Source organism: Mongoliibacter ruber, from assembly GCF_003003005.1.
Lineage (GTDB): Bacteria > Bacteroidota > Bacteroidia > Cytophagales > Cyclobacteriaceae > Mongoliibacter > Mongoliibacter ruber.
Genome location: NZ_PVTR01000009.1, coordinates 48428 through 106098, shown reverse-complemented (window position 1 = coordinate 106098; position 57671 = coordinate 48428). Strand labels below are relative to the sequence as shown.

48 protein-coding genes and 1 tRNA gene (1 of these 49 cut by a window edge) are annotated in these 57671 nt (G+C 39.5%); 36 read left to right on the top strand and 13 right to left on the bottom strand.

Annotated elements, in window-relative coordinates; translation table 11 throughout:
* Window positions 1–384, bottom strand: the 5' portion of a protein-coding gene (gene yihA / locus CLW00_RS15355) for a ribosome biogenesis GTP-binding protein YihA/YsxC (RefSeq protein WP_106134579.1). Its footprint begins 225 nt before the window's first position; the window shows 384 of its 609 coding nt (coding positions 1–384); the start codon lies at window positions 382–384; the stop codon falls past the left edge of the window.
* 159 nt (window positions 385–543) lie between these two features.
* On the opposite strand from yihA, the gene ubiE reads away from it, so the two are divergent.
* Window positions 544–1266, top strand: coding sequence for a bifunctional demethylmenaquinone methyltransferase/2-methoxy-6-polyprenyl-1,4-benzoquinol methylase UbiE (gene ubiE / locus CLW00_RS15350; protein ID WP_106134578.1), 723 nt, complete (start codon window positions 544–546; stop codon window positions 1264–1266).
* Window positions 1215–2030, top strand: a complete 816-nt coding sequence (gene porT / locus CLW00_RS15345; protein WP_106134577.1) for a type IX secretion/gliding motility protein PorT/SprT — start codon at window positions 1215–1217, stop codon at window positions 2028–2030. Before ubiE ends, porT begins: the two co-directional genes overlap by 52 nt.
* 160 nt (window positions 2031–2190) lie before the next feature.
* On the opposite strand, the gene CLW00_RS15340 is transcribed toward porT, so the two are convergent.
* On the bottom strand, window positions 2191–3354 hold the full coding sequence (locus CLW00_RS15340) for a PQQ-dependent sugar dehydrogenase (RefSeq protein ID WP_106134576.1): 1164 nt from the start codon (window positions 3352–3354) through the stop codon (window positions 2191–2193).
* A 142-nt stretch (window positions 3355–3496) separates the two neighbouring features.
* On the opposite strand from CLW00_RS15340, the gene CLW00_RS15335 reads away from it, so the two are divergent.
* Together CLW00_RS15335 and CLW00_RS15330 are read left to right on the top strand one after the other, a co-directional pair.
* On the top strand, window positions 3497–4621 hold the full coding sequence (locus CLW00_RS15335; protein WP_211300203.1) for a sugar phosphate isomerase/epimerase family protein: 1125 nt from the start codon (window positions 3497–3499) through the stop codon (window positions 4619–4621).
* 6 nt (window positions 4622–4627) lie between these two features.
* Window positions 4628–5581, top strand: coding sequence for a sugar phosphate isomerase/epimerase family protein (locus tag CLW00_RS15330; protein WP_106134574.1), 954 nt, complete (start codon window positions 4628–4630; stop codon window positions 5579–5581).
* 5 nt (window positions 5582–5586) lie between these two features.
* Here CLW00_RS15330 and CLW00_RS15325 read toward each other — a convergent pair whose 3' ends face one another.
* Together CLW00_RS15325 and CLW00_RS15320 are read right to left on the bottom strand one after the other, a co-directional pair.
* On the bottom strand, window positions 5587–7527 hold the full coding sequence (locus CLW00_RS15325) for a transglutaminase-like domain-containing protein (RefSeq protein ID WP_170073229.1): 1941 nt from the start codon (window positions 7525–7527) through the stop codon (window positions 5587–5589).
* Window positions 7528–7743: 216 nt separating this feature from the next.
* Window positions 7744–8787 (bottom strand): NHL repeat-containing protein, encoded by a 1044-nt coding sequence (locus CLW00_RS15320; RefSeq protein WP_106134572.1) that lies wholly within the window; start codon window positions 8785–8787, stop codon window positions 7744–7746.
* A 477-nt stretch (window positions 8788–9264) separates the two neighbouring features.
* Here CLW00_RS15320 and CLW00_RS15315 point away from each other — a divergent pair, with 477 nt between their 5' ends.
* Complete coding sequence (locus CLW00_RS15315) at window positions 9265–10284, top strand: hypothetical protein (RefSeq protein WP_146131434.1); 1020 nt, start codon at window positions 9265–9267, stop codon at window positions 10282–10284.
* Window positions 10285–10607: 323 nt separating this feature from the next.
* Here CLW00_RS15315 and CLW00_RS15310 read toward each other — a convergent pair whose 3' ends face one another.
* Window positions 10608–11306: a hypothetical protein gene (locus CLW00_RS15310; RefSeq protein WP_106134570.1), complete on the bottom strand. Its 699-nt coding sequence runs from the start codon at window positions 11304–11306 to the stop codon at window positions 10608–10610.
* A gap of 242 nt (window positions 11307–11548) precedes the next feature.
* On the opposite strand from CLW00_RS15310, the gene rpsA reads away from it, so the two are divergent.
* Window positions 11549–13315 carry a 30S ribosomal protein S1 gene (rpsA, locus tag CLW00_RS15305; protein ID WP_106134569.1) on the top strand — a complete coding sequence of 589 codons (1767 nt, stop codon included), beginning with the start codon at window positions 11549–11551 and terminating at the stop codon, window positions 13313–13315.
* A gap of 720 nt (window positions 13316–14035) precedes the next feature.
* On the opposite strand, the gene CLW00_RS15295 is transcribed toward rpsA, so the two are convergent.
* Complete coding sequence (locus CLW00_RS15295; protein ID WP_146131433.1) at window positions 14036–15274, bottom strand: hypothetical protein; 1239 nt, start codon at window positions 15272–15274, stop codon at window positions 14036–14038.
* Between the two features lie 368 nt (window positions 15275–15642).
* On the opposite strand from CLW00_RS15295, the gene CLW00_RS15290 reads away from it, so the two are divergent.
* The 3 genes from CLW00_RS15290 to CLW00_RS15280 are packed head-to-tail and all read left to right on the top strand — an operon-like array spanning window position 15643 to window position 18015.
* Window positions 15643–16251, top strand: coding sequence for an outer membrane beta-barrel protein (locus tag CLW00_RS15290; protein ID WP_170073228.1), 609 nt, complete (start codon window positions 15643–15645; stop codon window positions 16249–16251).
* Between the two features lie 2 nt (window positions 16252–16253).
* Window positions 16254–17555: a TolB family protein gene (locus tag CLW00_RS21415; RefSeq protein WP_106134565.1), complete on the top strand. Its 1302-nt coding sequence runs from the start codon at window positions 16254–16256 to the stop codon at window positions 17553–17555.
* A 55-nt stretch (window positions 17556–17610) separates the two neighbouring features.
* Window positions 17611–18015 (top strand): hypothetical protein, encoded by a 405-nt coding sequence (locus CLW00_RS15280; RefSeq protein WP_106134564.1) that lies wholly within the window; start codon window positions 17611–17613, stop codon window positions 18013–18015.
* Window positions 18016–18037: 22 nt separating this feature from the next.
* On the opposite strand, the gene CLW00_RS15275 is transcribed toward CLW00_RS15280, so the two are convergent.
* From CLW00_RS15275 to CLW00_RS15260, 4 genes are all read right to left on the bottom strand, one after another.
* Complete coding sequence (locus CLW00_RS15275) at window positions 18038–20254, bottom strand: xanthine dehydrogenase family protein molybdopterin-binding subunit (RefSeq protein ID WP_106134563.1); 2217 nt, start codon at window positions 20252–20254, stop codon at window positions 18038–18040.
* A gap of 3 nt (window positions 20255–20257) precedes the next feature.
* Window positions 20258–20725, bottom strand: a complete 468-nt coding sequence (locus tag CLW00_RS15270) for a (2Fe-2S)-binding protein (protein WP_106134562.1) — start codon at window positions 20723–20725, stop codon at window positions 20258–20260.
* 110 nt (window positions 20726–20835) lie between these two features.
* Window positions 20836–21411, bottom strand: a complete 576-nt coding sequence (locus CLW00_RS15265; protein WP_106134561.1) for a hypothetical protein — start codon at window positions 21409–21411, stop codon at window positions 20836–20838.
* Between the two features lie 181 nt (window positions 21412–21592).
* Window positions 21593–21666, bottom strand: a tRNA-Cys gene (locus CLW00_RS15260).
* Window positions 21667–22032: 366 nt separating this feature from the next.
* Here CLW00_RS15260 and CLW00_RS15255 point away from each other — a divergent pair.
* From CLW00_RS15255 to CLW00_RS15170, 18 genes are all read left to right on the top strand, one after another.
* A complete protein-coding gene (locus tag CLW00_RS15255) occupies window positions 22033–23295 on the top strand; it encodes a c-type cytochrome (protein WP_106134560.1) in 1263 nt (420 codons plus the stop codon).
* Between the two features lie 38 nt (window positions 23296–23333).
* Window positions 23334–26414, top strand: a complete 3081-nt coding sequence (locus CLW00_RS15250; protein WP_106134559.1) for a TAT-variant-translocated molybdopterin oxidoreductase — start codon at window positions 23334–23336, stop codon at window positions 26412–26414.
* A gap of 17 nt (window positions 26415–26431) precedes the next feature.
* Window positions 26432–27796 carry an NrfD/PsrC family molybdoenzyme membrane anchor subunit gene (gene nrfD, locus CLW00_RS15245; protein WP_106134558.1) on the top strand — a complete coding sequence of 455 codons (1365 nt, stop codon included), beginning with the start codon at window positions 26432–26434 and terminating at the stop codon, window positions 27794–27796.
* A 2-nt stretch (window positions 27797–27798) separates the two neighbouring features.
* Window positions 27799–28329: a DUF3341 domain-containing protein gene (locus tag CLW00_RS15240; protein WP_106134557.1), complete on the top strand. Its 531-nt coding sequence runs from the start codon at window positions 27799–27801 to the stop codon at window positions 28327–28329.
* Window positions 28330–28342: 13 nt separating this feature from the next.
* Complete coding sequence (locus CLW00_RS15235; protein WP_106134556.1) at window positions 28343–28969, top strand: c-type cytochrome; 627 nt, start codon at window positions 28343–28345, stop codon at window positions 28967–28969.
* A gap of 2 nt (window positions 28970–28971) precedes the next feature.
* Window positions 28972–30261: a quinol:cytochrome C oxidoreductase gene (locus CLW00_RS15230; RefSeq protein ID WP_106134555.1), complete on the top strand. Its 1290-nt coding sequence runs from the start codon at window positions 28972–28974 to the stop codon at window positions 30259–30261.
* A gap of 21 nt (window positions 30262–30282) precedes the next feature.
* Entirely contained in the window at window positions 30283–31317 is a 1035-nt protein-coding gene (locus CLW00_RS15225; RefSeq protein ID WP_106134554.1) for a cytochrome c oxidase subunit II, read from the top strand.
* A 15-nt stretch (window positions 31318–31332) separates the two neighbouring features.
* The gene (locus CLW00_RS15220) at window positions 31333–33222 is read left to right on the top strand and encodes a cytochrome c oxidase subunit I (RefSeq protein ID WP_106134553.1); all 1890 of its coding nucleotides are present in this window, start codon (window positions 31333–31335) and stop codon (window positions 33220–33222) included.
* Window positions 33203–34294, top strand: a complete 1092-nt coding sequence (locus CLW00_RS15215; protein ID WP_106134552.1) for a COX15/CtaA family protein — start codon at window positions 33203–33205, stop codon at window positions 34292–34294. The genes CLW00_RS15220 and CLW00_RS15215 overlap by 20 nt, the downstream gene beginning before the upstream one ends.
* Window positions 34281–35183, top strand: coding sequence for a heme o synthase (gene cyoE, locus CLW00_RS15210; RefSeq protein WP_106134551.1), 903 nt, complete (start codon window positions 34281–34283; stop codon window positions 35181–35183). The genes CLW00_RS15215 and cyoE overlap by 14 nt, the downstream gene beginning before the upstream one ends.
* Window positions 35184–35186: 3 nt before the next feature.
* Entirely contained in the window at window positions 35187–35768 is a 582-nt protein-coding gene (locus CLW00_RS15205; RefSeq protein WP_106134550.1) for a cytochrome c oxidase subunit 3, read from the top strand.
* Window positions 35769–35791: 23 nt separating this feature from the next.
* Complete coding sequence (locus CLW00_RS15200) at window positions 35792–36568, top strand: cytochrome c oxidase subunit 3 (protein ID WP_106134549.1); 777 nt, start codon at window positions 35792–35794, stop codon at window positions 36566–36568.
* Window positions 36569–36587: 19 nt separating this feature from the next.
* Window positions 36588–36917 carry a cytochrome C oxidase subunit IV family protein gene (locus CLW00_RS15195; RefSeq protein WP_106134548.1) on the top strand — a complete coding sequence of 110 codons (330 nt, stop codon included), beginning with the start codon at window positions 36588–36590 and terminating at the stop codon, window positions 36915–36917.
* A gap of 79 nt (window positions 36918–36996) precedes the next feature.
* Window positions 36997–37665, top strand: coding sequence for an SCO family protein (locus CLW00_RS15190; protein ID WP_106134547.1), 669 nt, complete (start codon window positions 36997–36999; stop codon window positions 37663–37665).
* Entirely contained in the window at window positions 37652–38206 is a 555-nt protein-coding gene (locus tag CLW00_RS15185) for a DUF420 domain-containing protein (RefSeq protein WP_106134546.1), read from the top strand. The genes CLW00_RS15190 and CLW00_RS15185 overlap by 14 nt, the downstream gene beginning before the upstream one ends.
* A 31-nt stretch (window positions 38207–38237) precedes the next feature.
* Window positions 38238–38501 (top strand): hypothetical protein, encoded by a 264-nt coding sequence (locus tag CLW00_RS21855; RefSeq protein ID WP_106134545.1) that lies wholly within the window; start codon window positions 38238–38240, stop codon window positions 38499–38501.
* A gap of 53 nt (window positions 38502–38554) precedes the next feature.
* A complete protein-coding gene (locus CLW00_RS15175) occupies window positions 38555–42262 on the top strand; it encodes a sensor histidine kinase (RefSeq protein WP_106134544.1) in 3708 nt (1235 codons plus the stop codon).
* 71 nt (window positions 42263–42333) lie between these two features.
* Window positions 42334–45810: a hypothetical protein gene (locus tag CLW00_RS15170; protein ID WP_245917315.1), complete on the top strand. Its 3477-nt coding sequence runs from the start codon at window positions 42334–42336 to the stop codon at window positions 45808–45810.
* On the opposite strand, the gene CLW00_RS15165 is transcribed toward CLW00_RS15170, so the two are convergent.
* Window positions 45807–46475, bottom strand: coding sequence for a 3-keto-disaccharide hydrolase (locus CLW00_RS15165; RefSeq protein WP_106134543.1), 669 nt, complete (start codon window positions 46473–46475; stop codon window positions 45807–45809). The two genes, CLW00_RS15170 and CLW00_RS15165, sit on opposite strands and share 4 nt — an antisense overlap.
* A gap of 146 nt (window positions 46476–46621) precedes the next feature.
* On the opposite strand from CLW00_RS15165, the gene CLW00_RS15160 reads away from it, so the two are divergent.
* From CLW00_RS15160 to CLW00_RS15120, 9 genes are read left to right on the top strand one after another with little or no spacing between them, the layout of a single operon-like run.
* Window positions 46622–47254, top strand: a complete 633-nt coding sequence (locus CLW00_RS15160; protein ID WP_106134542.1) for a hypothetical protein — start codon at window positions 46622–46624, stop codon at window positions 47252–47254.
* 45 nt (window positions 47255–47299) lie between these two features.
* The gene (locus CLW00_RS15155; protein WP_106134541.1) at window positions 47300–49738 is read left to right on the top strand and encodes a heavy metal translocating P-type ATPase; all 2439 of its coding nucleotides are present in this window, start codon (window positions 47300–47302) and stop codon (window positions 49736–49738) included.
* Window positions 49739–49740: 2 nt separating this feature from the next.
* The gene (gene ccoS, locus CLW00_RS15150) at window positions 49741–49923 is read left to right on the top strand and encodes a cbb3-type cytochrome oxidase assembly protein CcoS (protein WP_106134540.1); all 183 of its coding nucleotides are present in this window, start codon (window positions 49741–49743) and stop codon (window positions 49921–49923) included.
* 2 nt (window positions 49924–49925) lie between these two features.
* On the top strand, window positions 49926–52058 hold the full coding sequence (gene ccoN / locus CLW00_RS15145; RefSeq protein WP_106134539.1) for a cytochrome-c oxidase, cbb3-type subunit I: 2133 nt from the start codon (window positions 49926–49928) through the stop codon (window positions 52056–52058).
* Between the two features lie 11 nt (window positions 52059–52069).
* Complete coding sequence (locus CLW00_RS15140; protein WP_106134538.1) at window positions 52070–52261, top strand: CcoQ/FixQ family Cbb3-type cytochrome c oxidase assembly chaperone; 192 nt, start codon at window positions 52070–52072, stop codon at window positions 52259–52261.
* Window positions 52248–53180: a cbb3-type cytochrome c oxidase N-terminal domain-containing protein gene (locus CLW00_RS15135; RefSeq protein ID WP_106134537.1), complete on the top strand. Its 933-nt coding sequence runs from the start codon at window positions 52248–52250 to the stop codon at window positions 53178–53180. Before CLW00_RS15140 ends, CLW00_RS15135 begins: the two co-directional genes overlap by 14 nt.
* Before the next feature lie 50 nt (window positions 53181–53230).
* Complete coding sequence (gene ccoG / locus CLW00_RS15130) at window positions 53231–54646, top strand: cytochrome c oxidase accessory protein CcoG (RefSeq protein ID WP_106134536.1); 1416 nt, start codon at window positions 53231–53233, stop codon at window positions 54644–54646.
* A gap of 30 nt (window positions 54647–54676) precedes the next feature.
* The gene (locus tag CLW00_RS15125) at window positions 54677–55102 is read left to right on the top strand and encodes a FixH family protein (RefSeq protein WP_106134535.1); all 426 of its coding nucleotides are present in this window, start codon (window positions 54677–54679) and stop codon (window positions 55100–55102) included.
* 2 nt (window positions 55103–55104) lie between these two features.
* Window positions 55105–55809 carry a sulfite exporter TauE/SafE family protein gene (locus CLW00_RS15120; RefSeq protein WP_106134534.1) on the top strand — a complete coding sequence of 235 codons (705 nt, stop codon included), beginning with the start codon at window positions 55105–55107 and terminating at the stop codon, window positions 55807–55809.
* A gap of 173 nt (window positions 55810–55982) precedes the next feature.
* Here the strand turns inward: CLW00_RS15120 and hemN are convergent, their stop codons facing one another.
* Together hemN and CLW00_RS21545 are read right to left on the bottom strand one after the other, a co-directional pair.
* Complete coding sequence (gene hemN, locus CLW00_RS15115; protein ID WP_106134533.1) at window positions 55983–57344, bottom strand: oxygen-independent coproporphyrinogen III oxidase; 1362 nt, start codon at window positions 57342–57344, stop codon at window positions 55983–55985.
* A gap of 79 nt (window positions 57345–57423) precedes the next feature.
* On the bottom strand, window positions 57424–57671 hold a 248-nt coding region (locus tag CLW00_RS21545), incomplete at its 5' end, for a hypothetical protein (protein ID WP_211300202.1).

The following is a 57671-nucleotide window of genomic DNA, read 5'->3' as shown; positions in this document are numbered from 1 at the left end:
CCAAGTAATAAATTCAAGATCTATTGGTTGAGGGTCAAGTCTACTGTCCACCAATACAAATAAAGCGACAAGGTTGTCTCTGTTTGTCAGGTAATCACTGATCATTTTTTCCCAGGTATTCTTGATGCTTTTGCTGACTTTGGCAAAACCATAACCAGGTAAATCTACCATAAACCAGTTGTCATTTATTTCAAAATGATTGATCAACTGTGTTTTACCGGGTTTGCCTGATATTTTAGCCAAGTTTTTGTGATTGGTCAGCATATTGATCAAGGAGCTTTTCCCGACATTGGATCTACCTATAAAAGCGAATTCTGGCTTGGTAGGAGCGGGACATTTTCTGTAGTCTGTATTACTAATGACAAATTTTGCTTGCTTGATCATGACCTGTTATTTTTTGCAAAGGTAAGTTTTTTGTTTCAATTCCCCCTTCTATTGAATTACCGTTATTGAAAGAGGAAATACAGAATTAGCCCTTTACTTGTCAACATTTTTCATATGCTCGGGTTTACTTAGTAATATTGCACAACTTAATGAAGATCGATGTCAGTAGTACCGTATAAAGACAAGCAAGAAGGGAAAAAAGAGCAGGTTGCTGAAATGTTCAATAACATCAGCAAGAAGTATGATTTTTTGAATCATTTGCTCAGCCTAGGGATAGATATTATCTGGAGGAAAATAGCCATCAAACAACTAAAGAAAGATCAACCTAAATTGATTCTGGATATAGCCACAGGAACAGGAGACTTCGCCATAGAGGCATTGGCTCTCAATCCTGATAAAATAATCGGTGTTGATATTTCTGAAGGAATGCTCAATGAAGGCCGTAAGAAAATGAAAAAGCGTAAACTTGATCATATCATTGATTTACAGCTTGGAGATTCAGAGAAGTTATTGTTTGAAGATAATAAGTTTGATGCTGTCATCGTTTCTTTTGGAGTTAGAAACTTCGAAAATCTCGAAAAAGGACTGGCAGATATGTATAGGGTGCTACGACCAGGTGGTAAAACTGTCATAGTGGAATTTTCCAAACCAAAGAAATTCCCAATGAAGCAAGGATATAATTTTTATTTCAAATATATTTTGCCTCAAATCGGAAAACTTGTATCAAAGGACAATTCAGCTTATACTTACCTTCCGGAGTCCGTGCAAGCGTTCCCTGATGGAGATAATTTCCTGGCAATTTTGAAGAAAGTTGGCTTTAAAAACACAAAATGCAAACTATTAACATTCGGTATAAGCTCCATTTATATTGGGGAAAAGTAATCCTGATTGCTTTAGGATTTATTTTTTTAAACCAAGAAAGTTTTGCGCAAGCAAGATTCAATACCATTAGCAAGGCGGGGCAGGATGACAGGTTTTTGTCATATGGCTTCTTCCTTGCCGGGCATACCAATTACTATCAGATAAAATACTCTGAGGCCTTTATGGATCCGAATAACGTGCAAACTTCTCGCGTCAGAAGTGTCGTTCCTATTTATTCCCCAGGGTTCTCATTGGGATTTCTGGCGGTTTTCAGGATACATGATCAGTTTAATATTTTGCTGACTCCCAAAATCGGATTCTATGAATTCCGTACTGATATTAACTATTTTGATGACTTTCAGAGTCCTGAGCCAGGTTTGATTAACACTCCACCGGACACTCCTATAAATACATCTTTTGAGTCTGGGACACGAAGCGTAGTGACAGAAACAACAATGATTGAGTTGCCCTTAATCTTTAAATACAAAGCGCAGAGGTTCAATAACAATAGGATGTTTTTCACCGGCGGAGGTAGTGTAATGTGGAGAACCAAAGATCAGGAGGAGGCAGATTTAGAGCCATTGGTTACCACAGGTAGGGATTTTACTTTGGATATCGGTATGGGATTTGACTTATACTTCAAGTATTTTAAATTTTCACCGGAAATCAGGTTCTCTCATGGGCTAGTCAATTTGTACAGACCTGAAGAAACAGACCCCGCCTTTAGAGATGTAATATCAGAACTTAGAAGAAAGACCATTACCCTGTATTTACACTTTCAATAGGATTTAAAAACGACTGTGAATTAAATAAAACAGACCTGGCAGGTTTTAAAAACCTGCCAGGTCTTATTTTTTCGAGCTTATCTTATTTCAATTCGGAGTAAACAAAAAAGGAGTGCCTCAAATTGAAGCACTCCTTTTATATTTTATAGCATCACTGAAGTTATTCCTGAGGAATCAATTTAATCATCAAACCTGTAGCCTCTGTTACGGCATATATATAGCCATCAGGACTTTGGGAAACTTGTCTTACTCTACCAATGTCTTCCAACAATTTTTCTTCCGTGACATAATTGGTTCCATCCATTTCTACTCTCGCAATGTGTTGTCCGGCAAGTGCAGCCACTAGGATATTTCCTTTCCAAGCTGGATACTTATCCGAAGTCACCATTGTCATGCCACAAGTGGCGATGGAAGGCACCCAATATGTGACAGGATCTTCAATTCCTTCTTTTTGTGTTTCCTCAGAAATGATGGATCCATCATAGTCAATGCCGTAAGTGACTTCCGGCCAACCGTAATTTTTTCCTTTTTTGATCAAGTTGAGCTCATCTCCACCTTTAGGACCATGCTCTACCGACCAGATTCTATCGTTTTCTGCATCATAGATCATACCTTGTGGGTTTCTGTTCCCATATGTCCAGATTGAGGCATTTGCACCTTCTTTGTCCACGAAGGGATTGTCAGACGGTATACTTCCGTCATCATTTATTCTATGGATTTTGCCATGATCATTGTCCAATTCTTGTGCATTTTGAGGTCTACTTCCTTTATCACCATTAGAGAAATACAAGTATCCATCGTTGTCAAAAACAATCCTATTGCCAAAGTGACGTCCACCTTTCCACTCAGGTCCACAAACAAAAATCTCTTCCAGGTCAGTAAGTGCATTTCCATTGAGTTTTGCTCTGGAAATGACCAAAACTTCACCTTCACCTTCTTCTCTGGCATATGACATGTAAAGCCAGCCATTGTTGTCATAATCTGGGTGAAGGGTGATATCAAGAAGTCCCGCTTGATTGACTTCCTTAATTGCAGGCATATTGCTTACCTTTTCACCGGTAAACTTATCATCCTCAAAAATCAAAATTTCCCCTTTTCTTTCAGTGACAAGCATCCTGCCATCAGGAAGCCAAGTCATACCCCAAGGGTTGTCAAAACCTGTATAAAGTGTATCCACTTTGATTTTCATTTTTTCAGTTGAAATTGCAAAAGGATCCGGTTCAGGGTTTGTATTTGCAGAAGAATTGCCATTTTCCTCACAAGCAGACAAACCTGTCATTAATGCTGCAGTCAGAATAAAAGATAAATTCCTTAAGTTTTTCATAAAGTTTATTTTCGTTGATTCCCAAATTTAATCAAATTATCGTGGAAATGTTTTTGCCATTTTACGAGCGGCATCCTATTCAGGGATAAAGCCTTTAAATTGCATTTACTGAAATTGTTGAACCGAAAATATATTAAAACCTATGAATAACCAGATTTGGATCATGACCTCTGCTTTTGATCAACTCGATCTCGATCAGACAATCGATAAAGCTAAAGAAGCGGGGGTTCAAGGCTTGGATGTGTGTGTCTTTAGAAAAGATGGTACAAGGGATGATTTTGTAGCTACTCATATAGACTATGATAATTTTGGACTGGATGAAGCCACAAAAATCATTGATAAATTTAATTCAGCTAAGCTCAGGTTGTCCATAGGAGCCTTTGATAACTTGATCGGAGGAGACGAAGATGCCAAAGTCAAAAACCAGAACCATCTTTTAAAATTGATCCGAATGGCTTACCTGATGGGGGGAGATGAAAATGATGTCAAAGTAGGGACTTTTGTAGGATATAACCATGAGTTGGGAATTCAGGAAAATGGTTTTGAAAAAAACCTTGAGGAATATCAAAAAATCTTCAGGCCTATCATCAAATATGCAGAAGACCTTGGCGTGACCATATTGTATGAAAACTGCCCTATGGAAGGGTGGCGTTCCTCAGGCTACACCACCACATTCAATAATCTGCCCGGGGTACTTGCTGCCCGTAAAATCATGTATGAACTGATTCCCAGCCCCAACCACGGGGAAATATATGATCCTTCGCATGACATTTGGCAGAATACAGACCCTGTGTCCGTGATCGAAAATACAGATATGTCAAGACTTAAGCGTATTCATGTCAAGTCGACAAGAAATATTCCCGATCCATTCTGGGGGAATATGTACCCCATGCAAAAGGTAAAACCAGAATGGGCAGAAAAAGCCGGTATCCCCCACAGCACCAATGAATGGGATAGGCACCATTACGAGGCGACCTTACCGGGATTTGGATTGGGAGATAGCATGGATTGGAGGGCTTTTGTCGATACTTTAAGAAAAAAAGGTTTTGTAGGGCCTTTTGAAATCGAAAACGAAGCCAAGCTTTCCAAACAAACGGGAAAATTGGCAGCCATCATGCAAGGCTGTAAAGCTGCCGTTCAAAATCTCGCACCTTTGTTGTATCCTTTGACCGAGGAAGGCTTCCAGTATCCTGAAGCTGAAATCGTCCCTTTGAAGCAAGTATCTAGAAAAGATATCGAAATAGCTACAATTGACAAACTCACGTAAACAGCCATGGAAAGAAGAAATTTTATCAAATCAGCCTCTATACTGTCCACAGCCTTGGTAACTCCTATATGGGCAAGTGCATTCTCAACTTTCAAAGCAAGAGAGTTTAAGATCTCACTTAACCCAGGAATGATCGGCGTCAAGGCAAATCTAGCGCAGACATTGGATTATGCGATTAAATATGGTTTTGAAGCTATCAGCCCATCTACCCAAGAGGTAATGGCAGATTACAGTGACAGCCAACTTGAGGAACATAAGGCCAAAATGAAAGCTCATGGCATTAGTTATTGCTCCAACAATATTCCGGTGGAGTTTAGAAAAGACAATGATACTTTCAAAGAAGGTTTTCAGGGACTCAAGAAATTTTGCAAGGCCATGGAAAAACAGGGTGCTACCAGAATGAATACCTGGATCATTTCTTCACATAGTGATTTGACTTATACCCAAAACATGAAACAGCATGGTAAGAGGTTGGGTGAATGTGCGAAAGTAATGGAGGACCATGGGATTAAATTTGGCCTGGAATACCTAGGGATGAGAACAATGCTCAACCAAAACCGCTACCCCTTTATTTCCAGTATGGAAGAGTGCAGAGACCTGATAGCGGCGACTGGTCAGGGGAATGTCGGCTTTGTCTTGGATTCTTTTCACTGGTATTGTGCGGGTGAGACTATTGAGGATATTCGATCTCTGAAGAAAGAGGAAATTGTGGTAGTAGATATCAACGATGCCAGATCAGGCCTTACACGAGAGACACAGGTAGATGGGAAAAGGGAATTACCCTTAGCTACAGGTGTTATCCCTATGAAGGATTTTATGCAGGGACTAAAGGATATTGCGTATGATGGAACTGTGCGGACGGAGCCCTTTAATCAGGAATTGAATCAAATGGAAGATTCGAAAGCGCTAGATCTTAACATTCAGGCAATGAAAAAAACAATTGCATTGGTAGAAGAATAGGCTTATCAGTCTAGAGTTATGTACTCCGGTATGGTTTTGAGGATTTTGTCTTGGAAGTCTTTTCTATAAAACACTTTTGTGTTTCCTTCCTTGTCATCCAATTCTATTCTTTCGACCCTGACGGGAGTATCCCGAGGACCATTTGGCCGAAAAAGAAGGTGGTGTGAGCCAAACCTCCTGTTGCAGATTGACCTTCTAGTTCCTAATTTTTCCCCATCAAGGGTTTCAAAAAATACCCTGAAAGCAGGTTCTGTGTCCCGAGGTTTGTCATTCAGTGGTTTGATCCCCCCTGATGCTTCAATCAAAATAACACCTCGGTTGCTTGTGAAATAATCTTCTTCGTCGGTGATCATCAGGATTGACTCTATCTGTACAGGTCCTGAATAAAGCGGTACATCTTTGACCAATTCAAAGCCATAGTCCATTATTTCTTGGTTGAAATTCCTTGGGAGTATATTGTACGACAGGTTATTTGGACCTCTCAAATACAAGGAATTCATTTGATACCTCCCATAAGGATGATGTGGAGGAACGTATTGAAGGGTATTGAAAGCGAAGTAGTAGTCACCTACCCGAAAGTTGCCCAATCCATTGGCCCGGACCTGTACACCATCCTGATGCACAAAATCCATGATGGTACTGATGCCTCCGGAAGCTTCACTTTGTGTTTTACTTACTGCATAAAAAAAGGTGTAATGCAGGCCATCGGGAGCTGCCGGTACTCTTTCGGGAAAGAAAGGGGAAATGTAAACCGGTTCGGGCATAAATTTGTCCACTGCCGGCCACCTAGCTAAAGTAACTCCTGTGGCGAGATCCATGTCCTCAAGATTTCTCAACTGATACTCACGGATATTTCCTAAGCTGTCGGTCATTCTGAGTCTAGTCACCCTGTATTCATTTGCGATATTTTCTGTTTGAAGATTCCAACCCAGAGGAGCCTTAAAAACACCCTCTTTGGCATTTCCTTTATCCAAGGAAAAAAGCAGTGTTTTTCCAGGGCCTGCATAGTTTGGAGACTGCATGTCCATCCTGATTTCTTCTATTCCGGTATTTTCATCCTTTGCTATGATTGTCACCTGTACATTTTTATGTCCTTCTTTTGGATCAAAGTGGGGTGGATCAAAAGCGATATCCAAAAGTTCAGGCGGAGAAAGATCCGGATTTTCAATACTCGGGTCTATTCCTCCAAGTACTGTTTTGTTCAGGTCGCGAGCCAACCAACGGAAGTTCCTTTGACCCTCAATATCCCAATCATAGTGTGTATAAAGTACAATATTTTCAATAAATGGCATTCCAGGGCCTTGGGGTTCATAAGTAATCCAGCCATCTAAAGACGGATAGTATACTTCCAGCAAATAATGTGGGATCAACCTGTTTTGGTCTGGCCTTGCGATAAAGGTCCGTACGGTTCTGGCAGGAATCCCCAATTGCCGTAAAATTGCGGCTGGCAGGTGTGTAAAGCCTATGCAGTTGACCGTGCGGGTGTCAAGAGATTCTATGGCTGAAGGGACATCGTTTGGATTTCCCCATATCAAATGGCTACGGTTCCATCTCAGTACCTCAAAGACTACCTCTTTTGCATTTGGTTGATCTAGTTTGGAAAGAATTTCCTGGGCAAGTGCGCTGATTCTGGGGTTTTCACTTTCTATTTTTGGGGAAGGATTGAGATATCTCTGATCCAAAGTGCCCGGAATTTCTTCTAAAGGGAAGGGGTCCTGGGGAGATGGCATTTTGTCCGCCAAGGTATTGACAATTTCTGCTCTGTACTCTTCAACTATTTTAATTTCAGTGGAAAAATTGAGGCTTTTGTAGGACTGCATTTCAGGAAGGCCAAGAGGGCTGTGTATCAGAAATAGTCTGGAAATTCCTTCTATTTCATTTTTTTCAAGTATATCCTCCATTTCCACCTCTGTATCCTGCGCAGAAATTCCCCCTATATTACACACTGAAAATAGAAGAATTAACCCCCCAAAAATAACAAGCCTATTAGAATTCATTTTGATCTTATTGATTCAAAGAATTCTAAGTTAAAAAATTAATAAGGAATTGATAAGGTCAAATGTATAAACAGTGGAATTGGGTTAGAATTGGAATTTATTCCCATCCTATCTCAAAACACCTGTCATTGGTTGGGGATGTTTTTAAAACCAATTTAAGTTGCACTACACCCTTGTCAGTTTGATTGGGTAAGTTTGGGAAGCATTCCACTGGCAGACATAGATGTTTTCATCTTGATCTATACAGACATCATGACAATGTTTGAAAACAGGTTCTTTTTGGATCATCAATTGTAGCTCGCCGTCAATGTATTTTGGCGCAGTGCCTCCCGGGTTGGATACTACTCTATTGTTTTCATCAAGAATGGTGACGAATCCGGAATTGTCCATTTGCTCGAGGTATTTGGATCGGGACCAGCAAACTCCAGCATAAAGATTTTTGCCGTGGATAACAGGTCTGCACACAAATGCGCCTGGTAAAAAGAGTGTCTCTAAATATGCTCCTTCCATGGTAAATCTCTTGAAGGAATTGTGTCCACGTGAAGTACACAATAGGGTAGGAGTTCCTTCCTTTCGCTGATCTACAGCAATGCCATGCACCGTTTTGAATTGATCATCAGCATGTCCATCTCCGCCAAATTTTCGGATAAAGTTACCTTTAGCATCATGTTGCAGTACAAATTGAGACCCATAGCCATCAGTAATGTAAAGGTCTCCATTTGGAGCCACACAAGTTTCGGTTGGCACCCATGGCATTTTTTCCGAATAAATTCCTTTTTCAATAGGTGAAGGAATTTCGGTGATGATTTTACCTTTTAAATCAGTTTTGATTACCCTGCCTCCATTGTCCACGATCCACAGGAATTCTTCACCTCCTTCATTCACCAAACTCAATCCATGGGCTGCAGGTAAATTCAATGTCCATGAATCCAGTAATTTACCCGATTGGTCGTAGATGATGATGTTGTTTTTGGGTTCATCTGTCACCATAAGCAACCTTCCTTTTTGATCCATGACCATTTCATGACAGTTGACAACAGGAGTTTTGCTTGAATCCAAGTTTCCCCATGAGGTATCAACTTTGTATTTGAAATCACCATGTCCCAAAACGGTGTCATTTTCATTTAAAAAGGGGGAAGTGGGCTTGATGGTCATGGCTATTCCTGTCATTGTGGTGAGTTTGAGAAAATTTCTTCGGTCTATTGGCATAATTTCTTGTTAAGTCCAACACAGCAATCTAAATATAAAATATAACTCCAACATATACTTCAATGGGATAAATATGGCAATTAGGGTCTGGCTTTTTTAGGTCTCAACTCTTCAAAGAAGACATCATCATTGGGCACATTGAAATCCATGCCTGAGACTTGCTGCTTCTTGTTTATCAGGAAATGTAATGTTCCAAAATCAAACCATGCGTGTTTTTCGTCCAATTTGGTATATAATCTTTCAATTTATCAAATCCCTTGATTTTCGAAAAAGCATTGCCCTGATTTCAATAAATTTTTTTGCAAAAAATAAAGTGCTTGATGTTTCTAAGAGGCTTTGAGCCAGAGCTTTGGTGTTTTGAGCAGCTTTTTTAGAATGCCATCTCTCATTTTTTTTAAAGTAAATCTCAATTCCTCCAATCCAAAAATGTTTCAGAGCTCGTAACTAAGCCCATATAAGAACCAACTATTTTAAATAATGAAACGATTTACAAAATTAAACAGTATCGCAACTTTAGTAATGATGGCTTTTGCAGCCTTTGTTTTTTCATCCTGTAACGATGATGAAATGGAACCCATGCCGAGTATGCCTGGGATGGAGTCTTTCACCTATGCTTTCAATGAAGGACAATTATTAGGAAGTGCCGCTACAGCTTATGATGGTGATGGAGAAGGCGACCATCCAAGAAATTTGTCTGCCCAACTTGACATTGAAGAAATGGAAAATGGAATGGCAAGAGTAACAATTACCCTTGAAAATGGTATTGACGGACAGGAGTATCCTGTACATGCACATGATGCCGCAGACCCATCTACCACTCCTAATGGAACACCTTATAATGAAACGCCTAACGGAGACGTCTTCGCTGGAGGTATTACGGTATCTGGTAGCACAGGAAGTAGAACAGTAGAGTCAAATGTTGCTTATGATTTTCTAATCAATGAATATGAAGGCTTTTTGGTAGTACATGATCCAACTCAAGCGATCAGTACGACTGACTTGACCACGTATTTGATTTTGGGTGTATTTGCCCAAGACTTGTCAGAAGGAACTCCTACATTAAGGACAGCTGAATTTGATTATGCTTTCAATGAAGGACAGGTGCTTGACAATCCTGATATTGCGTATCAAGGTGAGCACCCAAGGGATTTGATGGCCAAAATCACTGTTGAAGAAATGATTGATGGTACAGCAAGAGTTACAGTCACTTTGGACAATACTTTGGATGGGGAAATGTATGCGGTTCATTCACATGACGCAGCTGATCCTGCCACTACTCCAAACGGAACACCTTACAATGAAACTCCAAATGGGGACATCTTTGCAGGTATGATTTCTGGAAATGGAGGAAGTGTTTCTGCAAGCAATGACTTGGAAATTTCTTTCAATGAGTTGACCAGAAATTATGAAGGCTTCTTTGTGGTACATGACCCAACTCAGGATTTGAGCACAACAGATCTAACAACGTATTTGATTTTGGGACTTTTCGCAAGGTAAATAAGCAGTTGTTCTGAATGTAGTGAAAGCCTGTCCCGCAGTATTGCGGAACAGGCTTTCACTTTTGACTGTGAGACTCTTCTCCCGTATAGCTATCTGGATCAGGGTGACGATCCCTACAAAATTGTCATTTCGAAATTAGATGACAGGAGATTCATAAAAAAAGCCTGATTGAAGTCAAACTTCGGTCAGGCTTTTTACTTTTTTCCAAAGAAAAAGGTCAACAGTAATGCTGACCTCTTAAGTGGAATTAATAGTTGGTTTAGTACTATAAGTTTCTATCAAAACAAGTACTGTGCCATTACCACCTTTATTTCTGAAAATTAATCCATATACAGCACTACCCCGATTCCAGGCTGTATCCAAGTGAGCATAGATCGGGTTGGTTCGTAGGAAAAATTCCCCCCACCTTGAGGTTCTGGTTCAAAAGTGGTGCTGTCTTTGAGTAAAAATTCAACCCTTCGGGATTCTTGGTAAACCAGCTTTACTTCGAAAAATCCACCCTCAGGATCTTTGAAGGGGATTTTGAAGCCACCACCAACACGGATAGCCCCTATCCAATTTGAGAAGTCCCTTTCTTCCTCAATTGGGTCTTCAAATCTGCTTTCCCGGATTTTATATCTGGTGTAGAGGTAATTGGTACCTCCCTGTACTTCTATAAAAGGTTTTGCTTTCCATTCTACCTCGGGTAGATACCTAAACACAGCCATCAAGGTCAGGAGGTTGTTGTTTCTTCTAAGTCTCAATTCATCCGAAAAGCCACTATATAGGTCTGTCCTTTTTTCCAACTTAGTCCCATATATCCCATAACCAACACTCAAACCAATATCGATGGGCAGGTTCCAGAATTCATAATAAATCACAGTATTAAGTTCAGGAAACAAGGTTCCAGCTGATGATTCTTGTAGCCCAGCTACCGGTATTCCAAGATTGGATTGGAATCCCAACCCCCAGTTTTGGGCGGATAAGGAATAGGAAATGATAAATGTGAAAAATAGGGAAATGGCTTTTTTAAGGCTCATATCTGTAGTTGTTTTGTTTTAAAGATACTTTGTATACGCAAATGATATACAATTTGTCAAATATAGCCCATTAGGTCTGGGATTTTTGGGCCTCAGAATGCTGTTTTTAATAAATATTTCTACCTTTGCAATCCGTTCGGGTGAACGGGGTCTCTGTGCTTGATTTTCAGGGACTTTATCATAAACCAAAAACCGCAATCCGATGACTCTAGGATTGATGGCAATAAGAGTCAATAAACATTATGTCAAATCAAAAAGATTTTAACTGGGACGATTTCGGCACCAAAGGTTTTGGTGAAGGCTATTCCAAAGAGAAAAAAGCTGAAATGGCGGCCATGTACGAAGGTACGCTAAATGAAATCACCGAAAAAGAAGTCATCAAAGGTACTGTAGTTGGTATCAATGACAAAGACGTGATCATCAACATTGGCTTCAAATCTGATGGATTGGTTCCTGTATCCGAATTCCGTGACCTTCCTGATCTTAAGATCGGTGATGAGGTTGAGCTTTTCATTGAAGAGCAAGAAAACTCCTTGGGTCAGTTGGTACTTTCCAGAAAGAAAGCCAGAATGGTACGTGCATGGCAAGACATCGAAGATGCGCTTGAGCATGACAACATCATAGAAGGTCTTGTAAAAAGAAGAACTAAAGGTGGTCTTATCGTAGATATCTACGGAGTGGAGGCTTTCTTGCCAGGTTCTCAGATCGATGTGAAGCCTATCAGAGATTTTGATATCTATGTAGGTAAGAAAATGGAAGTAAAAGTGGTGAAAATCAACCACTCTAACGATAACGTAGTAGTTTCTCATAAAGTCTTGATTGAAAAAGATCTTGAGAAGCAAAAAGCTGAAATACTTAACAACCTTGAAAAAGGTCAGGTTCTAGAAGGCGTGATCAAAAACATGACCAACTTCGGTGTATTCATCGATTTGGGTGGTGTAGATGGTCTATTGCACATCACTGATATTTCTTGGGGCAGAATCAACCATCCGGAAGAAGTACTTAACCTTGATGACAAAGTTCAGATTGTGGTACTTGATTTTGATGATGACAAGAAGAGAATTTCTTTGGGTATGAAGCAATTGACTGCTCATCCATGGGATGCACTTTCTGCTGATTTGGAAGTTGGTTCTAAAGTTAAAGGCAAGATTGTAAATGTAGCTGATTACGGTGCATTCTTGGAATTGGCTCCAGGTGTTGAAGGATTGATCCACGTATCTGAAATGAGCTGGTCACAGCACTTGAGAAACCCAGCTGACTTTGTTCAGGTAGGTGACGAAATCGAAGCTGTAGTATTGACCTTGGACAAGGACGAAAGAAAAATGTCTTTGGGTATCAAGCAATTGACAGAAGATCCTTGGACTAAAGGTGACATGTCTACCAAATATGCTGTAGGTACCAAGCACAAAGGTGTGGTAAGAAACTTGACTAACTTCGGCTTGTTCCTTGAATTGGAAGAAGGTATCGACGGTTTGGTACACGTTTCTGATCTTTCTTGGACCAAGAAAATCAAGCATCCATCTGAGTTTGTTAAAGTAGGTGATGAATTGGATGTTGCAGTTTTGGAACTTGACGTAGACAACAGAAGACTTGCTCTAGGACATAAGCAATTGGAAGAAAATCCTTGGGATACTTTCGAATCTGTGTTCCCTGTAGGTTCTGTTCACAAGTGTACTGTAGTGTCTAAAAATGACAAAGGAGCGGTACTTGAACTTCCATATGGATTGGAAGGATTTGCTACGAACAAGAATCTTGAGAAAGAAGACGGATCGTTCATTGAAGTAGGTGATTCATTGGAATTTAGGGTGACTGAATTCTCTAAGGATGACAAGAGAATCGTTCTTTCTCACACTGCAATGTTCAAAGAAGAAGCAAAAGCAGCTCCAGCTCCTAAGAAAGCAGCAGCTCCTAAGAAGAAAGCAGATAGTGCACCGGAAGAGAAATCTACACTTGGTGACTTGGACGCTTTAGCGGAGTTGAAGGAGAAAATGGAAGGTGGAAAGAAATAAGAAGCTAGAAGCTAGAAGCGAGATGCTAGGGTGTCTAGAATCTAGTGGATAGTTTTAGATTTCTTAATGAATATAGAGTGGCTGTCGGAAGGCAGCCACTTTTTTTATGTCTTTGGATGTGTCCTTTGAGGTTTCTGTAACTTCGGAGGGTTTGATTTTTCCTGGTTGATCTAAACGTATTTAGTTGGATAAATGGGTAAAACGACTAGATAAAACGCATTATTTAGCGCTATGAGTTAGTTAAATTGGACAATGAAATTGCTTTGCCTGTACTTTTTAGTATATGCTTTGTTTTACAGTTTACTGAGCCCTAGAGAGAAGAAACACGTAAGTGTAAGTGCTTTCTCTTTTGAAATTAGGCCTTCATTGAGCGTGAAGGTTATTGGAGGGGCAAATGTTGGCCAATGTAAGTTCCATGTCTGATCGATTCGTTTTTGACGATTATCCATGCAAAGATTTTAGTACTACAAGTGCCTCAGGAGTGATTTTAAATAAATTCTCCAAGAATCGAGGTACTCCTGATGCACAAGGATTTCTGCTGGATTGGCCCGGTTTTATAGATTGCAAATATAGTTCTGGCTGGATGGAAGGGTGTTTTGTTACCTGTATAGGTCTTGGGCCTTGAAAAAGACAAGTTGGAAGGTAAGCAGGTAACAATTGTACTATTCATCCAAATTTAGAAGGGAATTCCTGGAAGCGGAGGATTTGATCAAATTACTTTTAATTTGTTGCCACTTTTTTAATCCAGGTATATTCAAATTTTTTAAATGGGTCTGAGTGTTGAAATTTTTCCTTTAAAACATCACCGTAACTGTTGTCTCCTTTGATTGCAGTAATGTCCATTAAGATAAAATCAGAAAGGTTTTTGAATTCGGGCAATTCGTTAATTAAGTCATCATGGAAAGATTTGATGCTTAACTCGTTTCCTTCACCGTTTACTTCCCATTTTATTTCAATCCCATAATTGAAAAATTGAGAATAGGAAGCACGCCAACGGTTGTGGGAGAAATTAGTAGAAAAACGAAATGCAGTAATAGGGTTGGATTCAATCCCAATATTGTATCCTTCTGGCATCTGAATAGACTGGGGGGACTCTCCTATTTTGTGAAACCCTATACTTTCCAAAGCATTTTTCTCTGCCCAAACGCTGGTTTCGTATACTTCAAACTGATTAAGATAGCCTAATTTGATATACTCAGGCATGGGGTAGGGATTGTTTCCGATTTGATCAAAGTTGAGTACGAATTGATTCTGCCAGTCTCCCGCATCCTTTTTCAGATTGACGATTTTATAATTGAACCGTTGATAGTTTTTAGAGGGTATAGATACTTCTTTATCAAAACGGTTTAATTTAGAAAATTCATACGTAGAAACACTGAATTTTTCTGGTCTATTGAAAAACGTATAGCCAATTTCTCCGCTCATTGTTTTTGCAGTGAGCAGGTGTTCCACAGAGGAAGCAAAGTAAGCTGCCTGGGTATATATTGAGTTTGAGTTTGCAGTCCCATTGCGGGATACAATGCCATGGTCTGTAGATACCATGCAAGAACTCAATGTTAAATGATGGCTTACATACATAACGAATGAGCCATCACCAAGCAGGTGATCCTCCCTTTTGGTATTTCCCACTTCTATTTGTCTATCGTTTACATTACTATATGTCTCCAGGCCGATGATTTTTCTTCCTCCAACGAATTTACTTTTAAGTACAGTCAAGTGGTATTTTCGGTTTTTTTCCACCTCAAGACTAAGGGTGGAACCGTTACGAAAACTGGAAAAAGATATAGGAATGCCATCTTCGGTATGGGTCATAACAATGCCAGTCTCTGTGCCCACTAAAGTATTTGAGGACACTTTTAGCACAAGTAATTCTGTTTCCAATACACGATTTGGCTCTTCCATATCCGTACATGCACCAAAAATGAGCGGGATAAAAAGAAAAAGAAAAAGTTTTTTCATATAGTGTGTTTGAGTGAAATTTTTAGAAAAGCCAAAGTTTAAATTTTCATCCGAAAAAGTAAATATATTTTTCTGTTTAAGTAAGGGCGGGTTGGAAAATTTTTGATTCAAAGCCAAATCGCATTTCTTGGACAAGCCATAAAATCCTATATTCTGGCAGTCAAATATGATCGAAGCCAGATTTTTATAGGGATCCCATAAATGACTCGGTTAACTTTATTTTAGCAGGATTGATGCATTAAAAAAAAACCTAGAAAAATTTCTTGTTGCGTTTAGATTGATTCTTACGTCTTGTATAGTATATGCTTATATGTGAAAAAATTCTTGTTATTCATCAATCCTATTTCCACACAATTGGTAAAACTATCATGAACAAGCTGGGCGTTTCTATTTTGGTGTTACTGGTCTTTTTTGTGGTTCACACCTCACAAGCCCAAAATTCTTTCTACGGGAAAATATATTACGGTATTTCCGATGCTGCAATGCTAGCAAAGGAAGAGATGATTGGAGGAGGAATAATAGGGTATGATCCAGAGGGGTTTAGGGAGTACGGTTTTTTGGTAGGAAAAGAATTGGGTAAGAAATGGGCAATTGAGGCTGGATTAGGTTTTGCTGCAGCAGATATGAAATATAGACTTGGTCACAGTAACAAAATGCATTCTGTCCAGGAGTTGACCGTGCTTACTCCATTCGAAAGATTTCAAATGACTAGTATACCAGTTTTAATGCGTTATTCCATTTTTCCATTTTTGTATGTGAATGCGGGTCCTATGTTGGATATTCAGCGGTCAGGGAATTCTACCTATACCCAATCTGGATTGGGTTACCTTGTGGGAATCGCTGCCGAACATTATTTCAACAAAGTAGGTTTCTTTGTCCATCCCCATTTCAAAAGACATGCAACAATTCCCTTTGAATCCACAAACTACAACCTGAATGAATTTGGGTTACAATTTGGAATGGGATACAAGTTTTGATTATGAAAAATGGCCTCACATTTCTTCTTCTAACAGTCCTTTTATTAAGCTGCGAAAAGCAATGGGATGATCCCATTCCCGAGGGTGCAACTCTTAGCATACCACGGCTGATTGCCAATCTGAATGAAGAAGGGAAGATATTACTTGAATGGGACTTCCACAGAATATGTGAGAAATGGACCTGTGATCGTGTTATAGAAGGAAGTCGTTATGAGGTTTTTGTTAAGTATCCAGGGGAAAATGATTTTGTAAGTTTGGCGCGGATAGGTAGAAATGAAAATGAATATATGGTTCCGAATGCTGAATTTGGAAAGCCATATGAATTTTATATCACCTCACATCGTGCTGGCCAAGAAACGACTTCAAATACAGTGATGACTGTTCCCAATTCTTTTCCTGAATATGAAGCTATCATAGAAATGGAGAATTGGAATGCGATAAATTATCCAAAGGTAAATATCCAAGGTGATAAGGTAGCATATATTTCAAACTATCGATTGATCGAATCAGGCCCAGAATATGGTATTTCAAGTCTTTTTCTAAAAGACCTGACAACGGGCCACACTGAGATGATTAGAGAGCAATGTTATCATCCTCAGTGGTCAAGAGATGGAAGTCGGCTGGTATATGGTACCTCAGACGGGCTAAACCAAGTTGCTGAAGGATATACTCCAATTCACTTGGAAATCTATGATTTAGGGACTAAGGAAATCAGTCTGTTGAAAGACGGTTCTCATCACCATTATTTCCCAACTTTTGCTAAGGACGACCAATCGCTGTTATTTATGTCGGATTCTTTGGAAAGAAAAGTGTTTGGATTGTGGAGACTAAACAATGACGCTGATTCGGAAGTGCTTTTGCCGGAAATCAGACAATCATCTCAATTTTTAAGTTTGCGATATCATACAAGTATGGATGTTTCCTCATTTTCTGATTTGGTCTCGGTGGATATTCGACAAGAAGTTGATAACAGACAAATATTCAATATTTTCCGCATTGATCTTAACAATGGTCCTCAAATGTCAGACCTAGTGGTTTCTCCTTGGAATGATACTTCTTCTTCATTTTCACTTTTTCAGGAGAATTTGCTTGCATTTGTATCTGATAGATCCGGAAGAGGTCAGGTCTGGGTATTGAATATGTTAAGTGGAAAACTTAAGCAGGTTTCATTTCTAAAGGAGGATTTTCTCATTACTTCATATGGAAATATAATTAGTTGGGTAGATCAGGGACAAAGTCTTGCCTTTCCTGTTTCCAATCCAACAGGTGAGCGAAAACTAATTAAAATAAAAATTCCAAATTGAATAATTGGGTAGGGGTAAGTCTTTTACAACTGATATGGGAAATAAAATCTAAAACATGAAAAAATCGTTAGCAATTCTTATAATCGCAGTTTTTGTCTTTGGCTGTGTTGACGATGAATTAAAGGTAGATTTGGATGTGAACCAGGAATTAGCCTTTGAGGGCACTTTTCAAACTAGTGGCTCTGATGAGGATCTTTTTGAAGAGGTAGCCTTGAAAATATCAAATGGCTTTTATAAAACTACCACAAGTTTACCCTTTGGGTATGGAGCCGGCAAGCTAGAGGTTTCTGGAAATTCAATTAACTTTATTGATACTTTGTTTTTTCCCGTGCCCGCCTTATTTGGTCCTTCTTATGTTTTGAGTGGGGAACATCATTATGAATATAATGGCCAACAATTGAAAATTTGGCGCACCAAAAATGTAGGAAGTATAGAATATAATTTAAGAATAATGGAGTGAGTACTTGATTTTCCCTTATTATTCACACTTCGAAATACTCCCTTAAAGGTAATTTATATACCCTTTTACCCAATAGTGAAGACAAGGCATTAATGATGGCTGCTGCGACTGGCCCTTGCGCTGCTTCTCCGGCGCCAAGAGGTTTTTCTTCCGGTCGGTTGATGACATGGACTTTTACTTCAGGGGTTTGTTTGGTGCGCAGGATCGGATAGGAGTTCCAGTCTTTACTCAAAATCCCCCTTTCATCATATCTTACTTCTTCCAAAAGCGTCCAACTGGCAGACTGGATCATACCTCCTTCGGTTTGATTGATAAGTCCATCAGGGTTGATACATTGCCCGGCATCAATGACTCCTGTGAGTCTTCTTAAGTGGAATTCCTTTTTCTCATGATGGACTTCTACCTCTGCCAGCACGGCAAAGTAAGCTGCTGAGTTTTTGTACTTGGCAAAGGCTATTCCGTAACCCGTATTGCTTTGTTGGATTCGGTTATGATAATCGGTTTCCTTAGCCAGTTTGTCCAATACCGCTATTGCCCTTGGGTCATCCAGGTTGTTTTTTCTGAATTCAATTGGGTCTTCATCTGCCAGATTTGCCAATTCATCCATAAAAGATTCCAAAGCAAATATATTTCCATAAGCACCCAAACCTCTCAGGGCTGAAGTCCGGAGAGGCCCGTCATAATTGTATAATTGCAATCTTTTAGAGGATATGTTGTATAGAGGTGTGGCATTCCGGTAGGATCCTCCAGAAAACCCTCCTTTTTTGAACTCAAATGAGTTTTCTAAATGTCTGGCAGATATATAATGGCCGGCATTTCCATTCGGTCTTGTGCTATGGGTGTCGGACCAGATATGCGTATCCCAAGTGGTGATGAGTCCTTGACTGTCTATTCCTGCCTGTAACTCAATCCTCATGGCAGACCCATAAGGTTCCCACATGTGTTCATCCTCCCGCATCCACTGTAACCGGACTGGAGCGTCAGGGTAATGCTTGGCAATCAGTGCAGCCTCTGCCGATACATCATCTGCACCATTGTGCCCATAACATCCCGATCCTGGCATTCCTATGCACCTGATATTTTCTTTTTCTATGTCAAAAAGGTCAGATAAAGTAGCCTGAAGTGGATAGACGCCTTGAGTTGGTGACCATACCGTCAGCTGCCCTGACTCCCATTGCGCCACAGCACAGGAAGGGCCAGTGGAGCCGTGCATGTGATAAGGTCTTAAATAAGTTGCTTTGTGCTTTTTTGAAGATTGGTTGATCTTTTGAATAATACCTGGACTATCTTCAATTACCTGAGCTGCTTGAGCATTTTGCTTGAGGTCCTCAAAAAGATTTTTAGGTAGGACTTTTATTTCGGTTAATTCCCATTCAGCTGATTCCTTGAGCTGTTGCCAAGCATTTATGGCTTGGAATTCTCTGGTAGCAATGACTGCTAAAAAAGATCCGTCCCTAATTGTTTTAAGGACTCCTGGCATTTCGTGGACTGTTTGCAAATCAACATTCTTTAGCTTTGCTCCATAAGCAGGTGGATGGATTACCCTTGCGTGTACCATACCTGGAAGTCTGAGGTCATGGACAAAATGCGCTTCGCCCTTGACAAGCTTTTTGATGTCTTCTCTTGGTATTGCCTGGCCGATTAAACTGTGGTCTTTTGGAGACTTGATTGGGGCATTCCCACTTATTTTCGCTTCATAATAGGTTCCATCTAACAACTCCCAGTAACTGCTTTCTTGTCCATTTGGACCTGTTATCACACCATTTTTTACTGTCAGATGAGATTTTTCTGTGTTCCAGTTGGATGCTATGATATTTAGCAGAAAATCTCGGGCTTCAGCGGCTGCCTCTCTAATAGCTTTGCCACTCCCTTCCACTGAGTTACTGCCTGCTGTATATCCTTCATTGGCGGTCTGGCCAGTATCCCCATTTATGATGTGGCACTTTTCCATTTCAATATCCAACTCTTCGGCAGCAATCTGCATCAAGGTTGTTCTGATTCCCTGCCCTAGTTCTTGTTTACCTGTCAAAACCGTCAAATGTCCCTCTGCATCCAGCCTTATCCAAGAATCAATCAAGTCACGGTTGATATGTGCCCTTTCAGGAATTCCATCATAAGTATTGTATGAGACTTCATTTTCTGTGGTGCTGCAGGATGAGAAAGGAAATAAATTGAAGCCAATTATAAGGTGCCCTGTATTTTTCAGAAAATCACGCCTGTTGGTTTTAAAGATATCCATGCCTTAAAATTTTGAATGCGTTTCAGATGCTTTTTTCACAGCCCTTATAAATCTGCTATGGGTGCCACAGCGGCAGATAACTTTATCCAATGCTATTCTGATTTCATCTTCATTTGGTTTGGCGTTTTTCTTCAGCAAAGCGAGTCCAGCTATCAACATGCCGTTTAGACAGTAGCCACATTGGGCTGCCTGTTCATTAAAAAAAGATTCTTGTAAAGGGTGAAGTTTATCCCCGTCTGCAAGTCCTTCAATGGTAATAATATCCATTTCCTGAAAATTTTGGCAAGGCTGAAGGCATGTAGGCATAGCTTCTCCGTCAGCCAAAACAAAACAGGTACCACATTGCTGAAGTCCACAACCGAATTTGGAGCCATTTAATCCAAACTCCTCTCTCAAGACATATAGTAAGGGTTCTTGCGGGTTGATGTCTAACACTTTCTCAACACCGTTTATTTTTAAAATAAGGGCCATAAGGATTGAATTGCTTGAATTGGAATAAATTAGCTATTATCAGCCCATATTCCAATACCTTCTTTGTAGAAGGAGCAATCCATTGATGAGATTAGGTATCTTATTTGTATTTATATGACTCCTATAGATACTTCCATGGGGATTTCCATATCTACTTTACCTTCAAATGGGGCTGGTCCTACATATTTAAAGTCCATTGAAAAAGTAACTCTGGGATTTTCCAAAAATAATTGTGTGATGCTATTGGCGACGTTATCCGGTAGCGGCAAGCTTACGGCATTTTCTTCTGCTGAAGAAACGGGTGGTACGATTATCTCGATTGTTTGCGAAGGTTTGTCTGGATTGGCGAAGAGTATTTTACCGCTTATAATTCCTGCATCTTGAGAGATTCTTGCTCCATCAGTGACAAGTTCACCACTAAAAGTCAGTAGTACTTCTTTGAATTGTATATCCAAAAGTTCAGATACCCCAGCCCTAATTTCACTAGGGAAGCTATCATCAGTAAGGTCGATGTCTTCTTGTCGATTGATCAAGAAAGGTGATGGTTCAGTATATTCTCCTTCCGGTATAATGATGTCAAAGGATTCCTTGAATGTTGTAGAATAAGAGGTATTGAGAAGATCGCCTACAAGATCGCAGGAAGAAAAAAGAAAAATCAGTATGATTGGTAAGTGTTTATTTTTCATGTGCTTATATCATAAGTTAAGGTTAAAAGTTACCTTTTCTTAGTAAAAAATCCTTGAGCAAATGAGCGAGAGTATAAGGTGAATGATTATCTAGGCTTCACCAATTATTTAAAAAAATATCCAAGGTGAAAATATTTGCCAATAAAAAAAGCATCCCCTTTTTAGAGATGCTTTTATGAATTGGAGGTCGAGAGCGGATTCGAACCGCTGTACAAGGTTTTGCAGACCTCTGCCTAGCCACTCGGCCACTCGACCTTTTTGAATCGGAATGCAAATGTATGGATATTCGCCTTTTTTGCAAAAACAAGTTCATTTTTAAATTCAAGTATATTTCTCTAAAGTTTATACTGGATAAAAATATCCTGATTCATGTGCCATGTTCAGAATGCTTCCGTCAGTATAAAAGGTTGTGTAATATGATTTATTTATAATGATTCTAAATTGATTTTGAAGGAAAAATTAAATTTGTAATATATTGTAATACAATGACTTACTATTCAATTACAGCTGTTTACAGATTGCTGACTTGTATTGCATACGAGTTTGAAAATAAGAATTGGGGTAGTACATTTGCAATGTTTATTCAAAACCGTGCATTAAACTGTTTAATTAAGTATAAATATGTCGATCAATCGCTCGTTATCACGTGTTCCGATGAAAATAAGCACCCTAGTGATGCTTTTATTCCTGAGTTTAGGAACACAAGTCTTTGCGGCTCACCCTGATGTTTCTGATGCTGAAGAAGCTATCGCAGCAGGGAAGTCGATTTTCAATGCCAATTGTAGGACTTGTCATAGGTTGGACCAAAAGAATGTCGGACCGGCATTAAGAGGGGTTACTGACAGACATTCCATAGATTGGACTAAAAGCTTTATCAGAAACTCTCAAGCTTTGATTGCTTCTGGAGATGCTGAGGCTGTGGCCATCTACAATGAATACAATCAGTTGGCCATGCCAGCTCATGAATTCTTGTCTGATGATGATCTATTGAACCTGCTTGCCTATGTGGAATATGGCGACAAAGCCGATCCTGCAGCCGCAGCTGCCGGTGGTGAAGGTGCTGAAGGCGGTGTTGCCGGAGGTTCTGGTGTTCCAAGCGAATACTTGACAATCATTCTTGGGGTATTGGTTTTAGTCCTTGTACTTATCCTAGTAGTACTTGGTTTGATTATTTCAATCCTTACCAAGTATCTTAATACCCAAAACCTTGAAGAAGATGATCAGGCTTTTGTAAATCAAAAGTATGATTTCGCTAAAGTTTTCAAGTCTGATGCAATGATCATTATTGTCACGACTATAGTAATTGCTTTAGTGGCCAAAACGGCAATTGATGAACTTTACACAGTAGGTGTTCAACAAGGTTATGCACCAAAGCAACCAATCGCTTTCTCTCATGAACTTCATGCTGGACAATATGAGATGCAGTGTCAGTATTGCCATACAGGTGTAGAACTTGGAAAATCAGCGAATATCCCATCTGCTAATATATGTATGAACTGTCATATGCACATTCAGAATGTTGGAGGTAAAGATGGTATCTCTCCTGAAATCCAAAAAATATATAATGCTGTAGACAATGATCAGCCTATTGAATGGGTGAGGGTTCATAACCTTCCAGATTTGTCATATTTCAACCACGCACAGCACGTGGCTGTGGGCGGAGTGGAGTGTCAAACTTGTCACGGTCCTATAGAGGAAATGGAAGTAGTATATCAGCATAGTTCTTTGACTATGGGATGGTGTATTGATTGTCACAGACAGACAAATATCCGTTTTGAGAAAAATGAATACTACGATAAATTGGTGCAATTACATAGCGATTCTAAAGACCCACTGAAAGTAAAAGATATCGGTGGATTGGAATGTGCAAAGTGCCATTATTAATATAAATAAATTCAGAACTTACTTTTCTTGAATATACAATGAAGGAAAATAAAAAGACCTATTGGAAAGGGCTAGAGGAACTCACAAACGATCCGGAGTTTGTAAAAAATGCAGATAGAGAATTTCCTGAAGGGCCATCCTCATTGGGTGGTGAAGAAGGATCTTCCAGGAGAGATTTCCTTAAATTAATGGGATTTAGCCTTGCAGCTGCTTCTCTTGCCGCTTGCGAAGCGCCGGTAAGAAAAGCCATTCCTTATGTCAACAAGCCTGTTGATATCAATCCATCCATTCCAAATTATTATGCTTCTACGTTTGCTTCAGGTGGAGATTATGCCTCCATTGTAGTTAAAACCAGAGAAGGAAGGCCTATCAAAATTGATGGTAACGAACTTTCTCCTATTAACGGAAAGGGAGTAAATTCTATCGTGGAAGCCTCTGTTTTGTCTCTATATGATAAACAAAGACTTGCTGGACCTTACATAAATGGTGAGAAATCAGATTGGTCAACGCTTGATAGCCAATTGAAGTCAAGCTTGGCTTCAGCAGGTGCTGTTAAGATTGTGACCAACACAGTTCTTTCCCCATCTACTCAGAAAGCTTTGGATACTTTTGCAGAAGCAATGGGTGCTGAAGTGATTACCTATGATCCGATTTCTAATTATGGAATACTCAAGGCCGCAGAGACAACTTATGGTGTCGCTGGCTTGCCTACTTATAAATTTGACAATGCAAAAGTCATTGTGAGTTTTGGTGCTGACTTTTTAGGTACCTGGATTTCTCCTATTGAATTTGCAAAGCAATATGTAAAAGGAAGAAAAATCTCAAGCGAAAACAGGACAATGTCCAGACACTTTCAGTTTGAGACCAACTTGTCTTTGACAGGTGCAAATGCTGATTACAGAACGCCAATCAAACCTTCTCAATCTGGTCTTGCAGTTTTGGCGCTTTATAACGCCTTAGCGAGAAAAGCTGGTGCAGCAACAGTTTCTGGTGGAGCTGTAGAAATTGCACATCTTGATCAGGCTGCCAATGAGCTATGGGCAAACAGAGGAAATTCGATTGTTGTTTCTGGGTCCAATGATCCAAACGTTCAGATTGTAATCAATGCAATCAATGACCTTTTGGGCAACAATGGCAAATCAGTTGATTTTTCAAAGCCATCTTATTTCAGAAAAGGGGATGATGACAAAATGAATAAGTTTGTTTCAGACCTAAATGCAGGTAGAGTTGGAGGAGTTATTTTCTATAACTGTAATCCTGTATATGACTTTGCAAAAGGTGCTGAAATTGAAGAAGGTATTTCAAAAGCAAAAGTTTCTGTAGCGACAAATGGTACCATGGATGAAACCTCATCATTGGTTCAATATATCGCTCCAGACCATCACTATTTGGAATCTTGGAATGATTTCAATCCTAGAAGCGGTGAGTACAGTTTGTCTCAGCCAACCATTTCACCATTGTTTGATACTAGACAAGCCCAGGAATCATTCCTGATTTGGTCTGGAGAAGACACAAACTATTTTGATTTCTTACAAGAAAACTGGACTACTTCTCTTATGGGAATTCAGTCTGAAATCACAGATAGTCAAGAGTTTTGGGATAGATCACTTTATAATGGTGTCTATTCTGTCGAATCTGAAAGCGTAGAAGTCACTGGTAGCGGAGACGTTTCTGCAGCTGCTTCAGCTCTAGGAAGGACTTATAAAGCGGATAATGCGGGTGCTGAATTAGCCATTTACACAAAAATAGGAATTGGTAATGGTTCGTTTGCGAATAACCCTTGGTTACAAGAAATGTCCGACCCAATTTCAAAAGCTACTTGGGATAACTATTTGACAGTATCTCAAAAGTGGGCCAAAGATAACGGCGTCAAAATGGTCGAAGGTGCTACTAAGAAAGCAAAAATCACTGTCGGTGATAAAACCTTGATTGTACCGGTATTGGTACAGCCAGGTCAAGCTGATGGTACTTTTGGTCTTGCACTAGGATATGGAAGAACTAAAGCCGGTAGAGTTGCTGATGGTGTTGGTGTCAATGCTTATGCGTTGTTAGATTCATCAAAAGGCTTTACAAATTATGATGTCACTGAAGGTGTCAGTGTTGAAATTACAGGTGATTCATACAAAATAGCACAGACGCAAACTCATCAGACCTACATGGGAAGAGAGTTTGTGATCCAAGAAGCTACTTTAGCTGATTATAAAGAAGATACATCTGCAGGAAGATATAAGCCAAAAGTTTACAAAGAAGGCGAATTCGTAAAGCCATCTAAAGTATCTCTTTGGGAAGGGCATAAATATAGTCAGCACCATTGGGGCTTAGCTATCGATATGAACTCTTGTATTGGTTGTGGAGCATGTACTGTTGCTTGTCAAGTTGAAAACAACGTGGCAGTAGTAGGAAAGCAGGAAGTACTGAACAGAAGAGAAATGGCCTGGATTAGAATAGACAGGTATTACAGTTCTCCAGAAGGCTCTAGCTCAAATAGTGAATTGGAGAGAGCTGCAGACAATCCTGAGGTTACGTTTCAGCCAATGATGTGTCAGCATTGTAATAATGCTCCATGTGAGACAGTTTGTCCAGTCGCTGCAACAACGCACTCTTCTGAAGGTCTCAACCAAATGACTTATAACAGATGTATTGGTACTAGATATTGTGCCAATAACTGTCCTTATAAAGTAAGAAGGTTTAACTGGTTCAAATACCATGATAACAAAGATTTCTCGGCTGTGAATGTGGCTCAGAATGATGATCTTGGTAAGATGGTATTGAATCCGGATGTTACTGTTAGGGCTAGAGGTGTAATTGAAAAATGCTCTATGTGCGTACAGAGAATTCAGCTTGGTAAATTAACTGCCAAGAAGGAAGCTAGAAAAGTACAAGACGGAGAAATCAATACTGCTTGTGCCTCTGCATGTCCTACTGATGCCATTGTGTTCGGTGACATGAATGATCCAAACAGTAAGATTACGGAGATGCTCAAAATCGAAGAAAATACCATTTCTGCATTGAAAGAGGTAAATGAAGATAGGGCTTATCACGTATTGGAAGAGATCAACGTCAGTCCAAACGTATGGTATTTTACCAAAATCAGAAATAAGGAAAAATCAGAAGCGTAATAATAATTTTATAAGATATGCAAGTTACTTCATCCGTACGTGAGCCGCTGATTACCGGCGGAAAAACCCTGAAAGACGTCACACATGATATCTCTAGGCAGGTCGAAGGCAAACCAAGTATGCTTTGGCTATTGGCGCTTTTGGTATCTGTAGGTGCATTGGCTCTTGGATTTATTGCCTTAGCCGCGACCCTTTGGGAAGGTATCGGAATGTGGGGCCTTAACAAGACCATTGGTTGGGCTTGGGATATTACCAACTTCGTATGGTGGGTTGGTATTGGTCACGCTGGTACATTGATTTCCGCAGTTTTATTGTTGTTCAGACAGAAATGGAGAATGGCAATTAACAGAGCTGCAGAAGCGATGACAATTTTTGCCGTAATCTGTGCTGCAATGTTCCCAATTATTCACATGGGTAGGCCATGGTTAGGTGCTTATTGGGCACTTCCATTACCGAATACATTTGGATCTCTTTGGGTAAACTTCAACTCACCACTTCTTTGGGATGTATTCGCTATTTCAACATACTTCTCTGTATCGTTGGTGTTTTGGTACATTGCTTTGATACCTGATTTTGCTACTATTAGAGATAGAGCAACTGGATTAAGAAAAGTTATCTATAGTGCCTTGGCTTTTGGTTGGGATGGTGCTGCAAAAACATGGAGCAGATTTGAAACTGTGTCTTTGATTCTTGCAGGTCTCGCAACACCTCTTGTACTTTCTGTACACACAATTGTATCATTTGACTTTGCTACTTCGGTAATCCCAGGATGGCATACCACAATTTTCCCTCCATACTTCGTTGCTGGTGCGATTTTCTCTGGTTTTGCCATGGTACTTACGTTGATGATTGTCACTAGAAAAGTATTTAAACTAGAAGATTACATCACTATTGGCCATATTGAATTGATGAACATCGTTATCATCATTACAGGTTCTATAGTAGGTATTGCATACATTACTGAGTTCTTTATTGCTTGGTATTCCGGTGTTGCAGCTGAGCAGTATGCATTCGTCAATAGGGCTTTTGGTCCATATTGGTGGGCATATTGGTCTATGATGACATGTAATGTGATATCGCCTCAATTATTTTGGTTTAAGAAAATCAGAACATCTATCGTACTTACATTTATCTTGTCTCTTGTAGTAAACATAGGAATGTGGTTTGAACGATTTGTAATTATCGTAACATCTCTTCATAGAGATTTCTTGCCATCTTCTTGGGCAATGTTCTACCCTACATGGGCTGATGTTGGTGTTTATCTATTTACTTTCGGATTGTTCTTCACTCTTTTCTTCCTTTTCGCGAAGTTCTTCCCAGTAATCAATATGTTCGAAATTAAATCAATCATTAAATCTTCATCCACTAAACAATCTAAATAAGCATGGAAAGAGATAAAAATTTTATCCTCGGGGTGTATGACGATGAGGATGTATTAATGGACGCTGTGACGCAGATTAGAAAAACAGGTGTGAAAATTCACGAAGTTTATTCTCCTTTTCCTGTTCACGGTTTAGATGAAGTTTTGGGATATAGAAGAAGTAGACTCCCAATTGCCGCATTTATTTTCGGACTTATTGGTACTACATTGGCTTTGACGATGCAGTTCTATATGATGAAATTTGATTGGCCAATGATTATTGGTGGTAAAGACCATGCTTCTTTACCGGCATTTATCCCCGTTACATTTGAACTTACAGTTCTTTTGGCAGCATTCGGTATGGTAGGTGTCTTTATGGTTGCAAGTAATTTGAAACCTTGGGGACAAGCTAGAATATTTGATCTCCGTATTACAGATGACAAGCATGTCATGGCGATAGACTTGGCTAATAATGCTAGTATTGGAGAAGAGAAATTAGCTGATGTGCTTAAGCTTACCGGTGCCACCGAGGTCAATAAAAAAAGTTTTGAATAGGTAAATGGAAGTTATGAAAATCAAACAATATCTATATACAATCGCTCTAGCAGGTTTTGCCTTTGGTGTAGCATCTTGTGGTGCTTCAGGTGATCATCCTGGTTATGAGTATGCACCTCAGATGTACAACTCTGTTGCCTATGAGCCCCTTTCTCAAATTCAAAATGAGGAAGAGGGAAGTTGGTTGTCAAGCCGTGAAGACGGTAAAGGTGAGTTTTTCAACAGTAACACCAACAACCCTCATGGAATGAACATGAGAGAGCCTGTAGCGAATACTGTCCCTAGAAACAGAGATGGTTATCTTCCTTATAGACTTAAGACTTTTGAGTTGGAAAAAGCTGCAGAAATGCAGAGTCCGATTGAAGCTACAGATGAAGTTATCGCGGAAGGTAGAGTGCTATATACCCAGTATTGCGCTACTTGCCATGGACCGGGCGGTGAAGGTGATGGAAAGGCCGGCGAAGTAGTCGGTGGTGTTGCCAACCTTAAAGGTGGTGCATACATTGATCTTCCTGAAGGTCATATTTTTCATGTGATCATGAAAGGTAAAGGACGTATGGGAGCGCACGGTTCTCAAATCCCTCAAGAGAGGATTTGGAAAATTGTTCACTATGTTAAACAAGAAATTCAGAAACAATAATCATGGCTCATAGCACTACAAACTACAATTTGGATCAAAAATTTGAGTTCACAGCAGCGCTGAAGAAGTCAATCATGACGGTATTGGTAATAGGTGCCGTTATACTTGCAATTGGTATCGTGATGGCCATGTTTGGTGGAGGTCATGACCATGCGGAAGGTGGAGATCATGCCTATCACTGGTACCAGCGTTTGTTCGCCAATCTCTGGATTAACAATGTTTACTTTACAGGAATAGCCGTCATTGGTGTCTTTTTCTTTGCCATCCAATATGCAGCTCAAGCTGGCTGGTCAGCCGGAATATTAAGAGTTATGCTTTCTTTCGGATATTGGTTGCCTTTCGCAGCTGGATTGATGATCGTAAGTTTTTTCATTGTGAACCATGATTTATTTCACTGGACTCATAGTGACCTCTTTGATCCTAATGATTCTCATTATGATAAAATTATTGATGGAAAAGGAAGTTATTTCTACTGGCCAATGGAAAAAGGAACGTTTCCTTTATTCTTTGTTATCAGGCTTGTAGTATTCTTTGGATTCTGGGTGTTTTTCTTTAATAAATTGAAAAACCTTTCTTTTGAAGAAGATATTCACGGTGGTACTAGCTATTGGGGTCAAATTAGAAAATGGTCTGCTATTTTCTTGATATTTTTCGCAGTGTCTTCTTCCATTTCTGCATGGGATTGGGTAATGTCGATCGATACACACTGGTTTTCTACTATGTTCGGATGGTATGTATTTGCATCTTGGTTTGTAGCTGGCCTTTCTGCCATCACCCTAGTAGTGGTATTTCTTAGAGAAAGAGGCTATTTGGAAATGGTGAATGAAAACCATATTCACGATCTTGGTAAGTTTGTTTTTGCTTTCTCTATATTCTGGACATACATCTGGTTTTCTCAGTTTTTATTGATCTATTATGCCAATATTCCTGAGGAGTCTGTATACTTTGTTGAAAGGTTGGAAAGTGACGTGTATAGCCCGTTCATTTTTGTAAATCTAGTTCTAAACTTCTTTCTACCCTTCCTTGTTCTTATGACAAGAGATGCAAAAAGACACGCAATCTTCTTAAAGGTGGTTTGTTCTCTAATTATCCTTGGTCACTGGTTTGATTTCTTCTTAATGGTACAACCAGGTACACTTGGACAAAACGGCGGATTTGGTTTAATGGAATTGGGAATGTTTTTGGTTTATGGTTCTGCAGTTGCCTTAGTGGTGCTCGGTGGATTAGCTAAAAAACCTCTGATTGCTAAAAACCATCCGATGTTGGAGGAAAGTTATCATCATCATATTTAATTATCCGAAAAGTTTAAAATTATGTACGGATTTCTTATTGCTGTAGGTACCCTTTTATTACTGTCCATTATTTGGATGGTATACAGGATCCAGACACTCGTTTCAGTTGTAAAAGGGAGTGATAAAAAAATTGCTTCCGGTAGCAACAAAATTAATGCTTTGATGTTCGTCTTCTTCTTGATTGGAGCTACCATCCTAATGTTTTGGTATTCCATTAAGGAATTTGATAACTATCAGCTTCCTATTGCCTCAGAACATGGTGTAATTACCGATCAATTGTTTTGGGTAACTATGGCTGTTACAGGAGTTGTGTTTATCATTACACACATTCTTCTTTTCTGGTTTCCATACAAGTACCAATGGAAAGAAGATAGAGTTGCTACTTTCTATCCAGATAACAATAAACTAGAGGTTTTGTGGACCATTGTTCCTGCGATTGTTTTGACCTTTTTGGTTATCGGTGGTTGGAGAGCTTGGTCAGACATAACTGCTCCAGCTCCCGAAAATTCACATGTTGTTGAAATCTTGGGTTATCAGTTTGCTTGGGAGGTTAGATACCCTGGCATGGATAATACATTAGGTGAGCATGATTACAGATTAACATCTGCGACTAATGTATCTGGTGTTGACTTCACTGACAAAAATTCTCTAGATGATTTTATGTCACCAGTGGTAGTAATTCCAAAAGGAGAGCCAGTATTGTTCAAAATCAGAGCTCGTGATGTTTTGCATTCAGTATTTGCGCCACACATGAGACTTAAAATGGACGCAGTGCCTGGTATGCCGACTAGATTTTGGTTTACACCTACCAAGACTACTGAAGAAATGCGCAGAGAGACAGGTAATGATGAGTTTGTGTACGAAATCGCTTGTACAGAGATTTGTGGCCGTGGTCATAACGCGATGAGAAAAGAAATTCGTGTAGTTGAGCCTGATGAATTCAGAAAATGGATGTCTGAGCAGAAACCATATATTGTCAACAACCCATCATTGGTTGAAGGCCTTCCTGCAGATTTGAAAGAATTAGCTGAAATTACCATCAGCGAACATAAGTAATTAAATTAAATAATTATGGCAACAGCTAGTGTAGCTTCTCATAGTGATGCAGCTCACGATCATCATGATCACGAGCATCACGACAATTTTATCACCAAGTACATTTTCAGTACTGACCATAAAATGATCGGTAAGCAATTTCTGGTTACTGGTATTTTTTGGGCAATAATTGGAGGTCTTTTATCATTGATATTTAGACTTCAATTGGGTTTTCCAGATATGAGTCTAGAATGGTTGCGGCCTATTCTAGGTGGATGGATTACTCCGGACGGTGCACTTGATCCAGAATTTTATCTTGCATTGGTGACGATGCACGGCACTATAATGGTATTCTTTGTTCTTACAGCAGGTCTGTCAGGAACATTCTCAAATTTCCTTATCCCATTGCAAATTGGGGCAAGGGATATGGCATCTGGCTTTATGAACATGTTGTCTTACTGGTTCTTCTTTGTATCCGGAGTGATTATGTTCATCTCTCTATTTATCGAGACAGGTCCTGCTGGAGGTGGTTGGGTTGTTTATCCTCCTCTTTCTGCACTAGAGCAAGCAATTCCAGGTTCTGGTTTGGGTATGACATTGTGGTTAATAGCGATGACCTTCTTTATTGCTTCGTCTCTACTTGGAGGTATCAATTATATAACAACGGTTATTAACTTGAGGACAAAAGGTATGTCTTTCTCTAGATTGCCTTTGACAATCTGGGCTTTCTTCTTAACGGCTGTTATTGGTCTATTGTCCTTCCCTGTTTTGTTCTCTGCCGCTTTATTGTTGGTATTTGATAGAAGTTTCGGCACTAGTTTCTACCTATCTGATATTTATATTGGAGGCGAAGCTTTGCCAAATACTGGTGGTAGCCCTGTTTTGTATCAGCATTTATTCTGGTTCCTTGGTCACCCTGAAGTTTACATTGTATTGTTGCCTGCATTAGGTATTACTTCAGAGGTTATAGCTACCAATGCAAGGAAACCGATATTTGGTTACAAAGCCATGATTATTTCCATGCTTGGTATTACCATTCTATCGTTTGTAGTATGGGCTCACCACATGTTTGTTTCAGGGATGAATCCTTTCTTGGGTTCCATCTTTATGTTCTTGACATTAATTATTGCTATCCCATCTGCTGTAAAAGTGTTCAATTATCTGACAACATTGTGGAGAGGTAATTTGATCTTTACTCCTGGTATGTTGTTTTCAATTGGATTGGTTTCCTTCTTTATATCCGGTGGTTTGACCGGTATTTTCCTTGGAAACTCGGCAATTGATATTCAGCTACATGATACATACTTTGTAGTAGCTCACTTCCACCTTGTAATGGGTTCAGCCTCTTTCTTTGGATTGATGGCAGGTGTATATCATTGGTTCCCTAAAATGTTTGGTAGGATGATGGATGCTCGTCTTGGATATATCCATTTCTGGGCTACGTTTATCGGGGTATACTTAGTATTCTTCCCTATGCACTATATTGGTATTGCCGGCTTCCCAAGAAGATACTATTCTTGGACTGGCTTTGAATTTACCAACATGTATACTGATCTGAATTTGTTTGTTTCAGTCGCTGCGATTTTAACATTTGCTGCTCAATTGATCTTCTTATTCAACTTCTTCTATTCAATGTATAAAGGAAGAGTTGCGACACTTAATCCATGGAGATCAAACACATTGGAATGGACAACTCCTTTGCATCCACAGCATGGTAACTGGCCTGGAGAGATTCCATCTGTTTACAGATGGCCATATGATTATTCCAAGCCTGGAGCTGCTGAGGATTATATTCCACAAACAGTTCCGTTGTCCGCTACTCCTGAATCTAACTTGCCGCATGAGCAAGAATTGGTAAAATTAGAGAAGGAGATTATCGCTGATGAGGAGGCCGTTTTAGTCGCTAATGAATCTACAAATTCTTAAATCAATTAACAGCTTTCGCAGTATCAGTTTGATTACTGTGATAGCTGTTTATTTTCTGATATTAGTTGGAGGGATAGTCCGGAGCACAGGTTCTGGAATGGGATGTCCCGACTGGCCAAAATGTTTTGGGAGTTTGGTTCCGCCTACCAGCGTGAATCAGCTCCCAAACGATTATCAGGACATATACTTAGCCAAAAGGGTTGAGAAAAATAACAAGTTTGTTGCTCAGTTGGAAAGTTTAGGTTTTCAAAAGAAGGCTGACGAAATCAGGAATGATAAGTCGATTCTAATTGAAGAAGAGTTTAATCCCGTGAAAACGTGGATTGAATACTTGAATAGACTTGTTGGTGCTGTTATTGGTATACTTGTCTTATTGACAGTCTATAGGTCATTGTCTTTATGGAAAACAGATAAGACTATTACCATCATTTCAGTTTTCAATCTGTTCCTTGTTCTATTCCAGGCATGGATAGGGTCGATTGTTGTGTCTACCAACCTTCTTCCTTGGATGATAACTTTGCACATGGTTTTGGCTCTTGTCATAGTTTGTTTACTTCTATATACTTATTACAGGTCATATAGATTGGCTTTCAAGACTAATTATGCAACGGAAAAACCAAAAAGGCTTTACTATATTCTCTTAGTAGGCTTTGTTTTGATGCTTGTACAAATTGTACTTGGTACTCAAGTAAGGGAAGAGATAGATAAAGTTGCCTTTGAGCTTGGTTATTTGCTGAGATCTGAATGGGTGGATAGATTAGGTTTACCTTTCCTTATACATAGGTCTTATTCACTTGTATTATTGGGTATACATCTTCTATTTATTTATAAGGTTTATAAGTACTCGTTAAGAAAGACATTACTCTATAATTGGTCTTTGATTCTAGTAGGAATTATTGCAATTGAAATAGCTACAGGTGTTGGAATGGCTTATTTTGCTGTTCCCGCTTTTCTTCAGCCAATTCATTTGTTATTTGGTTCATTGATTATTGGCATTCAGTTTATATTGTTGTTACAGCTGAGTGACCAGAAAAAATTACAATTAGATACTTCAGTTCATGAGAACTATTAATATATCAGAACAGTCATTAATTGATGCTCTAGTTTTTAGGGTAAAAGCTTACTTAGAGTTGATTAAACTTAGGTTGTCAGCCTTGGTTACTTTCTCAGCTGTATTTGGTTTTATTCTAGGAGATACGGGAGCTATATTTTCATGGGTTGCGTTTTTTGCACTTATGATAGGAGGGTTTTTGATCACTGGAGCTTCCGGTGCGGCAAACGAAATTCTTGAAAAGGAATATGATAAGTTGATGAAAAGGACAGAAAAGCGTCCTTTACCAATGAAGCAAATATCTCTTCAAGAAGCGTATTTGTTTACTTTCATCACTGGCTTCTTAGGAATTTCGATACTTTGGTTTTTTACCAATCCACTTACTACTTTACTTGGAGTGTTAAGTATGGTGCTGTATATATTTGTATATACACCTTTGAAGCGTGTTGGACCAATCGCTGTCTTTGTAGGAGCGATTCCGGGTGCAATGCCTCCATTGTTGGGTTGGACAGCTGCTACAGGAGCCATTAGTGTAGAAGCTATTATTATATTCGGGATTCAATTTATCTGGCAATTCCCACATTTCTGGGCCATTGCTTGGGTGAGTGATGAAGATTATAAAAGAGCGGGATTTAAGTTATTGCCTAGTGGTGGGAAAAAAGATCTGAATACTGCTATTCAAATAATGATTTATACCCTGTTTTTGATACCCTTGGGTTTGTTGCCAATGTACTTCGGCCTGACTGGCATCAATTCAGCTGTTGTGGTTACGATTTGCGGCGTTTTGTTCTTAGCTCAAACTTTCTCACTGATGAGAGATTGTTCTAGAAAATCAGCATTGAAAATCATGTTTGGCTCATTCTTGTATTTGCCGATCGTGCAAATAGCTTACTTATTGGATAAAATATAGATCATGGAAGAAAAATATGCTTACATAGAAGGTGCTGAACAGCCCATTTCCATGCATCCAAAGAAGTTTGCCCTTTGGCTTTTCATTGTGACTGTTGTGATGATATTTGCTTCTTTGACCAGTGCGTACATTGTACGTCAGGCTGAAGGAAATTGGCTCGAATTTGAATTGCCTGATATCTTCTATTATACCACAGGGATCATTGTATTAAGCAGTATTACATTGCATTATGCCTACTACTCAGCTACTAAAGATGAACTTTCCAAAGTCAGGTTAGGTATGATTTTAACCTCAGTTTTAGGTTTTGCGTTCCTGATTGGTCAATGGTACAGTTGGATAGCTTTAATAGATAGAGATGTGTTTTTTGTTGGGAATCCAGCTGGATCATTTTTATATGTTTTCACTGGACTTCATGCATTACACTTGGTAAGCGGTGTGATTTTTCTAATTATTGTGTTAATTTCGTCCTTTAGATATAAAGTCCACTCCAAGAATCTAGATACAATGGAAATGTGTGTCACCTATTGGCACTTCTTAGGTGGTCTTTGGATTTATCTATTTATGTTCTTGTTATTGAATCATTAAAAATAAAGTAAATTTTAATTCATATGTCAACGACTGCGACTGCTGTTGGAGTGAGCTCCAAAAGAGGAATCTGGGGAGGTGGTAACGAGCCACTCAAAGCCAGCTATGGAAAACTAATGATGTGGTTTTTCCTTCTTTCAGATATCTTTACATTTGCCGCCTTTTTGACAGCTTATGCTGCAATCAGGGTGTCTTATCCCACATATGCTGGGCCTGAAGATGTTTTTGTAGGTTCAAATGAATATTGGCCAGTTCCTGAATTGGTATTTGATGCGCTTCCTTTTTTACATGGGTTTCATATTCCATTGGCCTTCGTAGGTTTGATGACATTTATATTGATCATGAGTTCTGTCACCATGGTATTGGCTGTTGAAGCCGGTCATAGGAATGACAGAGCCGATGTGACTAAATGGTTATTGTGGACTTTATTGGGTGGTATTACCTTCCTTAGCTGCCAAGCTTGGGAATGGTCTCACTTTATCCACGGTACTGACAGTGGATCAATGATTACATATGTGAACAACCTCGGCAGAGTAGTATCTGAAACTATATATGGTGCCAACTTAGCCGTGAATGAATACGGTCCAGCTGCATTTGCACAACTGTTCTTTTTCATTACAGGTTTTCATGGTTTCCACGTTACAATAGGTGTATTCCTCTTATTCCTTGCTTTTTATCAATCAGCGGTAGGAGTTTATGAAAGAAGAGGTCACTATGAAATGGTAGAGAAAATTGGTCTTTACTGGCACTTTGTAGACCTTGTTTGGGTATTTGTATTTACCTTCTTCTATTTGATCTAAATTATTAAAACATAGCATTATGGCAACTAATGAAAATAAATCATCCTTGAATGTAATTCCTAGAGATGAAGAGAAAATCAAAAAGATCTGGAAAACAGCTCTCATCCTTTTATTGCTAACAGCAGTAGAGTTTGTATTCGCTTTTACCCTTCCTAGAGGTCTATTGCTTTATGCGATCTTTATCGGATTGACAATTTGGAAAGCAAAATATATCATGATGGAGTTTATGCACCTTGGAGAAGAGGCAAAACCTTTGTTCTATTCAATCATTGTTCCTCTTATCTTCCTTGTATGGTTGGTGATTGCGTTGATGAGAGAAGGAAGTGATATCTTTATGATCAGGTGGTAAAGAATTAAATTAATTTATAAAAAAAAGTAGGTTGGGGTGTGACACTTCAACCTACTTTTTTGTTTACTCTTAAAATATTATGAGAGGAGTTAGAATATTACAAGGTCTAGTGTTGGTATGTGTGCTGATGGTACCTGTATTGATCATCGTTTTTTTGAAATCATTTGGTACTAACCATTATGATATACCAATATTGTACGAAGACGGAGTTGAAAATCCGTTTCAGGAATGCGATGTGGTGGAAAGCGGTCAACATTATATACCTGACTTCAATCTGACTACTCAACTTGAAGAAGCTAGAGGCAGAGAAGAAATGACTGGAAAAATCACAATTGTGGATTTCTTTTTCACATCTTGCCCTAGTATCTGTCCTGTGATGTCTACAGAAATGGAAAGGGTAGATGATGCTTTTAGAAATGAAGAAAATGTTCAAATTTATTCTATTTCTATTGACCCTGAATACGATACCCCGGAGGTTTTAGCTGAATACGCAGAAAGACATAATGCAAACCCGGAAAAGTGGCACTTTCTTACTGGGGATAAATCAAGCATTTATGATTTAGCGAGATGTGGTTTCATCTTACCCACTTTAGATGGAATGGGAGATCCTGAAGAGTTTATTCATAGTGACAAATTCGTACTTGTAGATGATGAAGGAAGAATTCGTGGATATTACAGTGGTACCAATAGAGACGAAGTTGACAGATTGATTTTAGAAACAAAAATATTATTACATGGAAAGAAATGAAGTGATAGGATCCTCTGGAGATAAGGGGATCATCAAGTGGATTACTGTAATTGCGATTGCTGTTCCTGTAGTTGTAGCTGTTTTGCTTTTCATGCCTTCCAAGCTTGATTTGGCTTCAGAATGGGTATATTTTCTACCTCATCTGAATGCTGTTATCAATTCTGCAGCTACCATAGCTTTGATCATGGGGTTATATTTTATCAAACAAAAAAATATTGCTTTACATAGAGCATCTATGACAGCTGCGTTTGGTCTTGGTGCTATTTTCTTGGTCGCTTATGTGATTTATCATGCTGCTGCCGAAAGCACTTCATTTGGTGGAGAAGGCTTTATCAAATCTGTATACTACTTTATTCTGATAACTCATATTATTCTGGCTGCAGTTGCCTTGTTTCCAATCCTGTTAGCATACTATTACGGATATACAGATCAAAGACAAAAACATAAAAAAGTTGTTAAATATGCTTATCCTATTTGGTTATATGTAACCATCACAGGAGTGTTGGTTTACCTTATGATAAGTCCTTATTACAACTTCTAAACTAATTTCTGAAAGAAGACGTTGTTTTAATATGAAAGTAATCAAAGGCTTTTTACTCACAATTCTATTTACATTAATATCCCAAATTCAATCTTTGGCACAATGTGCTATGTGCCGGGCTAGTGTTGAAAATAATGTTCATACAGGAGAAACATCGGTAGGTGCTGGTCTGAATACTGGGATTCTGTACCTGTTTATTATGCCTTACCTGATTGCAATGGTAATAGGTTACATGTGGTACAAAAACGCGAAAAAGCGAAAATCAAAGTTTGTCTTCCAAGGAGAGAAGTTCTGATATAAAAAGCAAAGTTTGAATATAGACTTTGCTTTTTTACTTTTATTCCATCTATGTTGAAGAAAAAGCGCTTTATCCTACTAATGGCGGTCCTAGGTATAGGGCTATTACTTGCGATGAATTTTATTCTCAGCAATAGAGAGGGTGATGAAAAATTTTTGAAACCAGTTTCAAAAATAATCAATCAAGTAGAGGCTGAGTTTGATTTGGATTTCATTGAAATTCTTATGCAAAACAGGCCTGATGAGCCGCTCACTTTTTCAAATCTCAGTATTGATTCCTATCACAAATACTATTTGTTTGACGAGAGCGGGAAATTGATTTTTTGGTCAGATTTTTCTCACATACCTGATTTTGAAAATATAAAGGCACAAGAGAACTTCAGGATTCTGCAGGATAGGGAAGGAATCTATTTCTCTAAAATGAGACGGTTCAATCGAAATGAAAAAGGTTACATTCTCTTTCAAACCTACCCATTGTTTAATAACCGTGAGATACAAAATGAATACCTGCCTTCGGGTTTTAATAAATCTGTTTTTGGGAATGACAGACTTGTGATCAGTGCCGAACAGCGGAATGATTTTGTAGATGTCAAGGGATCTAAGAATGAATATTTGTTTTCCATTAATTTTGAACAGGGATATCAAGCAATAGGACAGACCAACAATATTCCTTTGATGGTTTTTTTCTTTTCGTTACTCTTTCTCATCCTTATTTCGGGTTACGATTTTGTCAAGACGATTTGGCAAAAAGGAAAGAAAATTATTGCTGTCTTCTATGCCTCTATTATTCTTTTTTCCATCAGAGGCTTCATGTTGTTTTTCGGTTTTCCACAGGATTATTTTGTTTTCAGCTTATTTGACTCGAGCAAGTTTGCTTCTTCGCTTTTCAACCCAAGTCTTGGGGATCTCCTGCTCAATGTGATTTGCCTGATTATACCTTTTGCCATGGTACTGGCAATTTTGTTGGGGCCTTCTTTTACAGAAAAATTCTACGAGATCACAAGTAAATATAAGCGGTGGTACTTTTTTGTTCTTGCATATTTTACCTCCACCGTTTTACTTATAGGGTTTTATTCCTTGTATATAAATATTCTCAGCAATGCCCAATGGGATTTGAATATATTGAGTATTCCCTCCTTTGATTATTTTAAAGGAATAAGTTTACTCCTCATATTTTTTGGCAGTGCGGGCTATTTGTTGTTTACAATCATTGCTTTGAGCCTAGTTTTGGAAAATCGGCCTTTGAGTAAGGTATATGCATTGAAAATCTTGCTGGTTTTTTCCACACCTATAGTGATCGGTCTTTCCATTTTTAATTGGATTTATCTCCTGGTCTACCTGACACATTTGCTGTTTTTGATTTCTATCATCAGCTTCGAATTGCATAAGAACATTTTCAGATTAGGCTTAAACACCTTCTTGACCTTTTTCTTTGGCTGCCTCATCTCAGCGATTGTCACGGGAATAGCAGCTCATGAGGTGCTTTTGGAAAGACAGCAACAATCCAAAATCCGCTTTGGCAACCAGCAGCTTATAGAAAATGATGTAATGGCTGAATTCTTCCTGTCGGATATCATGAAGAGGATTTCAGAGGATATTTTCATTAAAAATGCTTTGACCGATCCCCTCCAATCAAAAGAACCCATTGAGAGAAAGATTAGAAGGATCCATATGACCAATTACTTCGATCAATATGCCCTGCGTGTAAAAGTGTTCAATGCTTCCGGCGACAATGTGCTACAAAGAACCGATGAAGAAAGCTTGCAGGACCTTAGGGTCAATTATGTGAAAAGTGATTATGTCACTTCTGTCCGAGATTTGTATTTTATAAAAGGAACCGAGGAGATAGGCAGTAATCAATATTTTGCATTTATTCCTTTATATAAGGATGATGTTTTTTCAGGAACAGTTTATCTCGAACTGAGTCAAATAAGAGTCCTCCCAGGTTCAGTTTTCCCCAAGCTTTTGATGGATCAAAATTACCAGGCTTCTTTTAATGACAGGTATTATGATTTTGCAGTATATCAGGATGGAGTGCTTCAATATGGTGTTGGAGTCTTCAATTATAGGGCATCTGACCTGCATACCAGCTTGGATAACAGTTCCCTTTATAGTTCTGGTATTTATAAAAAACAACACCATCACCTGGGCGTGAAAAGTGATGAGAAAGTAGTGATTGTCTCCTCACCGACTTATTCCATATATTATATCTTAGCGGATATTTCGTTGTTCTTTTTGTTTTATATTCTCTTGACCTTGTTGAGTGTTGGAATTTACGCTCTACTGAAGGGGTTGAACAATTTCAATTTCAATTATGCTACTAAATTGCAGATGTATCTCAATTTTGCTTTTTTCTTCCCAATCCTGATTATTTCAGCGATTATATTAGGGCTATTGGCAAGTTCTTATCAGGATGAATTACACAGGCAGTATTTTCAAAGAGCAACATTGGTCAAGGATAACCTTTCAGCAATTATGGAAAAACAAAGTGCGGGTGTGGCAGAACGTGAGGATTTTTTCGAAGAGGTCAACAACTTGGCGGGTACGGCAAATATCGAAATTAATGTTTTTGATAAAACAGGGTATTTGATGACTAGTTCACAGCCTAACATTTTCGACAAAAGGGTGGTAACAAGGTATGTGAACCCTTTGGCCATGGCTGAGCTTATAGAACGACAAAATAACTTGGTCTTATTAGAGGAAAATATTGGAAAATTGAATTACAAAGCTGTTTATTCAGCTATTCGTAGCTCAGATGGCCAAAATGTCCAAGCGATTATTGCAATTCCTTTTTTTGAATCCGAAAACGAACTGGATATTTTGATAGCAGACGTTTTGAGCAACATCCTGAATATTTTTGTCTTGGTATTTATAATATTTTTGTTTGTGTCTTATTTTGTTTCAAAGAACCTGACATTCCCTTTCAAGCTGTTGACACAAAAACTAAAGGCCACGGATTTGGAGAATAATGAACCAATGTATTGGCCTTCCAAAGATGAAATTGGTATGCTGGTCAATGAATACAACAACATGCTTTTCAAATTAGAAGCAAGTAAAAATGTATTGGCCAATACTGAAAAAGAAAGTGCCTGGAGAGAAATGGCGAAGCAGGTAGCCCATGAAATAAAAAATCCTCTTACTCCGATGAAGCTGACTTTGCAGCATCTTCTTCGTCTTCAGGCTGCAGGGAAGTTGGATGATCCTCAAAAACTAAAGAAGCCAGTAGAAACCCTCATCACTCAGGTAGACACCCTCAGCGATATTGCAACTTCTTTTTCCACTTTTGCCAAAATGCCTCTACCTAAGAATGACCTGATGGATTTCAGGAGTGTTGTGAAAAGTACATTAGAACTCTTCAAAAACAGAGAGCGGGGAACGGTGACTTTTGAAGACTACACTGAAAATATGCCCCTGCAGGTAGTAGGTGATGATCAGCTTTTTGGTAGGGTTATTTCCAATCTTATCATCAATGGCATCCAAGCTGTAGAAGGGAGGAAGAAGCCGGTTGTAAATGTGTACATGAGGGAATTGAACGGCAAGGTAATCGTTGAGATAAAAGACAACGGTAAGGGAATCCCCGATGATTTAAGAGATAAGATTTTTATTCCTAATTTCAGTACCAAATCAGAAGGGTCCGGATTGGGACTTGCCATAGCGAAAAGGGGAGTTGAGACAGCTGGGGGAGATATCTGGTTTGAAACCAGCGTGGGTTTGGGTACTAGTTTTTTCCTAAGTTTTGATTTGGTACCTCACAAATAATCCTTTAAAAATTAAGGGTTTGAAATAGTTTAGGTTAAAATATTACCTTAGCGGGGTCTTCGAGTGTGATTATGATCAGGTTAGGGAGCTTATTTGTAATTCCATTGCTGCTTTTGATAGGGAGTTATTCTGTGGTCTTGGCCCAGTCTGAGTCCTGTAAGTGGCTGCCCCTATCAGAAATCAGAGAGGAGTTTCTCCTTGATTCACTAAGTGTCAAAAAGGAGTCTATCAATGTGACAGATGCTGAAGGGCTAATTTTTGCTTTCGAATATTCACTGAGTACGGGGAAGTTGCGTATAAAAGATGAGCAAGTGCTGCCGGATTCTTTGTTGATTTGTTACCAGACCTTTCCCTATGCTTTTCACAGTGCCGCTGCCAAGAGGACATTGATGGTGGATTATGACTCTATGGCAATGTTTAAAGATAACCGTGTTCAAGCGGCACCGGCTTTTGATTTTAGAGAAGAACTATTCCCGACTACCAATCTCAACAAATCAGGGAACCTTACCCGTGGAGTTTCCTTTGGCAATACCCAAAATCTTTTTGTCAATTCATCTCTCAACCTCCAGATGAATGGCCAGCTTTCGGACAATCTCAATATCAGGGCAAGCATCACAGACCAGAATGTGCCTTTTCAGCCAGAAGGAAATACCCAACAGCTACAAGATTTTGACAATGTCCTGGTTGAATTGTACAATGACAAATTTAACCTAGCAGCTGGAGACGTTGTATTGCAACAAAGAAAATCAGAGTTTCTGAGATATTACAAAAACGTACAGGGAGCACAGGTAACCACCAATTACAACATTGGAGAAAAATGGCGGGCTTCTTCCCAGGGCTCAGCTTCTGTTGCAAAAGGAAAATTTGCTTCAATAATATTGGAAATCAGTGAAGGAACTTTAGGCCCATATAGAATTCCTGGACCTCAAAATGAACGTTTTGTCATAATTATGGCTAATTCCGAGAAGGTATTTCTCGATGGTAAGCAATTGCAAAGGGGGTTCAATTATGATTATGTCATCGATTACAATCAGGGGGAAATCACTTTTACTCCAAATGTCTTGATTACTCAGTATTCGCGTGTAAGGATTGATTTTGAATATGCGGAGAGGAATTTTACCCGCTCCATTATCACAGCCAACCATATTCAGGAGACAGATAAAGTTTCTTTGTATATGAATTTTTATAGAGAGCAGGACAACAGAAACCGGCCATTGTTTTTTGAATTTTCAGAGGCAGACAAAAGACTGTTGGCGTCTGTAGGGGATGATGTGGAGTCCGCTGCGGTGCCAAGGGTAGATAGTGTTGCCTTTGACCAAAACAGAGTGCTCTACCGAAGGGTCTTGGACGTAGACGACAGGGGTTTGCCAGTCTCATTTTTTGAATATTCGACAGACCCTGATCAAGCTCATTTTGCTGTATCCTTTAGTGAGGTTGGGCAAGGCAATGGGGATTATGTACGTGACCGTCAGATTGCCAATGGACCTGTCTTTGTTTTTAGACCTAGGGTCAATGGGGTCCAACAAGGGAATTACTCTATTCTTTCCCCGCTTCCAGCACCAAATAAAAGGCAGATGTTTACCACAGGTGCCAGGGTCAAGCTGAGCAGTCATGAGGAAGCCTACACTGAATTTGCGTTTTCACACAGGGATGACAACCTTTTTTCAGAAATAGACAATGAAACAAATCAAGGGTTTGGCATCAAGTCGGGAGTACTTTCTCAAAATAGGCAGTTTGAAAAATTCAAGGGATATACGCTCAGTGCCATGACTGAATATGAATACAATTCGACAAATTTCAGTTTCATTGACCGTTTGAGATATATTGAATTTGACAGGGACTGGAGTTTAAATCCTGAAGATGCTCAAATAGCTGGTCATGAACGCATCTTTAATGCACAATTTGAATTTCAAAAGGACTTAAATAACCTTGCCAGTTACCGGTTTAATATGAGGAATCGAGGAAATATCCTGTCAGGAACTCAGCACATGGCCAAATGGAATCAGCAACTGGGGAAGCGCTTTTTTGTAAAGAATGATTTTTTCCTTTTGGACTCGGATGTACGCGACCTCAACTCCTCATGGGTAAGGTACACCGGCGATGTGCAATACAAGTCCAAAGTACTTGTGCCAGGCTACCGGTTAATGCTGGATAGAAATGCGGTAAGCGATATAGAAAGGGATTCTGTGGTAAGTACAGCCATGAATTTTTTGGAGCATATGGTTTACCTCAATAGTAACGATACGCTTCCTTACTCCTTTTTTGCCAACGCTTCTGTTCGTGAGGATAAATTCCCTGTAGCGGGTATCTTGACTACAGATACCAAGGCATTTCAGACTATGTTTGGTCTGAAAAGGAGGTTTAAAGGTCATGATCTGAGTGCAACCTTTACTTACAGGGAGTTGGAATTTGTAAGAGTAACCCAAGAAAAAGAAACAACAGTCTTGAGCAAAATAGATTATCTAGGTACTTTGGGTAAGGGCAATGTGAGAAATGAGTTGAGCTATGCTTTAGGAAATGGTCGTGAATTTAGAAGGGAGTTTGTATTCCTTCCAGTGCCAACAGGGGAAGGAACGCATGCTTGGAGAGATGATAACAACGATGGGATCCAGCAGCTGAATGAATTTTATATAGCAATAAATCCAGAAGAGAAAAACTTCATTAAGGTTTTCGTGCCCACGACGGATTTTGTACAGGCATTTACCACCATATTCAACTACCGTCTCAATGCCAAATTTCCGGATGCTTGGCGTAAAGAGGGTGGATTTAGGCAATTTATTCAGCGGTTTTCTAATACAAGTAGTGTGAGTATTGAAAAAAAAATCACTTCTAATGAATTTTGGGATAGGATCAACCCATTTGTGGGTGGATTTGCAGATGAGGATTTGATTTCAGTAAGACAAGTAATCCGTTCATCTTTTTTCTTCAATCGGGCATCTGCCAAATACGGGTTTGACTTTTCTATTTTTGATAGCCAAAACAAACAGCTCCTTGCCGGAGGCTTTGATGATTTGATTCAAAAGGACCTAAGGCTGAATACAAGATACAATTTTAACCCAAACCTCAACTTACGCCTGATAGGTCAAAGGGGCAGGCGGATTGCCAATTCTGATTTTTTGGATAATAGGAATTACAACATTGAGCAAACTGGCTTGGGACCAGAGTTGGCATGGCAGCCAAGTAGTATTTTCAGGACTACTTTTACCTATAATTATACCGACAAGTTCAATGTCGCAAACACTGAAATTGAGGAAAGAGCCATTTTACATCAGACAGGATTGGATTTTAGATATGCCAAGGCGATTAAGACCACGATCAACGCCAATTTCAAGTATATCCATATTGGCTACAATGGAGTTGCCAACTCACCCGCTGGTTACGAAATGTTGCAGGCACTTACTGTAGGAGGTAATGTGACTTGGACATTGAACTGGCTTCAAAAAATCGGAGAGGGTCTTCAGATGAATATGGTTTATGAAGGAAGAAATTCTGAAGGTTTGGGTAGGTTAGTACATATAGGCAGGATGCAGGTGACTGCACTTTTTTAGTTGTTTTGCCGAAGAATGATTTTCCTGAATTCTACTTCAGCACCTTCAGCCTGAATAGCAATTTTGCCTTTTCTTGCAGTGGCATTGTATCCCTTATTGACCAGGTCTCCATTTATCCATACTGTGATTTCATCTTGATGGCACTCGATTTTCATGGTATTCCATTCTCCCAATGGTTTTTCAGAATCAACAGTTAGGTTTCTTATCCGTCTTTCTTTGCCTTCTATCACCCCCCAATCTTCTTTTGGACCTCTCCTTTTCTCCATTTCAGGGACTTCGATATTTTCACCAATGCACCAAAAATCCCCAGCATTCTCATGCATCATCTGAATTTCAATTGATTTGGGAAACATATTGTAAAGCACTCTAGGGGTAGAAGCGTGGACCAATACTCCGCAATTTCCCGGTTCACCGGGAAATCTATACTCCACTTCAAGTATGTAATTCTCAAATTCAGATAGTGTGATCAGGTGGCCCATTGGAGTTCCAAGACTGACCAGCATTCCCTCTCTGACGATAAACGGTTCCCGTTGGCTGCTATCCTTTTCCAGGTCCGGTACATCCATATACCAGCCATCAAGATTGAGACCATTGAAAAGAGATTGCCCGCAAAGCAGTGTACTCGTAAATAAATAGAAGGCGAGGAATGAAAATAGTTTGTGCATGATTCAAGATATTCAATTTTGCTATTAATGGATCACATTTTTTGTACTTGATTCTAAAACATGACTTTTATCATATTTCAACCTACTATATGTCACCATTTTCTAAATCACTCCCTTCTAGATTTGTATCAACAAATATTAAAATCATGCAGGGGGAGATCAAAAACAAGTCGGGCTTTACATTTCCAGATGAAATAGTGTCAACACACTACTGTGGCCGTTTACCCAGCGGTTTTTCTTTACATCTCAACAAGGAAGGAACTGTCAATTGCAGCCCGGAACTTGGGCCTTCTTTATATACAGCCCACCTGCCTGAGGTGCTTGATTGGCTACATCAGTTGGAAAGGCCCCTTCCTTTGGAAAAAGAGCCATGTACTATTCCAGTACTTCTTTTTGATGATATGTTGAGTTTTGATAGACTCTTGTTTCATTATGATGGTACTCCTGCTTCTGCCAAGCTGATTAAAAACTTTGTAGACCTGTTTGAAGAGAATATAGGTGAAAGTAAAGCAACTATCATCTCCCCGGCCTTTATTCCAAAATCCAAACAAAGAGAAGAACAGGAGATTGTTCAGCTTTTGGCATCCAAGACGGCTGAGACTTCTTTTATCAAATTTAACTTCAACAGGATTGGTGACTTTTGGTCTTATGCCGTCAAGCACAAATGTACATTATTGGTGACCACCAAAAACTATCAATCTGATTTGGCTAAGGTGCTTTTCCATTTCTACAAAGGAGGTATGTGGTACAATAAACTTTCATTTTATCTCTCTTTTTAATGAGGCCCTGATTGAAAACAAACTATGATTCTTGATTGATTATAAATGAGTAACACACCCCATATACAGCCCTCCACAAGTACGCAAACTTGCTATCACTGCGGAGAATCTTGCAAGGATGAAACACTTCACTTTGATGAGAAGTCGTTTTGTTGCGCAGGTTGCAAATTGGTGTATGAGGTGCTCAGTGAGAATGACCTTTGCAATTACTATGACATAGCCGACAAACCTGGCACCACTCAAAAAGAAACTTCCAAAAGAGATAATAGATTTGATTACTTGGATGATGCAGATATCATCAGAAGATTAGTGGACTTTCAGAATGATGAAGAAACCCATATCACTTTTAATATTCCTTTGATCCATTGTGCTTCTTGTATTTGGTTACTTGAGAATTTGCACAAACTAAATGAAGGAGTAGTCTCAGGGAGGGTTGATTTCATTAAGAAAAAGGTACAAGTCAAATTCAAGCAACAACAAGTTAGCTTAAAAGAGCTAGTGAGGTTGCTTAGCAAGATTGGGTATGAACCAAGCATCAATCTCGCTGATGCAGATAAAAAGACCGTTCAGGTAACAGACAAAAAACTTATTTATAAGCTTGCAGTAGCTGGGTTTTGTTTTGGCAACATGATGTTGTTTAGCTTACCGGAATATTTTTCTGAAGCTGAACTTCTGGGCAATGGATTCAAAAAGACATTTAATTACCTGAATGTGCTTTTGGCCTTGCCGGTATTTTTCTATGCTGCCACAGACTATTACCGTTCTGCATGGATTTCCATTCGCAACAAGGCTGTAAATATGGACGTGCCAATTGCTATCGGTATTGTCACCCTTTTTTCTTACAGCTTGTATGATATTTTCCTTTTAGGAAATGAGGGATATATGGATACCCTAGGTGGCTTGCTGTTCTTCCTTTTGATCGGGAAATATTACCAACAAAAAACTTATGACACCCTCTCTTTTGACCGAGATTACAAATCTTATTTCCCGATAGCTGTCACTAAAATGATTGCTGACAGGGAAGAGGTAATTCCATTGGTAAAGTTGCATGTGGGTGACTTGATCAAGGTGAGAAACGAAGAGTTGATCCCCTCTGATAGTATTCTTTTGGAGGGTGATGCGCATATAGATTACAGTTTTGTGACCGGAGAAGAAGTGCCTGTTGTCAAAAAGAAGGGTGAATTGATCTATGCAGGTGGCAGGCAAAAAGGAAAGGCCATCACGTTGGCAGTTCAAAAATCGCCTTCTCAAGGATACTTGACTGACCTATGGAACAGTGAGGCATTCGAAAAAGAAAAAACCAAAGGTCTAGAATCCCTGGCAAACAGCATATCAGGGAAATTCACTTTTACTGTACTTTTCATCGCACTGGGAGCCTTGGTATTTTGGGCGTATCAAGGGCAGATTGCTCTGGGTGTATTGTCATTTACTTCAGTATTGATAATTACCTGTCCTTGTGCTTTGGCAATGTCTACACCATTTACTTTGGGAAACACGCTTAGGGTACTGGGCCAGGGTAAGTTTTATCTCAAAAATGCACACGCAATAGAAAAACTGGCGAAGACAGACACAGTCGTATTTGACAAAACAGGAACCCTTACCTCACCTTCTCAGGCCAAGGTTGAATACGTCGGAGAAAACCTTTCTTATGAATCCAAAGAGCTTATCAAAGCCTTGGTGAGCCAGTCTACCCATGCATTGAGTAATAGAATCAATACTTGGCTTGGAGATGTGAAAGCGGTCCAATTGGATGAGGTTGAAGAGATTTCGGGCAAAGGTTTGAGATCAGAATATAAGTTGCAAAAAGTAAAATTGGGTTCAGCGGCTTTTGTAGGAGCAAAATTAGAAAATCTTCCACAAGGAGGGAACTTGGTCTTTTTTGCTATTGAAGGTCAGGTTTTGGGATACTTTTTCATCCAAAGTGGACTAAGAAACAATGTACAGGCTGTGGTAGAGGAAGTCGGCGCTACTAGGTCAGTACACCTTCTCTCAGGAGATCAGGATCATGAGAGAAACAACTTGCAAAGGATATTCGGTGAGAAAGTGAAAATGAGCTTCAACCAAAGTCCAAAAGATAAGCTGCAATACATCAAATCCCTGAATGATCATGGCGCAAGCACCTTGATGGTAGGAGATGGACTCAATGATGCAGGAGCATTGCAAGAAAGCCATATAGGAATTGCGATTACGGATAAAGTGAGCAATTTTTCTCCAGCCTCCGACGCTATTATGGATGCCTCTGTTTTGGACAAACTGCCCGCATTCCTTCAATTTGCAAAGACAAGTCGAAAAATAATCAAAGCCAGCTTCGGGCTGAGTTTTACATACAATACAGTAGGGGTGTTTTTTGCTGTGCAGGGACTGGTAAGTCCGGTTTTCTGCGCGATTCTGATGCCTATCAGTAGTATATCAGTAGTTGTATTTACTACACTGACGACCAATTACCTTGCATATAAGCGGGGACTTAAAGACCAAATATTTTAAACATGGAAGTAATATTTATTCTCATAGCCATTAGTCTGATCCTAGCCGGATCCTTTCTTTTCCTGTTTTTCAGGGCAATGAAAGGAGGGCAGTTTGAAGACAGTCACACTCCTGCCATCAGGATATTATTCGAAAACAAACAATCAAACACAAGCAAAAAAATACCAACTCCTAAATCAAAGTAAATATGTCAGGAACAACTCTGGAAAAGTTCGCTTACGACAATAAGATCGTAAAGTACTTCGGGGTCGCCACCATAGCTTGGGGCCTCGTCGGAATGTTGGTCGGGCTAATAGCAGCGACTCAGCTCTTTCTCCCCGAAGCCAACATGGGAAATCCTTACACTACATTTGGTAGAATCAGACCGCTGCATACCAATGCGGTGATCTTCGCCTTTGTAGGTAATGCGATTTTTGCGGGAATTTATTACTCAATGCCAAGGCTACTGAAAGCCCCTATGTGGAGCAAAGCTCTCAGCTGGATTAATTTCTGGGGTTGGCAGCTTATCATTCTATTGGCAGTCATCACCCTACCTTTGGGGTTGACATCTTCCAAAGAATATGCTGAATTAGAATGGCCGATCGATATCCTAATCGCTTTGGTTTGGGTTGCTTTTGGTGCAAATATGATCGGTACATTGATCAAAAGAAGAGAGAAGCACATGTATGTGGCCATTTGGTTCTACCTAGCTTCTTTTGTGACAGTTGCAGTATTGCACATTTTCAATTCTTTGGCTTTGCCAGTATCATTCTTCAAGAGTTACTCAGCTTATGCAGGTGTTCAAGATGCTCTTGTACAGTGGTGGTATGGACACAATGCTGTGGCATTTTTCCTGACTACACCTTTCCTTGGCTTGATGTATTATTACTTGCCAAAAGCTGCGAATAGACCTGTTTATTCCTACAAACTCTCAATCATTCACTTCTGGTCTTTGATCTTCCTTTATATCTGGGCAGGACCCCACCACCTTTTGTACACTGCTCTACCTGAGTGGGCACAAATACTAGGTGTTGTATTTTCTGTCATGTTGATAGCACCATCTTGGGGTGGTATGGTCAATGGCTTGTTGACATTGAGAGGTGCATGGGACAAAGTAAGGGTTGACCCTGTATTGAAATTCATGGTAGTGGCAGTAACTGCCTACGGTATGGCGACATTTGAAGGGCCACTGCTTTCATTGAAAAATGTAAACGCTATAGCTCACTATACTGACTGGATCGTAGCTCACGTACACATTGGTGGTTTGGGTTGGAACGGTTTCTTTACCTTCGCTATGCTGTATTGGTTATGGCCAAAAATGTGGAAAACCAACCTTTATTCTACTAAGCTTGCCAATACGCACTTCTGGTTGGGTACAATAGGTATCTTATTCTATGCGCTTCCAATGTATGTCGCTGCTCTTACTCAATCTTTGATGTGGAAAGAGTTTACCGAAGCTGGAAGATTAGCCTATCCAAACTTCCTTGAGACTGTAATTCAGATTGTACCGATGTACATGCTTAGGGCATTCGGTGGATTGTTGTACTTGTCTGGAGCGTTCTTGATGGTTTACAACATGATCAAGACTGCTAAGCAAGGTAAGTTCATGGAAGAAGAAGCTGATGAAGCACCTGCATTGAAAGCACACGTTTCCGAAAAAGGAGAATTTTGGCACAGAGCATGGGAAAGAAAACCAGTTTTCTTTACTATTCTAGCTACCATAGCCATTGCGATAGGTGGTGCTGTGGAAATTATCCCAACAATTTTGGTGAAATCAAATGTAACTACGATTAGCAGTGTGACTCCATATTCACCGCTAGAGTTACAAGGAAGAGATCTTTATATCTCTCATGGATGTGTCGGTTGTCACTCTCAAATGATACGACCATTTAGATCAGAAACGGAGCGGTATGGTGAGTATTCCAAGGCGGGTGAATTTGTCTATGACAGACCGTTCTTATGGGGCTCTAAGCGTACCGGTCCAGATTTGCATAGGGTAGGAGGTAAATACCCGGATAGCTGGCACTACCACCATATGGTAGATCCTAGGAGCATGTCTCCAGGATCATTGATGCCTCCATATCCTTGGATGGCAACCAATACCATGGACCATGAAGACCTACCTGCAAAAATCCGAACCCTTCAAAAGCTCGGTGTACCTTATCCAGAAGGGTATGATGAGCAAGCCAATGCAGACTTGTTAGTACAGGCCAATCAAATTGTGGCTAACCTCAAGACGTCTGGCGTGGAAGTGGTGCCTGAATCTGAGATAGTAGCACTTATTGCTTACCTGCAGAGGTTGGGTACAGATATCAAAAAAACAACTGCTACTAACCCTTAACCCTCAAACTTATGAAAAAGGACTTATTGAGTTCCATTGAGAACATAGAAATCTATCCCATCATATCCTTGCTGATCTTTGTGGTCTTCTTTGTGGGGATGTTTATTTGGGTGATCAAGGCAGATAAAAATTACATCAATCGTATGAAAGACTTGCCTTTCGACGAGGAATCACAAAAAAACAGCAGCTATGAAAAAGTTTAAAACCTTAATCTTAACCATGCTTGGGATGTTGATGTGCATCCCAAGCTTTGCCCAAAGTAGCGAAATACAATGGGTAGAAGATCTTAAGCAGATGGATAGCAGTCAGCTGACTTTGTTGGTGATTGTAGGAATTATCTTAGGAGTGATTTTGATTTTACTTGTGCTGATGGTTTATCTGATGACGTTTATGTCTGCAGTGTTCAAAAAGCAAAATCCTGAATTGGCAGATCAGCCAAGTTGGTGGGATGAGTTCAAATTGAAACACATTACAGGTAAACTTAAGCCTGTAGGAAGTAAAGAGGAACAAGATCTTCAACTCGATCACAGTTACGATGGTATTGTAGAACTGGATAACCACATGCCGCCTTGGTTGGCCAATGTATTCTTCCTTACAATTGCCTTTGCTGTTGTGTATTTTACTTACTATAGCGTACTGGGACTTGGTAAGTCTCAGATAGAAGAATATCAAGAAGAGCTTCGTGTAGCTTCTATTCAAATAGAAGCCTATAAGGCTTTAGCAGTAAGTTCCATTGACGAAAATACGGTTGTGTTTGACGCGACTAGGGAATCCCTTACTGTTGGGAAAAAAATCTATGATTCCAACTGTGCCGCCTGCCATGCTTCGGATGGTGGTGGAGGTGTTGGACCTAACCTTACCGATGAGTATTGGATACACGGAGGCAGTATTGAGGATATTTTCTCGGTAGTGAAATACGGTGTTGTGGAAAAAGGAATGATTCCTTGGCAGGATCAACTCAGTCCAGAAGAGATGCAGCAAGTGTCTAGTTATATCATGACTTTGACAAATACCACACCTGCCAATCCAAAAGAGCCTCAAGGGGACAAATACGAACCGACCATCGAACAACCAATCGACACCTTGACTGAGGAAGAATTGGGAGTGGAAGAGGCACAATAATAATAAAGGGAGATGATTCATCTCCCTTTAAATACTAAAACACACTAATTATGGCCATTAATAATCCAAATCAAAATCCCGATAGATTTAGGGATTCTATAGGCACGGTCCAAGAAGATGGTAAGAGAAACTGGATGTACCCTAAAAAGGTCGACGGAAAATTTTACAAATGGAGGACTTACCTATCATGGGTTTTATTGGCCATATTGTTTGCTGGTCCTTTCATCCAGGTTGGTGGAAGACCGTATTTACTGTTCAATATTTTCGAAAGGAAGTTTATTATTTTCGGTGCGGCATTTTGGCCTCAAGACACACATTTACTGATTTTTTTACTTTTGATCTTCTTTGTATTTATCATCCTTTTTACTGCCGTGTTTGGAAGGGTGTTTTGCGGTTGGGCTTGTCCCCAAACGCTCTTTATGGAAATGGTTTTTCGCAAAATTGAGTATTGGATCGAAGGTGATGCCAATCAACAAAGAAAACTCAATGCCATGCCTTGGAACTCTGAGAAAATGAGGAAAAAGGGTTTTAAAATGAGCATATTTGTTTTGATCTCCTTGCTGATTTCACATACCGTAATGGCCTATTTGATCGGAATAGATCAAGTAGTAGAGATTGTCAGCAAACCTCCTGGTGAGAATCTATCAGGGTTTATTGGGTTGATGGCCTTTACTGGAATCTTTCTCTTTGTGTTTTCTTGGTTTAGAGAACAGGCTTGTATTGTAGTTTGTCCCTATGGTAGGCTCCAAGGAGTTTTGCTTGATGCCAACTCCATTAATGTCACTTATGACCATGTCAGAGGAGAACCGAGAGGAATGATTCGGAAAAACAAAATAGAAGAAGAGCCGAAAGGCGATTGTGTAGACTGTTCTTTATGTGTTCAGGTATGTCCCACAGGCATTGATATCAGGAATGGTGTTCAGATGGAATGTGTCAACTGTACCGCTTGTATAGATGCATGTGATGAAGTGATGTTAAAAGTCGATCGGCCAACAGGATTGATCAGGTATGCCTCAGACAACAGTGTTCTTCAGGGCACTCAAAAACTACTTACGCCAAGGGTGAAACTCTATAGCTTTTTACTTTTGGTGCTTGTTGGAGCTTTTGTGGCTTTGATAGCTACTAGAGATGATTTGGCAGCTACTGTCACCAGGTTTAGAGGTATGACATATCAGGCTAGAGATACGGGTGAGATCAGCAACCTTTATGAAGTGACCTTTATCAACAAGACTTTTGATAAACAAGAAGTAAAACTTGAAACGGAAAACCCGGCCTATAGGGTAGAAGTCGTAGGAGACCAAAATTGGCTACTTGAGGAACAAGCTAAATTTGAAGGTCGATTTTTCCTTGTAAAAGATGCAGGGGATATTTCCACGACACAGGAGAAAGTCACGCTTCTGTTGACTCAAAATGGGAAGGTGATAGAAAAGATCAAAACGAGTTTTATGGGCCCTGTAGCCCAATAATTCAATAAAGAACTCTTAAATAAAAAGAATATGAACTGGGGAAGTGGAATTGTACTCACATTGGTAGCTTTTGCGACCATCATGATATCTATGGTTGTTATTTGTGTCAAGCAAGATGATATCCATCTTGTCACACAAGATTATTATGAACAAGAAATTAAATATCAAGAACAAATTGACCGAATGATCAATGCCAATGCTCTTGATATTGAGGCTATGGAATATGATAGCCAATTGAAATCTATTTTACTCCATCTGCCAGAAGGATCTAAAGGAACTTTACACTTGTTTAGACCATCGGATGCTAGACTTGATCAAAAAATAAATATTGATATTCTCAATTCAAACACAAACACTGTAGATCTAAAAAGCCTTAAAGAAGGCTATTGGCGCGTCAAACTTACGTGGATTGAGGACGAAAAAGAATTTTATCTGGAAAAGAAAATCAATATCTGATCATGCTGTGGACCGCGTTCTTACTTGGATTTTTGGGGTCATTCCATTGTCTTGGAATGTGTGGACCTATTGCCTTGGCTGTAGCAGCAAAGGATAATTCTGTCTTTCTCAAAAACAAGTTGGTCTATAACTTTGGTAGAACCATTACTTATTCCACCCTTGGAGCGCTTATTGGAATGTTGGGATTTTCTCTGGCTTTGGCCGGAGTGCAACAGTGGATATCCATTTTGATGGGGGCAGTGATTTTGCTGATGGCATTTTTCTATAAAAAGTCTGAACGAATCATTACCCAATCCGGATTTTTTGGATCAGTTCATAGGTTGAAATCTAACCTTGGGAAGTACCTGAAAAGGGGTGGAACCTCTGCATTCTTTTTTTCGGGCTTACTAAACGGACTCCTTCCCTGCGGGATGGTATACCTTGCCCTCATTGCATCTTTGGCATTACAGAGTCCTTTAAGTGGGGCATTGTACATGCTTTTCTTTGGATTAGGTACTATTCCGATGCTGTTGGTAGTGATGCTTTCGGGCAAACTTATTTCAATTCAATGGAGGAATAGGTTTACCAAAGCTTTACCGTATTTCGCTATGTTTATAGGGGTACTGTTTATCGTAAGAGGATTAGGCTTGGGGATTCATTATGTGAGCCCCAAGTTACAGGTTTTTGACTACGGCAGTGAGCAAATTGAAATGACCATTTGTCGATAAATTTCTTTTTTGTCCCGTTGGAAGTGCAGCGTTTCGCAGCTGGATTGATGAGGCTTTAACTTTCCTGCTGATTTTGATCCTCACGGAATCCACACAGGAAGTACAAAAAAAAAATTCTGTAGGTTTTTCCCAGTGTCTTTGAGCCTTTGTGGCAAATAAATCTCTATCCTTACTTAAATTGCCTTACTGAAACCGTATTGTTTTTCTTGTTTATCCTGCATTCTTCTATCAAAAGTCATGCATACAATACGTATAAAAGGAATGCCTTCCTTCAGAATTTGGATTCCTTTTTGATCATAATTTAAAAGTCCTTCACCTTGATATTGATTGAGCTTCTCAAGTTGTTCGTAACTCAGTCCGGCAAAAAACTCATGAGCCCATTGCGTCTGTTGGTTGCAGATCAATTCTAATATCAGCTTTCTGGTATCCAAATCCTCTTCACTCATTATATGGCCTTTTTGAATGGCATATGCCCCACTACCGATGAATTGCTTATAAGGCTCAATGGTTTTTTCATTCTGACCATAGGCATAATAGACATCAGAAATTGAGCTGTTTCCCAATCCGATCAAAATCTTGGAAGGGGAAGTAGTATAGCCCATGAAATTTCTATGAAGTTTTTTGTTGACCTTAGCTTGATAGAGCGGGTCTTCCGGAAGTGAAAAGTGATCCATACCAATTTCATAATATCCCATGTCCGAAAGTATCTCTTTACCTTTCTCATAAAGACTTCTTTTTTCCTGCTCATTAGGTAAAAATTGCTCAAAACTTTTCTGCGATTTGAATACACTTGGCAAATGGGCATAGCTGTAGTAAGCAATTCTATCAGGCCGCAATAGGGCAACTTTAGAGAAAGTGTCCTTGATAGTTTCTAGGTTTTGGTGAGGAAGACCATAGATGAGGTCAAAATTGACAGAGGTATACCCTATTTCTCTAGCCACTTCAGTGGCTTCTTTTACTTTTTCAAAAGGTTGAATTCTATGAATCGACTTTTGGACCTCAAGGTCAAAATCCTGAATTCCATATGATACCCTCCTGAACCCTAGATCATATAGGGTCTGTAAATGCGCTCTTGTGGTATTATTGGGATGTCCTTCAAAACTAAATTCAGCATTATCCATCACTCTTGCGTGTCTGAGGATAAACCCCAGCATTTCCTGAAGAGATTCTGCTGAGAAAAAAGTGGGTGTTCCCCCGCCAAGATGAATGCCAGCCAATTTGGGAAGGCTTTCAAAAAGTGCCAGATACTTTCTCCATTCCTGTATTATTGTTTCGATAAAAGGAGTTTCTACCTGATGATTTTTTGTAATTCTTTTGTTGCAGCCACAGTAAGTACAGAGACTTTCACAATACGGAAGATGAATATATAATGTAACACCCTCTTCCTCCCCAAAATCATCAAATGCCCTTTTGACAAGTCTCATCCAGGATGTTTCATTTAAGTCGTTGGACCAAAGCGGAACTGTCGGGTATGAAGTGTATCTAGGTGCAGGAATATTGTATTTCTCTATAAGGGAAGCTGTGGTATTATTCATGGCTTTCAATTTAACTTCAAAGTTCCCAAAAAGGCTACGCAAAAAACATGACGGAGAAGGGCTAAAAAACTGATAAAAGTCATGTTATAAAAGGGAGGTTTTCTTTTGTCACTTTGTGCTTTTTGATAAAAAAAGTTTTAATGTTTTGCAAAACATGATGGAGGATAATGCTTTTCTGCCAGCAAAGGGCGGGAGTCGAACCGATACGCGCTCTCGCCAGCTGATAAAAGAAAAAGACCTGCATTTCTGCAAGTCTTGATTTATTGTGGAGGATAACGGAGTCGAACCGATGACCTTCCCGACCTGCGTCGGGACGCTTTATCCAGC

Coding starts and splice junctions, on each gene's coding strand:
- ubiE (WP_106134578.1), top strand. CDS start 544: ATGTCAGTAGTACCGTATAAAGACAAGCAAGAAGGGAAAAAAGAGCAG.
- porT (WP_106134577.1), top strand. CDS start 1,215: ATGCAAACTATTAACATTCGGTATAAGCTCCATTTATATTGGGGAAAA.
- CLW00_RS15340 (WP_106134576.1), bottom strand. CDS start 3,354: ATGAAAAACTTAAGGAATTTATCTTTTATTCTGACTGCAGCATTAATG.
- CLW00_RS15335 (WP_211300203.1), top strand. CDS start 3,497: ATGAATAACCAGATTTGGATCATGACCTCTGCTTTTGATCAACTCGAT.
- CLW00_RS15330 (WP_106134574.1), top strand. CDS start 4,628: ATGGAAAGAAGAAATTTTATCAAATCAGCCTCTATACTGTCCACAGCC.
- CLW00_RS15320 (WP_106134572.1), bottom strand. CDS start 8,787: ATGCCAATAGACCGAAGAAATTTTCTCAAACTCACCACAATGACAGGA.
- CLW00_RS15315 (WP_146131434.1), top strand. CDS start 9,265: ATGAAACGATTTACAAAATTAAACAGTATCGCAACTTTAGTAATGATG.
- CLW00_RS15310 (WP_106134570.1), bottom strand. CDS start 11,306: ATGAGCCTTAAAAAAGCCATTTCCCTATTTTTCACATTTATCATTTCC.
- rpsA (WP_106134569.1), top strand. CDS start 11,549: ATGTCAAATCAAAAAGATTTTAACTGGGACGATTTCGGCACCAAAGGT.
- CLW00_RS15295 (WP_146131433.1), bottom strand. CDS start 15,274: ATGAAAAAACTTTTTCTTTTTCTTTTTATCCCGCTCATTTTTGGTGCA.
- CLW00_RS15290 (WP_170073228.1), top strand. CDS start 15,643: ATGAACAAGCTGGGCGTTTCTATTTTGGTGTTACTGGTCTTTTTTGTG.
- CLW00_RS21415 (WP_106134565.1), top strand. CDS start 16,254: ATGAAAAATGGCCTCACATTTCTTCTTCTAACAGTCCTTTTATTAAGC.
- CLW00_RS15280 (WP_106134564.1), top strand. CDS start 17,611: ATGAAAAAATCGTTAGCAATTCTTATAATCGCAGTTTTTGTCTTTGGC.
- CLW00_RS15275 (WP_106134563.1), bottom strand. CDS start 20,254: ATGGATATCTTTAAAACCAACAGGCGTGATTTTCTGAAAAATACAGGG.
- CLW00_RS15270 (WP_106134562.1), bottom strand. CDS start 20,725: ATGGCCCTTATTTTAAAAATAAACGGTGTTGAGAAAGTGTTAGACATC.
- CLW00_RS15265 (WP_106134561.1), bottom strand. CDS start 21,411: ATGAAAAATAAACACTTACCAATCATACTGATTTTTCTTTTTTCTTCC.
- CLW00_RS15255 (WP_106134560.1), top strand. CDS start 22,033: ATGTCGATCAATCGCTCGTTATCACGTGTTCCGATGAAAATAAGCACC.
- CLW00_RS15250 (WP_106134559.1), top strand. CDS start 23,334: ATGAAGGAAAATAAAAAGACCTATTGGAAAGGGCTAGAGGAACTCACA.
- nrfD (WP_106134558.1), top strand. CDS start 26,432: ATGCAAGTTACTTCATCCGTACGTGAGCCGCTGATTACCGGCGGAAAA.
- CLW00_RS15240 (WP_106134557.1), top strand. CDS start 27,799: ATGGAAAGAGATAAAAATTTTATCCTCGGGGTGTATGACGATGAGGAT.
- CLW00_RS15235 (WP_106134556.1), top strand. CDS start 28,343: ATGAAAATCAAACAATATCTATATACAATCGCTCTAGCAGGTTTTGCC.
- CLW00_RS15230 (WP_106134555.1), top strand. CDS start 28,972: ATGGCTCATAGCACTACAAACTACAATTTGGATCAAAAATTTGAGTTC.
- CLW00_RS15225 (WP_106134554.1), top strand. CDS start 30,283: ATGTACGGATTTCTTATTGCTGTAGGTACCCTTTTATTACTGTCCATT.
- CLW00_RS15220 (WP_106134553.1), top strand. CDS start 31,333: ATGGCAACAGCTAGTGTAGCTTCTCATAGTGATGCAGCTCACGATCAT.
- CLW00_RS15215 (WP_106134552.1), top strand. CDS start 33,203: ATGAATCTACAAATTCTTAAATCAATTAACAGCTTTCGCAGTATCAGT.
- cyoE (WP_106134551.1), top strand. CDS start 34,281: ATGAGAACTATTAATATATCAGAACAGTCATTAATTGATGCTCTAGTT.
- CLW00_RS15205 (WP_106134550.1), top strand. CDS start 35,187: ATGGAAGAAAAATATGCTTACATAGAAGGTGCTGAACAGCCCATTTCC.
- CLW00_RS15200 (WP_106134549.1), top strand. CDS start 35,792: ATGTCAACGACTGCGACTGCTGTTGGAGTGAGCTCCAAAAGAGGAATC.
- CLW00_RS15195 (WP_106134548.1), top strand. CDS start 36,588: ATGGCAACTAATGAAAATAAATCATCCTTGAATGTAATTCCTAGAGAT.
- CLW00_RS15190 (WP_106134547.1), top strand. CDS start 36,997: ATGAGAGGAGTTAGAATATTACAAGGTCTAGTGTTGGTATGTGTGCTG.
- CLW00_RS15185 (WP_106134546.1), top strand. CDS start 37,652: ATGGAAAGAAATGAAGTGATAGGATCCTCTGGAGATAAGGGGATCATC.
- CLW00_RS21855 (WP_106134545.1), top strand. CDS start 38,238: ATGAAAGTAATCAAAGGCTTTTTACTCACAATTCTATTTACATTAATA.
- CLW00_RS15175 (WP_106134544.1), top strand. CDS start 38,555: ATGTTGAAGAAAAAGCGCTTTATCCTACTAATGGCGGTCCTAGGTATA.
- CLW00_RS15170 (WP_245917315.1), top strand. CDS start 42,334: ATGATCAGGTTAGGGAGCTTATTTGTAATTCCATTGCTGCTTTTGATA.
- CLW00_RS15165 (WP_106134543.1), bottom strand. CDS start 46,475: ATGCACAAACTATTTTCATTCCTCGCCTTCTATTTATTTACGAGTACA.
- CLW00_RS15160 (WP_106134542.1), top strand. CDS start 46,622: ATGCAGGGGGAGATCAAAAACAAGTCGGGCTTTACATTTCCAGATGAA.
- CLW00_RS15155 (WP_106134541.1), top strand. CDS start 47,300: ATGAGTAACACACCCCATATACAGCCCTCCACAAGTACGCAAACTTGC.
- ccoS (WP_106134540.1), top strand. CDS start 49,741: ATGGAAGTAATATTTATTCTCATAGCCATTAGTCTGATCCTAGCCGGA.
- ccoN (WP_106134539.1), top strand. CDS start 49,926: ATGTCAGGAACAACTCTGGAAAAGTTCGCTTACGACAATAAGATCGTA.
- CLW00_RS15140 (WP_106134538.1), top strand. CDS start 52,070: ATGAAAAAGGACTTATTGAGTTCCATTGAGAACATAGAAATCTATCCC.
- CLW00_RS15135 (WP_106134537.1), top strand. CDS start 52,248: ATGAAAAAGTTTAAAACCTTAATCTTAACCATGCTTGGGATGTTGATG.
- ccoG (WP_106134536.1), top strand. CDS start 53,231: ATGGCCATTAATAATCCAAATCAAAATCCCGATAGATTTAGGGATTCT.
- CLW00_RS15125 (WP_106134535.1), top strand. CDS start 54,677: ATGAACTGGGGAAGTGGAATTGTACTCACATTGGTAGCTTTTGCGACC.
- CLW00_RS15120 (WP_106134534.1), top strand. CDS start 55,105: ATGCTGTGGACCGCGTTCTTACTTGGATTTTTGGGGTCATTCCATTGT.
- hemN (WP_106134533.1), bottom strand. CDS start 57,344: ATGAATAATACCACAGCTTCCCTTATAGAGAAATACAATATTCCTGCA.